Source organism: Streptomyces sp. NPDC051569 (genome assembly GCF_044454085.1).
GTDB lineage: Bacteria > Actinomycetota > Actinomycetes > Streptomycetales > Streptomycetaceae > Streptomyces.
Genome location: NZ_JBITDJ010000019.1, coordinates 1 through 57,511, shown reverse-complemented (window position 1 = coordinate 57,511; position 57,511 = coordinate 1). Strand labels below are relative to the sequence as shown.

General features: G+C 69.9%; 49 protein-coding genes, 3 tRNA genes and 2 CRISPR repeat arrays. Of the genes, 23 read left to right on the top strand and 29 right to left on the bottom strand.

The window, feature by feature from the left end; all coding sequences use genetic code 11:
* The first annotated feature begins 485 nt into the window (after positions 1-485).
* Positions 486-1,505 (top strand): LLM class flavin-dependent oxidoreductase, encoded by a 1,020-nt coding sequence (locus ACIBAE_RS23695; protein ID WP_399289008.1) that lies wholly within the window; start codon positions 486-488, stop codon positions 1,503-1,505.
* Between the two features lie 124 nt (positions 1,506-1,629).
* On the opposite strand, the gene ACIBAE_RS23690 is transcribed toward ACIBAE_RS23695, so the two are convergent.
* Positions 1,630-2,106 carry a hypothetical protein gene (locus ACIBAE_RS23690; protein WP_399289005.1) on the bottom strand — a complete coding sequence of 159 codons (477 nt, stop codon included), beginning with the start codon at positions 2,104-2,106 and terminating at the stop codon, positions 1,630-1,632.
* 647 nt (positions 2,107-2,753) lie between these two features.
* Between ACIBAE_RS23690 and ACIBAE_RS23685 the strand changes: the two genes are divergently transcribed.
* Entirely contained in the window at positions 2,754-3,287 is a 534-nt protein-coding gene (locus tag ACIBAE_RS23685) for an EF-hand domain-containing protein (protein ID WP_399289003.1), read from the top strand.
* 114 nt (positions 3,288-3,401) lie between these two features.
* On the opposite strand, the gene ACIBAE_RS23680 is transcribed toward ACIBAE_RS23685, so the two are convergent.
* The 3 genes from ACIBAE_RS23680 to ACIBAE_RS23670 all read right to left on the bottom strand — a co-directional run bounded on the left by ACIBAE_RS23680 (position 3,402) and on the right by ACIBAE_RS23670 (position 6,946).
* Positions 3,402-4,394: an MASE1 domain-containing protein gene (locus ACIBAE_RS23680; RefSeq protein ID WP_399289123.1), complete on the bottom strand. Its 993-nt coding sequence runs from the start codon at positions 4,392-4,394 to the stop codon at positions 3,402-3,404.
* Positions 4,395-4,459: 65 nt separating this feature from the next.
* On the bottom strand, positions 4,460-5,296 hold the full coding sequence (locus tag ACIBAE_RS23675; protein WP_399289000.1) for a PP2C family protein-serine/threonine phosphatase: 837 nt from the start codon (positions 5,294-5,296) through the stop codon (positions 4,460-4,462).
* Positions 5,297-5,485: 189 nt separating this feature from the next.
* Positions 5,486-6,946, bottom strand: coding sequence for an MFS transporter (locus ACIBAE_RS23670; protein ID WP_399288997.1), 1,461 nt, complete (start codon positions 6,944-6,946; stop codon positions 5,486-5,488).
* Positions 6,947-7,081: 135 nt separating this feature from the next.
* Between ACIBAE_RS23670 and ACIBAE_RS23665 the strand changes: the two genes are divergently transcribed.
* Positions 7,082-7,600, top strand: coding sequence for a MarR family winged helix-turn-helix transcriptional regulator (locus ACIBAE_RS23665; protein WP_399288995.1), 519 nt, complete (start codon positions 7,082-7,084; stop codon positions 7,598-7,600).
* Positions 7,601-8,376: 776 nt separating this feature from the next.
* Here ACIBAE_RS23665 and ACIBAE_RS23660 read toward each other — a convergent pair.
* A complete protein-coding gene (locus tag ACIBAE_RS23660; RefSeq protein WP_399288992.1) occupies positions 8,377-10,629 on the bottom strand; it encodes a family 2 encapsulin nanocompartment cargo protein terpene cyclase in 2,253 nt (750 codons plus the stop codon).
* Positions 10,630-10,849: 220 nt separating this feature from the next.
* Here ACIBAE_RS23660 and ACIBAE_RS23655 point away from each other — a divergent pair, with 220 nt between their 5' ends.
* The 4 genes from ACIBAE_RS23655 to ACIBAE_RS23640 all read left to right on the top strand — a co-directional run bounded on the left by ACIBAE_RS23655 (position 10,850) and on the right by ACIBAE_RS23640 (position 14,441).
* Complete coding sequence (locus ACIBAE_RS23655) at positions 10,850-11,455, top strand: HhH-GPD-type base excision DNA repair protein (RefSeq protein ID WP_399288989.1); 606 nt, start codon at positions 10,850-10,852, stop codon at positions 11,453-11,455.
* Positions 11,456-11,604: 149 nt separating this feature from the next.
* Entirely contained in the window at positions 11,605-13,188 is a 1,584-nt protein-coding gene (locus ACIBAE_RS23650; RefSeq protein ID WP_399288987.1) for a M28 family peptidase, read from the top strand.
* Between the two features lie 233 nt (positions 13,189-13,421).
* The gene (locus ACIBAE_RS23645; RefSeq protein WP_096626547.1) at positions 13,422-13,718 is read left to right on the top strand and encodes a type II toxin-antitoxin system VapB family antitoxin; all 297 of its coding nucleotides are present in this window, start codon (positions 13,422-13,424) and stop codon (positions 13,716-13,718) included.
* 111 nt (positions 13,719-13,829) lie between these two features.
* A complete protein-coding gene (locus ACIBAE_RS23640; RefSeq protein WP_399288982.1) occupies positions 13,830-14,441 on the top strand; it encodes a LytR C-terminal domain-containing protein in 612 nt (203 codons plus the stop codon).
* 122 nt (positions 14,442-14,563) lie between these two features.
* On the opposite strand, the gene upp is transcribed toward ACIBAE_RS23640, so the two are convergent.
* Positions 14,564-15,199 (bottom strand): uracil phosphoribosyltransferase, encoded by a 636-nt coding sequence (gene upp, locus ACIBAE_RS23635; RefSeq protein WP_399288979.1) that lies wholly within the window; start codon positions 15,197-15,199, stop codon positions 14,564-14,566.
* Between the two features lie 145 nt (positions 15,200-15,344).
* Between upp and ACIBAE_RS23630 the strand changes: the two genes are divergently transcribed.
* The 8 genes from ACIBAE_RS23630 (at position 15,345) to ACIBAE_RS23595 (ending at position 20,405) form a co-directional block, all read left to right on the top strand.
* The gene (locus ACIBAE_RS23630; protein ID WP_399289142.1) at positions 15,345-15,770 is read left to right on the top strand and encodes a hypothetical protein; all 426 of its coding nucleotides are present in this window, start codon (positions 15,345-15,347) and stop codon (positions 15,768-15,770) included.
* A 214-nt stretch (positions 15,771-15,984) separates the two neighbouring features.
* Complete coding sequence (locus tag ACIBAE_RS23625) at positions 15,985-16,533, top strand: hypothetical protein (RefSeq protein ID WP_399288977.1); 549 nt, start codon at positions 15,985-15,987, stop codon at positions 16,531-16,533.
* A gap of 113 nt (positions 16,534-16,646) precedes the next feature.
* Complete coding sequence (tadA, locus tag ACIBAE_RS23620) at positions 16,647-17,075, top strand: tRNA adenosine(34) deaminase TadA (protein ID WP_399288974.1); 429 nt, start codon at positions 16,647-16,649, stop codon at positions 17,073-17,075.
* A gap of 101 nt (positions 17,076-17,176) precedes the next feature.
* Positions 17,177-17,261 (top strand) — tRNA-Ser (locus ACIBAE_RS23615).
* 492 nt (positions 17,262-17,753) lie between these two features.
* On the top strand, positions 17,754-17,918 hold the full coding sequence (locus ACIBAE_RS23610; RefSeq protein ID WP_399288971.1) for a hypothetical protein: 165 nt from the start codon (positions 17,754-17,756) through the stop codon (positions 17,916-17,918).
* Between the two features lie 83 nt (positions 17,919-18,001).
* Positions 18,002-18,295, top strand: coding sequence for a Dabb family protein (locus tag ACIBAE_RS23605; RefSeq protein ID WP_399288968.1), 294 nt, complete (start codon positions 18,002-18,004; stop codon positions 18,293-18,295).
* Positions 18,296-18,470: 175 nt separating this feature from the next.
* The gene (locus ACIBAE_RS23600) at positions 18,471-19,304 is read left to right on the top strand and encodes an RNA polymerase sigma factor SigF (protein ID WP_399288965.1); all 834 of its coding nucleotides are present in this window, start codon (positions 18,471-18,473) and stop codon (positions 19,302-19,304) included.
* 234 nt (positions 19,305-19,538) lie between these two features.
* The gene (locus ACIBAE_RS23595; protein WP_399288963.1) at positions 19,539-20,405 is read left to right on the top strand and encodes an RNA polymerase sigma factor SigF; all 867 of its coding nucleotides are present in this window, start codon (positions 19,539-19,541) and stop codon (positions 20,403-20,405) included.
* 181 nt (positions 20,406-20,586) lie between these two features.
* Here the strand turns inward: ACIBAE_RS23595 and ACIBAE_RS23590 are convergent, their stop codons facing one another.
* Positions 20,587-20,799, bottom strand: coding sequence for a hypothetical protein (locus tag ACIBAE_RS23590; RefSeq protein ID WP_399288961.1), 213 nt, complete (start codon positions 20,797-20,799; stop codon positions 20,587-20,589).
* Positions 20,800-21,136: 337 nt separating this feature from the next.
* Here ACIBAE_RS23590 and ACIBAE_RS23585 point away from each other — a divergent pair, with 337 nt between their 5' ends.
* The 4 genes from ACIBAE_RS23585 to ACIBAE_RS23570 all read left to right on the top strand — a co-directional run bounded on the left by ACIBAE_RS23585 (position 21,137) and on the right by ACIBAE_RS23570 (position 25,581).
* Entirely contained in the window at positions 21,137-21,619 is a 483-nt protein-coding gene (locus tag ACIBAE_RS23585; protein WP_399288958.1) for a MarR family winged helix-turn-helix transcriptional regulator, read from the top strand.
* Between the two features lie 14 nt (positions 21,620-21,633).
* Complete coding sequence (locus ACIBAE_RS23580; protein WP_399288956.1) at positions 21,634-24,138, top strand: MFS transporter; 2,505 nt, start codon at positions 21,634-21,636, stop codon at positions 24,136-24,138.
* Positions 24,139-24,243: 105 nt separating this feature from the next.
* Positions 24,244-25,071, top strand: a complete 828-nt coding sequence (locus ACIBAE_RS23575; RefSeq protein WP_399288954.1) for a YceI family protein — start codon at positions 24,244-24,246, stop codon at positions 25,069-25,071.
* Between the two features lie 39 nt (positions 25,072-25,110).
* Positions 25,111-25,581 carry a PPOX class F420-dependent oxidoreductase gene (locus tag ACIBAE_RS23570; protein ID WP_399288952.1) on the top strand — a complete coding sequence of 157 codons (471 nt, stop codon included), beginning with the start codon at positions 25,111-25,113 and terminating at the stop codon, positions 25,579-25,581.
* A gap of 127 nt (positions 25,582-25,708) precedes the next feature.
* Here the strand turns inward: ACIBAE_RS23570 and ACIBAE_RS23565 are convergent, their stop codons facing one another.
* The 3 genes from ACIBAE_RS23565 to ACIBAE_RS23555 all read right to left on the bottom strand — a co-directional run bounded on the left by ACIBAE_RS23565 (position 25,709) and on the right by ACIBAE_RS23555 (position 28,678).
* Positions 25,709-26,668, bottom strand: coding sequence for a TetR/AcrR family transcriptional regulator (locus tag ACIBAE_RS23565; protein ID WP_399288949.1), 960 nt, complete (start codon positions 26,666-26,668; stop codon positions 25,709-25,711).
* A gap of 132 nt (positions 26,669-26,800) precedes the next feature.
* Positions 26,801-27,559 (bottom strand): response regulator transcription factor, encoded by a 759-nt coding sequence (locus tag ACIBAE_RS23560; protein ID WP_399288947.1) that lies wholly within the window; start codon positions 27,557-27,559, stop codon positions 26,801-26,803.
* 234 nt (positions 27,560-27,793) lie between these two features.
* Positions 27,794-28,678, bottom strand: coding sequence for a DUF2797 domain-containing protein (locus ACIBAE_RS23555; RefSeq protein ID WP_399288945.1), 885 nt, complete (start codon positions 28,676-28,678; stop codon positions 27,794-27,796).
* A gap of 208 nt (positions 28,679-28,886) precedes the next feature.
* Here ACIBAE_RS23555 and ACIBAE_RS23550 point away from each other — a divergent pair, with 208 nt between their 5' ends.
* On the top strand, positions 28,887-29,231 hold the full coding sequence (locus ACIBAE_RS23550; protein ID WP_399288943.1) for a hypothetical protein: 345 nt from the start codon (positions 28,887-28,889) through the stop codon (positions 29,229-29,231).
* Between the two features lie 1,670 nt (positions 29,232-30,901).
* Here ACIBAE_RS23550 and ACIBAE_RS23545 read toward each other — a convergent pair.
* From ACIBAE_RS23545 to ACIBAE_RS23535, 3 genes are read right to left on the bottom strand one after another with little or no spacing between them, the layout of a single operon-like run.
* The gene (locus tag ACIBAE_RS23545) at positions 30,902-31,246 is read right to left on the bottom strand and encodes a hypothetical protein (protein ID WP_399288940.1); all 345 of its coding nucleotides are present in this window, start codon (positions 31,244-31,246) and stop codon (positions 30,902-30,904) included.
* Positions 31,240-31,665 carry an ATP-binding protein gene (locus ACIBAE_RS23540; RefSeq protein WP_399288937.1) on the bottom strand — a complete coding sequence of 142 codons (426 nt, stop codon included), beginning with the start codon at positions 31,663-31,665 and terminating at the stop codon, positions 31,240-31,242. Before ACIBAE_RS23540 ends, ACIBAE_RS23545 begins: the two co-directional genes overlap by 7 nt.
* A gap of 46 nt (positions 31,666-31,711) precedes the next feature.
* Positions 31,712-32,119: an NUDIX hydrolase gene (locus ACIBAE_RS23535; RefSeq protein WP_399289121.1), complete on the bottom strand. Its 408-nt coding sequence runs from the start codon at positions 32,117-32,119 to the stop codon at positions 31,712-31,714.
* Between the two features lie 115 nt (positions 32,120-32,234).
* Here ACIBAE_RS23535 and ACIBAE_RS23530 point away from each other — a divergent pair, with 115 nt between their 5' ends.
* Positions 32,235-33,023, top strand: a complete 789-nt coding sequence (locus ACIBAE_RS23530) for a GntR family transcriptional regulator (RefSeq protein WP_399288934.1) — start codon at positions 32,235-32,237, stop codon at positions 33,021-33,023.
* A gap of 213 nt (positions 33,024-33,236) precedes the next feature.
* Here ACIBAE_RS23530 and ACIBAE_RS23525 read toward each other — a convergent pair.
* Both ACIBAE_RS23525 and ACIBAE_RS23520 read right to left on the bottom strand, forming a co-directional pair.
* A tRNA-Arg gene (locus ACIBAE_RS23525) sits at positions 33,237-33,309 on the bottom strand.
* Positions 33,310-33,506: 197 nt separating this feature from the next.
* A tRNA-Ser gene (locus tag ACIBAE_RS23520) sits at positions 33,507-33,597 on the bottom strand.
* Positions 33,598-33,790: 193 nt separating this feature from the next.
* Between ACIBAE_RS23520 and ACIBAE_RS23515 the strand changes: the two genes are divergently transcribed.
* Both ACIBAE_RS23515 and ACIBAE_RS23510 read left to right on the top strand, forming a co-directional pair.
* The gene (locus tag ACIBAE_RS23515; RefSeq protein WP_399288931.1) at positions 33,791-34,267 is read left to right on the top strand and encodes an SSI family serine proteinase inhibitor; all 477 of its coding nucleotides are present in this window, start codon (positions 33,791-33,793) and stop codon (positions 34,265-34,267) included.
* A gap of 231 nt (positions 34,268-34,498) precedes the next feature.
* On the top strand, positions 34,499-39,052 hold the full coding sequence (locus ACIBAE_RS23510; RefSeq protein ID WP_399288929.1) for a PAS domain-containing protein: 4,554 nt from the start codon (positions 34,499-34,501) through the stop codon (positions 39,050-39,052).
* A 215-nt stretch (positions 39,053-39,267) separates the two neighbouring features.
* Here ACIBAE_RS23510 and ACIBAE_RS23505 read toward each other — a convergent pair whose 3' ends face one another.
* The 14 genes from ACIBAE_RS23505 to ACIBAE_RS23440 all read right to left on the bottom strand — a co-directional run.
* Positions 39,268-40,914: a long-chain fatty acid--CoA ligase gene (locus ACIBAE_RS23505; RefSeq protein WP_399288927.1), complete on the bottom strand. Its 1,647-nt coding sequence runs from the start codon at positions 40,912-40,914 to the stop codon at positions 39,268-39,270.
* A gap of 201 nt (positions 40,915-41,115) precedes the next feature.
* A complete protein-coding gene (locus tag ACIBAE_RS23500; protein ID WP_399288924.1) occupies positions 41,116-41,712 on the bottom strand; it encodes a SigE family RNA polymerase sigma factor in 597 nt (198 codons plus the stop codon).
* Between the two features lie 374 nt (positions 41,713-42,086).
* A complete protein-coding gene (locus ACIBAE_RS23495) occupies positions 42,087-42,398 on the bottom strand; it encodes a hypothetical protein (RefSeq protein WP_399288922.1) in 312 nt (103 codons plus the stop codon).
* Positions 42,399-43,345: 947 nt separating this feature from the next.
* The gene (locus ACIBAE_RS23490; protein ID WP_399289119.1) at positions 43,346-43,924 is read right to left on the bottom strand and encodes a histone deacetylase; all 579 of its coding nucleotides are present in this window, start codon (positions 43,922-43,924) and stop codon (positions 43,346-43,348) included.
* 80 nt (positions 43,925-44,004) lie between these two features.
* The gene (locus ACIBAE_RS23485; protein ID WP_399288919.1) at positions 44,005-44,433 is read right to left on the bottom strand and encodes a TIGR03668 family PPOX class F420-dependent oxidoreductase; all 429 of its coding nucleotides are present in this window, start codon (positions 44,431-44,433) and stop codon (positions 44,005-44,007) included.
* 1,182 nt (positions 44,434-45,615) lie between these two features.
* A CRISPR array of direct repeats spans positions 45,616-46,133; the repeat unit is 29 nt; unit sequence GGGTCCATCCCCGCGTGCGCGGGGAGCAG.
* 92 nt (positions 46,134-46,225) lie between these two features.
* Positions 46,226-46,576 carry a type I-E CRISPR-associated endoribonuclease Cas2e gene (cas2e, locus tag ACIBAE_RS23480; RefSeq protein ID WP_399288916.1) on the bottom strand — a complete coding sequence of 117 codons (351 nt, stop codon included), beginning with the start codon at positions 46,574-46,576 and terminating at the stop codon, positions 46,226-46,228.
* Positions 46,573-47,538 (bottom strand): type I-E CRISPR-associated endonuclease Cas1e, encoded by a 966-nt coding sequence (cas1e, locus tag ACIBAE_RS23475; protein WP_399288913.1) that lies wholly within the window; start codon positions 47,536-47,538, stop codon positions 46,573-46,575. Before cas1e ends, cas2e begins: the two co-directional genes overlap by 4 nt.
* A 4-nt stretch (positions 47,539-47,542) precedes the next feature.
* Complete coding sequence (gene cas6e / locus ACIBAE_RS23470; RefSeq protein ID WP_399288910.1) at positions 47,543-48,307, bottom strand: type I-E CRISPR-associated protein Cas6/Cse3/CasE; 765 nt, start codon at positions 48,305-48,307, stop codon at positions 47,543-47,545.
* Entirely contained in the window at positions 48,307-49,059 is a 753-nt protein-coding gene (gene cas5e, locus ACIBAE_RS23465; protein WP_399288908.1) for a type I-E CRISPR-associated protein Cas5/CasD, read from the bottom strand. Before cas5e ends, cas6e begins: the two co-directional genes overlap by 1 nt.
* Positions 49,056-50,255, bottom strand: coding sequence for a type I-E CRISPR-associated protein Cas7/Cse4/CasC (cas7e, locus tag ACIBAE_RS23460; protein ID WP_399288905.1), 1,200 nt, complete (start codon positions 50,253-50,255; stop codon positions 49,056-49,058). Before cas7e ends, cas5e begins: the two co-directional genes overlap by 4 nt.
* On the bottom strand, positions 50,252-50,941 hold the full coding sequence (gene casB / locus ACIBAE_RS23455) for a type I-E CRISPR-associated protein Cse2/CasB (RefSeq protein ID WP_399288903.1): 690 nt from the start codon (positions 50,939-50,941) through the stop codon (positions 50,252-50,254). The genes cas7e and casB overlap by 4 nt, the downstream gene beginning before the upstream one ends.
* Complete coding sequence (casA, locus tag ACIBAE_RS23450) at positions 50,938-52,674, bottom strand: type I-E CRISPR-associated protein Cse1/CasA (RefSeq protein ID WP_399288900.1); 1,737 nt, start codon at positions 52,672-52,674, stop codon at positions 50,938-50,940. Before casA ends, casB begins: the two co-directional genes overlap by 4 nt.
* Positions 52,667-55,459, bottom strand: coding sequence for a CRISPR-associated helicase Cas3' (gene cas3 / locus ACIBAE_RS23445; protein ID WP_399288897.1), 2,793 nt, complete (start codon positions 55,457-55,459; stop codon positions 52,667-52,669). Before cas3 ends, casA begins: the two co-directional genes overlap by 8 nt.
* Before the next feature lie 370 nt (positions 55,460-55,829).
* Positions 55,830-57,261: direct repeats of the CRISPR family, unit length 28 nt; unit sequence CTGCTCCCCGCGCACGCGGGGATGGTCC.
* An 11-nt stretch (positions 57,262-57,272) separates the two neighbouring features.
* Positions 57,273-57,511, bottom strand: a 239-nt coding sequence (locus ACIBAE_RS23440; RefSeq protein WP_399288895.1) for an IS3 family transposase, incomplete at its 5' end; no start/stop codon positions are given.

Below are 57,511 nucleotides of genomic sequence, written 5' to 3'. Positions count from 1 at the left end.
CGTGACGCGGCACGCCGTCCCGCCGGGCCTCGGCGGACGGGCGGCCCGCTTCCGTACGGGGCGGCGGAACGGCAGCGCCGGTGGCTCGTTCGACCGTCACCTGTCTGTACTCCCCCGGTTGTCACCGCGTGCCCGGTTGTCACCGCGCGATCCCCCTCAGCAGGGTGCCGGTACCTCACCGCGGCCGCACCGCGATCTCCGCGCGATCACCCGTAGTACGTCTGTCTGAATTAATCCGCCCGGATTCGTCCGCCTGCATTCCGGCCGCCCGGCCGGGAACCCGGCGCGCGACGCGTCGGCACCCGTACCTGCCGCGCGGCACCCGTACCTGCCGCGCGGCACCCGTACCTGCCGCGCGGCACGGGTGCCGGTGAGCCCCGCTCCCGTTGAGATCCCCGCTCTCCGGGGGCACGCGTCGGACGCCTGCGACAATGTGAGGTGAACCGGTGTACGGCAGATCGTGCCGTGGGCGATGGAGGAGTCCTGTGCCACGAAGCTCGGAACCACTGAGGAAGCTGGGCTTCCTGACCATCGGGCTGTTCGACGAAGCGGATCCACGCCGGGGCCATGAGGCGACGCTCGCCATCATCGAACTCGGCGAGCGACTCGGCTTCGACAGCGCCTGGGTGCGGCACCGGCATCTCCAGTACGGCATCTCCTCCCCCGTCGCCGTTCTGGCGGCGGCGTCCCAGCGCACCAGCCGCATCCAGCTGGGCACCGCGGTCATTCCGCTGGGCTGGGAGAATCCGCTGCGCCTGGCCGAGGACCTGGCCACGGTCGACATCCTGTCCGGGGGCCGGCTCAATCCGGGTGTCAGCGTCGGTCCACCGATGCGGTACGACGAGGTGAAGGGGGCGCTCTACCCCGACACCTCCGACACCGAGGACTTCAGCTACGAGCGCGTACGACGACTCATGGCCTTCGTCCGTGGGGAGGCGGCCACCGACTTCAGGGGCACGGAAGGCTTCGAGGAGTTCTCCGACCGCGTCCAGCCGCACGCCCCTGGCCTGGCGCGCCGCATGTGGTACGGCGGTGCCAGCCTGCGGTCGGCCCGCTGGGCGGGGGAGCAGGGCATGAACTTCCTGACCAGCAGCGTCGTGAAGGCGGAGGAGTCCGAGGACTTCGCCGAGATCCAGCTCTCGCACATCCGGACCTTCCGCGCCCACCACCCGGACGGCGACCGGGCCCGCGTCTCGCAGGGGCTCGTCGTCATCCCCACCGACACCGCGTCACCGGAACAGCGCGCGAAGTACGAGGCGTACGCCCGGAAGCGGATGCCGCGCACCGCCTCGCCGCAGGGGCCGGCTCGCATGATGTTCGCGCCCGACCTTGTCGGAAGCTCCGCCGAGATCGCTGAACGGCTCCACGCCCACGCCGGTTTCCAGGAGGTCGACGAGGTCGCGTTCGCGCTGCCCTTCAGCTTCGAACACGACGACTACGTCCAGATCCTCACGGATATCGCCACCGCGCTCGGCCCGGCTCTCGGCTGGCAGCCGTCCGCCTGAACTCGGTCACCGCCGCGCCGGCCACGGACGGTTCGGCTCGTCCACCGGCGCGGGGCGCTTTCGGCTGTAAGGAGGCAGACGGGGAGCGCGGCGAGATCCTCCGTCCGGTCTCCAGCGCCGGCTATCACGTCCTGTCGGGAGGGCTGTCACCTTCTGACACCAGAGCGCGTTCCCAGGCGGACAGTTCGCCGTCCGGGGGAAGCTTTCTCGCGGCGGAGTAGTGGGACCTGCCGACGGACACCTTCAGGACCTGGACGGGGATGACCAGGAGGGAGCGCTTCCTCTTGATGGTCGCTCTGCTGGTCGCTCTGCTGGTCGCTCCGGCGGAGAAGATCCCCGAGAGCACTCCTCCGAGATCGCCGGACGCCACGTCTTCGAAGATCCAGTCGTCGAGGAGGAGGCGCACCTTCCGCGAGGCCGGCCCCTTTCCCGTGATCCCGATGTACACGTCGGAACCGGAAATCCTGCCCGCCCAGTCGGCGAACCAGGTCGACCGCCCCAGGGGCCGCTGATGGAATCTGGCGCCCCCCGCGCCGAGGGAGCGCAGGGCCGTCTCGGCCCCGGTCACCGCGGCCGATCTGCTGTTCCGGTCCGAAGCCATCGCAAGAACCCTCCACACGATTCGGCGGGGTGGCCGGCGGCCGAGCACGTCACGACGACGGCGGCCTGTTCCCCGGCCGGTACCCCCACCGTACGGGGCGGCCCGGCGACCGCACCGTACGGCGCACGCGCCTTCGCCGCGTCACGGACGGTGGGACGCGCGCGGGGGCCGCTGGCAGGCGGGGGAATCGACGAGCCGAGGGTCCGCTTTTCCTTCGGCATCGTCCGCCACCAGGCGTGGAGCAGGTTCCACATGGTGCGGGCCGCGTGCGTCTGGTCACCAGCCCTCAACACCTCGGCAGGCGAGAGCGCAAGCCGGGCACGGTGCCCGAACTGCCCCTTGACCAGGATGCCTTGACTGATCATCGAGGCCATGGCGTTGGCCGGCGATCGGGTCGGCGCAACTCTCGTCCACACAAACGATTTTCACTCCTTTTGATGAATGCTCATCATTTTGCGGACGCGTTCGTCGCCGCCTCGCATAGTGAAAACGCACCGTCTGCCACGTTCACGTTCCGACGAATCCTGTGCGTCTCCGCCGCCTCTCACGGCACCTCATCGGCTTGATCGCGGCGCCGAGCCGGCAGAAGAAGTTCGACCACGTCGGCCGTAGCCCATCGGCCGTAGCCCGATGAAAGGTGAGTCACCATGCGCACGGAAGCAGTCAACCGGGTCAAGCTCGTGTTCGGCCTCTTCGATGTCGACGGCAACGGATACCTTGAGGCCGACGATTTCGACGTCATGGCGGAGCGCGTCATCCAGGCGGTACCCACCGCCGCCGACGCGGCGAAAAGCGCGATGCTGGCCGCCTTCCGGAAATACTGGACGACCCTGCTCGTCGAATTGGACGCCAATCACGACGGCAAGGTCAGTTTCGACGAGTTCACGGCCTGCGTTCTCGCTCCGGAGCGCTTCGACGACGCGATCACCGACTTCGCCGAGGCGCTCTCCGCCCTGGGCGACCTGGATGGCGAGGGACTCATCGAGCGGCCCGTCTTCGTCGCGCTCATGACGGCCATCGGCTTCCAGCTCGCCAACATCCACGTCCTCTTCGACGCCTTCGAGCCCACGGACGCGGACCGGATCACCAGGGCGACCTGGGCCCACGGGATCAAGGAGTACTACGGCCCCGACAAGGCGGGCATCCCGGGTGACCACCTCGTCGGAAACCCGACGGGCTGAACTCCGCCCGCCGCCGAAAACACATACGTTTCGTGAGAAATTTGCTCAATATGATGATCCGGCGGCTCTGAACGCCGTCTTCCCACCCCTTCGCCGGCTTCCCTCGTCCGGTCGCTACCTTCCCTGGTCCGGCGGCCACTGGTTCGCCGACTTGCCCGGCGCGAGGTGGTCCACCACGTCGGCCAGGTCCATGCAAACCTGCTCGATCTTCTTGCGGATGTTCCGCTGCTCGGTGACGATCGCCCCCAGCAGCAGCCCCGTCAGCGCAGCGGATCCGTTGAGCAGTTGGAGGGTGACCATGACCTCGATGAGGTTGTGGTGGGCGAACGGCCCGATGCGGTCCGTCGCCGCGTCGATCGCCAGGACGGAGACGAGCAGCGTGCACGGCGCGCTCCCCGCCAGCTGGAAGCGCAGGGCGGCCCAGACGAGCAGGGGGAAGACGAGGAACAACAGCGAGAGGGGGGTCCGGGTGGCCACCGGCGTGAGCACCCCGGCCATGAGTACGAGCGCCGCCGCCTCGGCCCAGCGGGCGGCCCAGCGGTAGGTGTCCCGCCGGGGCAGCCGGACCCGGGGCAGGACGAGCAGCACCGGCGTCACCACGAGGACGCCCATGGCGTCGCCCGTCCACCACGCCGACCAGACCGACCAGAATCCGCCCAGCTGCAGCCGCCCGCTGAACACCAGTACCCAGGTGCCGATGGTCGAGCTGATCAGCATCCCGCCCAGGGCGCCGAGGAAGACCAGCGCCACCCCGTCCCGCAGGCGGTTCAGCTCGGTACGGAAGCCCACACGGCGGAGCATCAGGTACGAGCACAGCGGGGCGAGGGTGTTTCCGCCGATGATGCCGAGGTCGGCCACGCGGATCGAGCTGATGGTCACGACGACGAGAAGGACTCCGAGAGCGATACCCGGCCAGATCCCGATCCCCAGGTAGAGCAGGGCGCACAGGGCGATGCCCGTAGGGGGCCAGAGGGGCGTCACGACCGCCCCCTCGAAGTCCACCTGCAATCGCAGGCCCAGCACTCCGGCCGCGTAGTACACGCCGGCGACCACGAGGATCCGGAGCGCGGCTACGGAGAGACGTCGGATTTCCTCGGGGCGCACCACATCAGTCATCAGACAACGCCGCCCGCCCCGCGTCGCCCGTGACACGCCCTGCCGGCGCCTCCAGGTCACCCGTTCCTGTACCCCGGCGCCGCGTCGTGGGACATCACCAGGACGGCCGCGTCGTCGGAGTGTCCGGTGAACTCGGCGACCTTCATCACCTCGTCGGCCAGCTCACCGGGCGCCCCGGCCGCTCCGGCGCCGGCCAGTCGGGTGACCCGGGCCAGCCCCTCCTCTATCGGGAAGGAAGGCCCTTCGATCACCCCGTCCGTGACCAGGACGAAGGCTCCCGCCGTCGTCAACTGGCGCCGGGTCACCGGGTAGGTCTCCCCCGGCAGGATGCCCAGCGGCAGGCCGCCCTCGCCCTCGGCGGTTCCGGACCGGCCGTCGACCGTGGCCCATACGGCGGCCACGTGGCCGGCCCGGGCGCTGTGGAGCTCCCAGGTGGCGGGGTCGAAGCGGAGAAACGTGCAGGTCGCGAAGAGGGAGGAGTCCACCGACAGGAGCAGGTCGTTGGCCCGGCTGAGCACCTCGCCCGGATCGGCGGTGCCGGCGGCCACCGCCCGTATCCCGATCCTGACCTGGCCCATGAAGGCGGCGGCCTCGACATCGTGACCCTGGACGTCGCCGATCGAGTACCCGATGGAGCCGTCGGGGAGCAGGAAACCGTCGTACCAGTCGCCGCCGATGTCCAGGCCGTCCCGGGCGGGGGTGTAGCGGGCGACGGCACTCAGACCCGTCACATCGGGCAGGGTCGCCGGGAGCATCTGGCGTTGCAGCACCTCGGCCAGCTCCACCCGGGCATGCTGCAATTCGGCGCGCTCCCGCGCCCGGGCGGCGAGCCGCCCGAGCGTGGTCAGCAGGTCGTCGGCGCTTGCCGACTGCGCGGGACGACGCCGGGTCATGGACTCGCTCCGAGGTACGTCCGTTCATGGACCGCCGCGAGGACCATCTCACCTCACTGCGGCTTACACCTTATGTATCATTATGTCCCACATGTCGACGGATTATGTCGCCTGCCTCGATACACCGAGCTGGCCACCGCTTCTTGGAGTGCGGGCCACCGCTTCCCGGAGAGAGCGGCGGCCCGCTTCTCAGAGCGACTCCGCTTTCTGTACGAGCGGCTCGGACACGGGCGGCGACACGGCCGCGGCGCCCTTGCCGTAGCGGGCCCCCGGGATGGCGAGGACCACCAGGGCGGCCAGCAGGGCCACGCCCGCGCCGATCATGAAGGTCGTCCGGAAACCGGCCTCCGAGGGGATCGAGACCGGGCCCAGGTCGGTGGTCATGTGCGCCAGGACCACCCCCATCACCGCGCTCGCGGTGGAGGTTCCGATGGAGCGCATGAGGCTGTTGAGGCCGTTGGCCGCCGCGCCCTCGGATGCCGGGACCGCCCCCATGATCAGGGCCGGCATCGCCGCGTACGCGAAGCCGATTCCCGCGCTGACCACCGCCGCGAAGGCCACCACACCCCAGACGCTGCCCATCAGGCCGAGCGCCACCGCGTATCCGAGGGCGATGATGAGCGCGCCCGCCAGCAGGGAAACCTTGGGGCCCTTCGACGCCGAGAGCTTCGCGGCGAAGGGGGAGACGGCCATCATCACCAGTCCGGCGGGGGCCATCCACAGACCGGCCGAGAGCATGGACTGGCCGAGGCCGTAACCCGTCGCCGAGGGCAGCTGGAGCAGCTGCGGCGCCACCAGGGACATCGCGTACATCGCGAAGCCGATCACGATGGACGCCAGGTTGGTCATCAGGATCGGCCGGCGGGCGCTGGTGCGCAGATCGACCAGCGGGGCCGGATGCCGCAGCTCCCAGCCGCCCCACAGCAGCAGAACCACGACGGAGGCGGCGAACAGTCCGAGGGTCGTGCCGCTTCCCCAGCCCCAGTCGCCACCCTTGGAGACCGCGAGGAGCAGGGAGATCAGTCCGGCGGACAGGCCGAGCGCGCCGACGACGTCGAAGCGGCCGCCCTGACCGGCCGAGGATTCGGGGACGACGCGCAGGATCAGCAGGCCCACCAGGATCCCCAGTCCGGCCGAGCCCCAGAACAGCATGTGCCAGTCGGCGCTCTGCGCCACCGCCGCCGATACGGGCAGGCCGAGCGCGCCGCCCACACCGAGCGAGGAGCTCATGACGGCCATGGCCGAGCCGAGCCGCTCGGGCGGCAGTACGTCACGCATGATGCTGATGCCGAGCGGGATCACCCCCATGCCGAAGCCCTGGAGCGCCCGGCCGACCACCACGGGGGCCAGCGAGTCGGCGGGAGCGCACACCAGCGAGCCGATGACCAGCAGGGCTGTGCTGATCAGCAGCAGGCGCCGCTTGCCGTACATGTCACCGAGCCGCCCGACGACCGGGGTGGCGACGGCGGCGCCCAGCAGGGTGGCGGTGATGGCCCAGGACGCGTTGGACGCCGAGGTGTGCAGCAAACGCGGCAGGTCCGGTATGAGCGGTACGACCAGCGTCTGCATGACCGAGACCATGATCCCGGCGGCGGCCAGCACACCCACGATCAGGCCGCCGCGGGTCGGCTCGGGGGAGGAGGGGGTCATGTTCTCTCCACTGGCTGCGTGAAGACAAAGATATGCATCATGCACACAGTATGCAGGGTGCACTTGCGCGGCTTCATGAACATGGGTGAGAGATACGGTGTCTATGCGCCATATGAAGAAGAGGAGGGCCCGGGCATGGATCAGGAAATCGTCGTGATCGAGCGCGAGTTCAAGCTGCTGAGCCGGCACACGTCCCTGGGCTCGGCCAACGGCTGCCCTCCCGAGGTCCGGCTGGAGCGCAGCGCGTACCTGCTGCTCAGCCGCATCGAGATCGACGGCCCCCTCTCGATCGGCCAGCTCGCCGACGCCTTCGGCCTCGACACCTCCACCGTCAACCGCCAGACCGCCGCGCTGCTGCGCACCGGCCTGGCGGAACGGATCGCGGATCCGGACGGCGGGATGGCCCGCAAACTGCGGATGACCGACGAGGGCCTGCGCCGCCTGCACGCCCACCGCGCCTGGGCCACCGACGGCCTCGGCCTGGTACTGGCCGACTGGACAGCTGACGAGATCGCGGCCCTTGCCCACGCGCTGCTGCGCTTCAACACCACCATCGAGGAAAAGGAAGGGCGGCCCTGGCCACGGCCGGACGATGCCGCCACCACGACGCAGGCCGAGTCCGGGAGCGGCGAGTCCGGGAGCGGGCCTTCCTGACGCGGCCGGCCGGGGCCTCCCCCGCGAAGTTCGCCGGCGACCCTGAGTCCCCCACGGCCCTGGAGAGTCACCGGGCCGAAGGCTTCCCCGGGGCACGCGCCGGATCGTCGTACACCGTGACGTACGCCTGATCGCGCGCCGGAGCCTGTGCCGCTCCGCCGGTTCCCAGGAGGGTGGTGGGGGTTCGGCTGCCTGCGGTTCCAGGGTGGGCAGCTGCCGCGGCGCGCGCCGGGTGACGGCGGCCGGGAGGGCTCCGTGTACGAGCTGGGCCGCGCGCGGCCAGGGCTGGGCGTAGATGTGACGGACCCGGCGTTCGATGCCGGCGGCGAGGCGGTCGACCGCCGGGGCGAGGGGGTACGTACGGTTGGCGGGCCACGGCATCCGGGAGCGCGGCTCGCGCGGCGCGGCGTCCGCTTCCGCGCCGCGCGCCATGTCGGTGTCGGTGTCGATGTAGGTCCAGCTCATACGCGAGGTCTCCCGTCGGGACCCCGATGCCCGCCCGGTGCCGGGCGGCGACACCCGTACGCGTACGGACCCAGGCGTCGTCGGCGCCCCAGGCGGCCGGCAGTTCCCCGTTGCCGGATGGCCCCCCGGGGACCCATCCGGCGACGGTTTCCAGCGCCGCCACCCGTACCCCCCGGGCGCGCGGAGCTTTCGCCTCCGCGCGCCGGTCCAGCGCGTATCCGCTCGCCACCCAGCGCCCCTCGTCCGGTAAACGATCACCTGGGCCGGATGGCAGACACCTTGACCCGTAGGCGGGTTACTCCGTGACCGGCCTACCGGGCCGGATGGGGCACGGACAGGGACCCCCAGCCCGGCAGCAGGAGCCGCGCCGCCGACGTGCCGATCCCGGTGGGGACGGGCGGCGCCCAGCCGCCTCCCGGCCGGTCCTGGACCAGATCGGCCTCCCGGTAACGCCGGCAGCCGTCATGCCAGTTCAGAATGCCCGCGAGCCAGTTCTCCAGCTCCTTCACATAGCCGTCGAGCACCTTGCGCGCGTCGTCGTCGAGCTGGAAGTCGTCGTACAGCACCGGCAGTTCATGGGCGGCGACGTGCTGGAACTGGCGCATGCGCGAGTTCATCAGGTCGTCGATGATGGCGAGGCCGGTCGGGTAGTCGCAGTCGAAGAAGTTCTGCACGACGAGCACACCGTTGTGGACCTCACCCTCGAACTCGATCTCCTTCTGGTACGAGAAGACGTCGTTGAGCAGGCAGGCGTAGTCCTGGGCCGCGTTCTCCAGGGACCTCATCGGCCCTGTCCGGTAGATCTCCGGCGGCACCTCCTGGCCGTGACTCAGCCGGGACAGGCTCATCGTCATGTCGGAGCCGAAGGTCTGCCGGCGCATCTCCATGTAGTCGACCGGGTCCGGGATGCGGTTCTGCGCCTGGTTGGCCAGCTCCCACAGCCAGCTGGCCGTCATGTCCTCGACGGCCTTGCGGAAGGTGCGGCGGCCTTCCAGCTCCATCGGACCGGCTGTCCGGACCCACAGGTCGGCCAGTCCCCGCTCCAGCGCGGTGGCCGGCACCGGCGTCTCGAAGCTCTCGACCGGCATGAACAGCGAGAGCCGCTCGTTGCACGCCTTCGCACCCGCCAGATCGCGGGCGTAGCCGTAGACGACCGGGAAGTAGTCGTCCCCGTACGTCCCCCAGGTCAGCCAGTCCGAGGTCAGATCCAGCTCCTCCGCCGTGGCGTCGGGGTGGATGCCGGCGGAGCAGAGCGGGAGGTCGATGCGCCGGAGCCGGTCCTCGTCCCACACGTCGGAGGTGGGAATGCCCGGCTGCGCCTCCAGGATCCCCATGCGGTGGGACCACTCGACGACGTGCTCCCGCGAGTGGTCCAGATGCGGACTGAGGGTGAGCGCGAACGGCATCTGGAAATCGGGCAGCAGCGAGGGACCGACCCGCTGGAACGGGACATGGCTGAAGCTGCGCGCCCGCGCGGGGGCGCCCGCGCTCATCGTCCTCGCGATGTCGGCGGCGGCCGTGCCGAGACCGACCGGCGTCATCGAGAAGGACGTACCCTCCGGGGCCGACGAGCCGCCGCCGTTCATGTACCGGCTGGAGCGCATGTGCCACTCGTGGCCGCCCGACTGCCAGTCCTGGAGCCCCTTCACGTAGGCGAGGGTGTCCGCGCACAACTGCGGGGCGAGGCCCTTCTCGGCGAAGAGCGGGCCCAGTTCGGTCACGGCGGTGTTCTCGAACTGCTGGATGCGCGAGGTGAGCAGATCGTTGACGGCGTCCGCCGCCTCCTGCGTCGTACAGCCCAGGAACTTCTCCAGGACGAGCACACCGTTGCTCAGCTCGCCCTCCTCCTCGATCTCCCGCTGGTACGAGAAGAGGTCGTTCCGCAGATGGACCCCGTCCGAGAAGGTGTCCTTGAGGACCCGCAGCGGCCGGGAGCCGGCGATCTCGGCGGGGACCTCGGCGCTCGCGGCGTACTCGATGAGCCCGGCCGACCACGGCGCCCCACCGACCTTGCGCCGCATCTCGATGTACTCGACGGGGTTCGCGATCCGCTCCGCGTTGATGTTCGCGAGCTCCCAGTCGGACTCGTTCAGCAGGTTCTCGGTGGACTCCGCGAACCGCTCACGCCACGCCATGGACATGCTGGGGACCGTCCGCGCCCAGAGATCGGCGAGACCCGCCTCCACCGGATTGGTCGGCTCCGGGAAACCGGCCGACAGGTCCATCGGCATGAAGGCGGCCAGCCGCTCCAGATACGCCTTGCCGCCCTCCCGGTCCTGCGGCTTCTTGAAGATCTCCAGGAAGTGGTCGTCGAAGAAGAAGACCCACACGTACCAGTCGGTGACCAGCGACAGCGCCGGACCGTCGCAGTCGGGGTGGGTGTAAGCGCAGAGCAGGGCGTAGTCGTGCGAATCGAGGTCGTGCTCCTCCCAGATCCCCGAGCCCTCCAGCATCCCCATGTCCCTGGCCCACTTCTTGGAGTGCTCCCTGGCCTCCTCCAGATGGGGGTTGAGACGAGCCGGATACGCCATATAGAAATCCGGCAGTTCAAAGGGCTGTGTCACGGGCGCGCGGCCTTTCCCGAAGGGTGCGGAGGTTTCCCCTGCGCCGGAATGAGCCGATCAGGAATGCCGACATCGCGTACCGCCCCCCTGCCGTGTCACCCGGTCGGCACAGCCCTACCCCTCGGCCGAGTCCGCCATCCGTGCCACGAAACAGTCATATGAACATACGGACAGCGCGTCGCGTACCCGCTCTGTCCGCGACCCGGGCGATCATCGCCGTATGAGCACCACCATCCGGCTCGCCCAACAGCCCGAGGCCGACGAACTGCTCGGCCGCAGCCCGCTGGCCGCCCTGGTCGGCATGTTGCTGGACCAGCAAGTTCCCATGGAGTGGGCCTTTTCCGGTCCCTGGACCATCGCCGTACGCATGGGCGGTGACGATCTGGACGCGCGGCAGATCGCCGCGTACGACCCCGACGCCTTCGCGGCGCTGCTCTCGGAGAAGCCGGCCGTGCACCGCTATCCGGGGTCCATGGCCAAGCGCGTGCACCAGCTGTGCCAGTACCTGGTCGAGCAGTACGACGGTGATCCGAGCGCGGTGTGGCAAGACATCGCCACCGGCGCGGAGGTGCTGGCGCGGCTGAACGCGCTGCCCGGCTTCGGGAAGCAGAAGTCCCAGATCTTCCTGGCGCTGCTCGGCAAGCAGTTCGGCGTACGGCCCACGGGCTGGCGGGAGGCCGCGGGCGCGTACGGCGACGCCGGCTCGTACCGCTCGGCGGCCGACATCACCGGCCCCGAGTCGCTGGCCAAGGTCCGTGCGTTCAAGCAGGAGGCGAAACGGGCGGCGAAGGCGGCGAAGGCCGACAAGCCGACCGGACGGGGCTGAGCGGGCGGCACACCGGATGAGCTGCTGCCCGGCTGCCCGGCTGCCCGGGTTTCCGGGTTTCCGGGTTTCCGGGTTCTTGGGGATGTTCCCCCGGGGCCGGTTTCCCTCTCCTCGTTCGCGCCGGAAGACCCGACCACCGGAAGGACCCCGTGAAGGCCACTCCCCGCGGCTTCCTGGCCGCCACGGCCGCCGCCGTACTCGCCGTCCCGCTGGTGCTGACCGGCGCCGCCTCCTCCTCGGCCGCCGCGCACGTACCCGACCCGGCGCGAGACGCGGCGAGGCTCTCCCGGAAGCTGGTCCGCGCGGCGTCCGCCGAGGGCGCCTACCGTCATCTCACGAAGTTCCAGGCCATCGCCGACTCCTCCGGCGGCCACCGGGCCGCCGGTTCGCCGGGCCACGACGCCTCCGCCGGCTATGTGTACGACCGGCTGAGAAAAGCCGGCTACCAGGTCTCGTACGACACCTTCGACTTCACGTACATCGAAACGCTCGCCGAGAAACTCCTGGTCACGGTGGCAGGCGCCCCTCAGGCCACCCCTCGGGCCGGCGATCCGGCCACCGGTCAGGCCACTGTTCCGGCGCCACGCGAGGTCGGCATCGTGGCCATGTCGTACACGAAGTCGACGCCGGTGGGCGGCGTCACGGCCCCTCTCGCGGCCGTCCCGGCCGATGCCACCACGGGGTGCGAGGCCGCCGACTACGCCTCGGGCTCCTTCACCGGCAGGATCGCGCTGATCAGGCGCGGCGGCTGCGACTTCGCGAGCAAGCAGCGGGAGGCGGCCGCCGCGGGCGCGGTCGCCGCGATCATCTACAACAACACCGAGGGCGCGCTGAGCGGCACACTCGGCACTCCGGCGGCGGGGGTGATCCCCACCGGGGGCATCACGCTGGCCGAAGGCCAGGCACTCGCCACCGAGGCAGCCGAAGCAGCCGAAGCGGTGAAGACCGCCGGGACGGCCGCTGACACCGAGGGCGCGGTGACGGCCACGGTGGAGGTGCGCCAGCTCCAGGAGCCGCGCACCACCCGCAACGTGATCGCCGAGACCCGCGACGGCGATCCGCACCGGACCGTGATGCTCGGCGCCCACCTCGATTCGGTGGTCCAGGGCCCCGGCATCAACGACAACGGCTCGGGCTCCGCCGCTCTGCTCGACGTGGCCCTCGCCCTTGCCGACACCGACGGCAAACCCGCCAACAAGGTCCGCTTCGCCTGGTGGTCGGGAGAGGAACTGGGTCTGCTCGGCTCCGAGGCGTATGTCACGGGCCGCACCGCCGAGCAGCGCGCCGACATCGCGCTCTACCTGAATTTCGACATGATCGCGTCATCGAACTTCGCCGAGTTCGTCTACGACGGCGACGACTCGGACGGCGGCCCCGGGGGCCCGGGCCCCCGGGGCTCCGCCCAACTGGAGAAGGACATCGGCGACTTCCTCGACCACCAGGGCCGCCCGCACGAGGGAGCCGATTTCGACGGGCGTTCCGACTACGGACCGTTCATCGCCGCCGGTATCCCCTCCGGCGGCACCTTCACCGGCGCCGAGGGCATCAAGTCACCCGCCCAGGCGCACAGATACGGCGGCGAGGCGGGGGTGGCATACGACACGTGCTACCACGCGGCGTGCGACGACCTCGCACACATCAACAGGAACGCCTTCGACCTCAACATCGACGTGATCGCCCACGCCGTGGGCACGTACGCCCACGATCTCGGGGCGCTCTCGCGTCCTCGGTGACGGGGCGGCCGTCCCCTTTCGAGCGAACCGGGCTCCTTCTCGACCTGCCTGACACGGCGTCGAAAAGACGCCGGAAAGACGCCCGCGATGCGCACAGGACGGCGCCGGGGAGGCGCCGGAGAGACGGACGGCAGGCTTCCGCTCAGGCATCATCCCGTTTTGACGCCGAATGCGATGTTCATGCTCCGGCACCATGGCTGCGCCCGGAGCCGCTCGCCCGGTAGGCTTTCCGTGTGATCTTCAAGCGCATCGGTAACGGGCGGCCCTACCCCGACCACGGACGGGAATCCACCCGGCAGTGGGCGGATGTCGCGCCGCGCCCGGTCCGCCTCGATCAGCTCGTGACCACGAAGGGTCAGCTCGACCTGGAAACGCTGCTCGCCGAGGACTCCACCTTCTACGGGGACCTGTTCGCGCACGTCGTGAAGTGGCAGGGCGATCTCTATCTGGAGGACGGACTGCACCGCGCCGTCCGCGCCGCGCTCCAGCAACGCCAAGTGCTGCACGCGCGCGTGCTGGACCTGGGCTGAGCCGGTCCGTACGGGTGACGACTGGGCCTTTCGGGCCCTTTCCCACAGCTGACCACGCAACCCGTTGATCGTTTAGTAGGAATCACCACCGGCGCGCACTACGCTGCGCCCATGAGCATGCTCACTCCCCCCGGCATGGGCGGAAAGTACCGCATCACGGGTGACAAGTTCCCGCGTATGCGGCGCCCTCGCCATCGTCACAGGATCGTGCTCGCGGCCCTCGCCGCCGTCGTCGCCCTCGGCCTGGCCGGCTGGGGGACCTTGCAACTCATCGATGTCTTCTCAGGTGACGGCAAGAAGAACACAGCCGTCGGCCCGAAGCCCGCCTGCAAGCCCTCCACGGCACCCGCCAAGGCGCTGCCCAAGCCCGGCCAGATCACGGTCAACGTCTACAACGCGACCCCGCGAGGCGGACTCGCCAAGACCACCGCCGACGAGCTCAAGAAGCGCGGCTTCGTCATCGGCAAGGTGGGCAACGCACCCGCCACGTACGACAAGAAGGTCCCGGGCGCCGGCCTCCTGCTGGGCGCCCCGACGGCCTCGGACGGTCCCCTCACCGTCCTCGGCACCCAGCTGAAGGGAGCCACCCCGAAGACCGACACCCGGAAGACACCGGACGTCGATCTGATCATCGGGACAGCCTTCAAGACGCTGAACGTACAAGAGGACGCCGACCAGGCCCTGGCCGTCCTGGCCAAGCCCGCGCCGACGCCCTCCTGTTGAAAGTGGCGGTCGTCAAGAGGCCCGGTTCGCCTGCGGCTCCACGGACCCGGGGGCGAACCGGGCCCTGGGGCGAACCGGACTCTCACCCTTGATCAGCCGCCCTTGATCAGCCGGACAGGGGCCTAATCAGCCGTGCCGTACAGGCGGTCACCCGCGTCGCCCAGACCCGGGACGATGTAGCCGTTCTCGTTGAGCCGCTCGTCGACCGCCGCGGTGACGACCGTCACCGGCGTGCCCGCGAGCTCGCGCTCCATCATCTCGACGCCCTCGGGCGCCGCGAGCAGGACGACGGCTGTCACGTCGTCCGCGCCGCGCTTGATGAGCTCCCTGATCGCCACGACCAGCGTGCCGCCGGTGGCCAGCATCGGGTCCAGGACGTACACCTGCCGGCCCGAGAGGTCCTCGGGCATCCGGCTCGCGTACGTGGACGCCTGGAGCGTCTCTTCGTCCCGGACCATCCCGAGGAAGCCCACCTCGGCGGTCGGCAGCAGCCGCACCATGCCGTCCAGCATGCCGAGACCGGCCCGGAGGATCGGCACCACCAGCGGGCGCGGGTGGGAGAGCTTCACCCCCGTGGTCGCCGTCACCGGGGTCTCGATGGCGACCTGTTCGGTCCGCACATCCCGGGTCGCTTCGTACGCGAGCAGGGTGACCAGCTCGTCGGCGAGACGCCGGAAGGTCGGTGAGTCGGTGCGCCGGTCGCGCAGCGTGGTGAGTTTGTGCGCCACCAGCGGGTGGTCGACGACATGAATCCGCATGGCGTCAACATTAACCGGGGGCCAAGGCTGTACGCGCTGCCACGGGCACACCGGCATCAACCCGCGCTCCTGAGGGAAGGGTGAGAAGGACCTCCCCGGTGCGGCCGCGGAGATTCGGACCAGCCTTGGGGAGGGTGAGGCGTCGATGCCGTACCGGGAGCGGAACGGCCAGGATCTCGAACAGAATCCTGACCGGGAGCAGCACGAGAAGCACGGCCACGGCCGCGATCAGGGTCACGAGCGGGGCGACGGGCAGAGGCAGGCCCGGCCCGAGGATCCGGACCGGATACCGGGGCCTGCCCGGGAACAGAGCACGGATGGGGCAGGGGCCGGGGATGGCGACCGGGATGGCGACGGCTCCGGGGCCGGGGCCGGGGCCGGGGCCGGGGCCGGGGCCGGGGCCGGGGCCGGGGCCGGGGCCGGGGAGAGCGAAGCCGCGCGGCGTCGGCGGCGCGCGCAGTTCCTGCGGGAGCTGCACGAGGCGAAGGCACTGCGCGAGCGGGTGAAGCCCCGCCAGGCCCGCGCCGCCCGCATGCGCCAGCAGATGCGGATGCGCACCTTCCGCTGGTAGCCACGCCCGGCGCGGGACCGACTTCCAGGCGGCCCCGGCGCCCACCGGAAGGGCATCCCGCACCAGGGGCCGAACAGGGGCCTAATAAAATGGCCTCACGACGCAACGGCGGAAGACCTCTCGCGAAGCGCTCGTTTCTGCCACGATTCCGAGTGGGCGGGGCAGAGCAGCGCCCCGCCGGATCGTCACACCTCTGATCAGTGGGAGAGTCACGGTGTACTTCGCCGCACTGCTCGCGCGCACCGAAGACGGGTGGGAAGCGAGCGATACAGAGCTCGACGATGTGGAGACCTTGTCGGATCTGACCGACCTGGCCCGCGAAGCCTCGGTGGACGAGGACACGGTGCTCCTCTTCATCGAACAGGAGGATGCCTGGTTCGGCATCCTCCGTGTGGAGGGCGAGGAGGACCCTCGCATCTACGTCTCCGACGCGGCCGCGGCCGCGCGCTCCTCGTACGGGGAGATTCTCATCGACGAGCTGACCGGCGGGGACGACGACGACCCGGCCGACGACCTGGACACGCTGGACCTCGACGGCACGGAGGACGGCGAACCGGACGAGATCGACGAGGAGGACCAGGAGGACGACGACGGCATCCCGGCGACGGGCGGGGAGATCGCGCCCGCGGGTCCCGTCGGCGACCGGGAGATCCTCGCCGACCTGGGCCTGTCCCAGGGCGATCTGCTGGCACTGGACACCGACGCGATGGCAGAGATCGCGGAGGCTCTGGGGGCCGCCGAGGTACTGGAGAGCGTCCGCTAGTGGCCGGGCACGACACCGTGCCCGGCCCGCCGAGCGATCCACCGAGCGGCCGGGTACGGGATCCGGTAGGGGGTCCCGCCCGGGATCCCGTACGAGATCCGTGGCACGCGTCAATGCGTCTCGCCCTCGACGAGGCGGCACGGGCGGCCCGGTCCGGCGATGTGCCGGTCGGCGCCGTCGTGCTGTCCCCGGCCGGGACGGTGCTCGCCGTGGGCCACAACGAACGCGAGGCGACCGGCGATCCGACGGGTCATGCGGAGATCCTGGCGATCCGCAGGGCGGCCGGGAAGCTCGGCGCGTGGCGGCTGACGGGCTGCACGCTGGTGGTGACCCTGGAGCCGTGCACGATGTGCGCGGGCGCGATCGTGCAGTCCCGGGTGGACCGGGTGGTGTTCGGCGCCCTCGACGAGAAGGCCGGCGCGACCGGCTCGCTCTGGGACGTCGTACGCGACCGGCGGCTCAACCACCGTCCCGAGGTGATCCACGGGGTGCTCGCCGAGGAGTGCTCCGCGCTTCTGTCGACGTTCTTCCGGGACCGCTGACCTGCTCCGGACGCCTCCGCACCACCTCTCCGAAGCTCCTCCGACAGCCGTACCGGGATACCGATTTCGGCACACGGCCACCTTGGGCTAAGCTCTCTCCCGGTAGCGTGTCCGAGCGGCCGAAGGAGCTCGCCTCGAAAGCGAGTGTGGGGAGACTCACCGAGGGTTCAAATCCCTCCGCTACCGCTGTTAACACCCCCTGATCTGCGGAAACGCGGTCAGGGGGTGTTTTGCGTGCGGCGCGTACCTGACGACCGCGCCGCACGGGGGGACAGCGAGAACACCACGGATGCGGCTTCGCCGCCCGTGAGGGAACCCGTACGGCTCCCTCTCAGCTCAGCCAGATCGCCGGAAGCCCGGGTCCTCGGTGAAGCGCCCGTACCCCTGCCTGCTGCACTCCGGGCCAGGCGGCTGCCGCCGGCCGCCCCCGGGTCTTACGCGCGCCGGGGCCGGCCGGCGGCAGCTCGTACGCGACTCGATTGCCACCCAGGTCCTCCACCACCGCGACCCGGCTCATCGGCGTGTCGACCGGACCAGGCGATCGGCCGCCCTCCTGGTCCGCGAAAGCCTTTGGTACGTCATGCCGGATCGGCATGTCGAACAGCCTTCCGGGCAGTGGCGTTCAAACGGTTAGACTCTCGCGACCGCACTGGGGACGGCTGGGGAGGCAGCGGACGGATGGCACAAGTGAGGAAGATCGTGCTCTACGCGGTCGCCGTCTTCATCCTGTACACGATCATCACGTCGCCGGCCAGGGCCGCCGATCTCGTCCAGGTAGGGTTCGAGGGCATTTCGAGCGCTGCCCAGGGTGTCGGCGAGTTCATGTCCGAGCTGATCAAGTAGCCGGGACCGATCCGGTGGCCGGATCCGAGGCCGGCGCGGGGCGCTCGACCAGCACAGCCCGGACATCCCCCAAGGAGTGCCCCTTGATCCGCCACTTGGTCCTCTTCAAGCTCAATGAAGGCGTCTCGCAGGACGAGCCGCGTGTCGTCGCCGGCGCGAAGGCGTTCGAAGAGCTGGGCGGGCAGATCCCGGAACTGGAGTTCTGGGAGTGCGCCTGGAACATCAGCGACCGCCCGATCGCCTATGACTTCGCCATCAACGCGGCGGTCGCCGATCGCGACGCGCTGCAGCGCTACCTCGACCACCCGGCCCACCAGGCGGGCGTCAGCCAATGGCGGGAATTCGCCACCTGGGTGATCGCCGACTACGAGTTCTGAGCCCCGGGTTCCCCTGCCCCACACCACCACGGTGTGGGGTTTTTGGGTTTAATGCCCCAACTTGCCACCAACACGGTGTTATCTGGTGCTTGCACACAGTGGACATGTCTTGTGATGCTATGACCGCTTTTGACGGATGAGTTGACCGTAGTGACCGCAAAGGGGTGGCGTGACCGTGCCGGCCAGTACTACGCCTCAAGTGCCGCCCCAGATCGAGACCGAGCCACGCCCCAGCACGGCCCAGAGCCGCGGCGCGGACACCAGGGCCCTGACACAGGTGCTCTTCGCCCAGCTCAAGGATCTGGAGCCGGGCAGCCAGGAGCACATCCGGGTGCGCGGAGCGCTCATCGAGGCGAATCTCCCGCTGGTGCGCTACGCGGCGGCCCGCTTCCGCAGCCGCAACGAGCCGATGGAGGACGTCGTCCAGGTCGGCACGATCGGGCTGATCAACGCCATCGACCGGTTCGACCCGGAGCGGGGAGTGCAGTTCCCGACGTTCGCGATGCCCACGGTGGTCGGCGAGATCAAGCGGTACTTCAGGGACAACGTGCGGACCGTCCACGTGCCGCGCAGGCTGCACGAGCTGTGGGTCCAGGTCACCGGCGCCACCGAGGACCTGACGACGGCTCACGGCCGCTCCCCCACGACCGCCGAGATCGCCGAGCGGCTGAAGATCTCCGAGGATGAGGTGCTGGCCTGCATCGAGGCCGGGCGTTCGTACCACGCGACCTCACTGGAGGCCGCCCAGGAGGGCGACGGCCTGCCCGGCCTGCTGGACCGCCTCGGCTACGAGGATCCGGCTCTCGCCGGGGTCGAGCACCGCGACCTGGTCCGCCATCTACTCGTACAACTGCCCGAGCGGGAACAGCGGATCCTGATGCTGCGCTATTACAACAACCTGACGCAGTCACAGATCAGCCAGGAATTGGGCGTTTCCCAAATGCACGTGTCAAGACTTCTTGCCCGAAGCTTTGCCCGACTGCGATCCGCAAATCGGATCGAGGCGTAACACCTGCGGTTACTTCCTCCCCGGTCTCCCTTCGGCGGCCGAAAAGCCCCACACCCCCTCTTTCCTGCGCTTATTCCATCCCTACTTGTCGACAAGTCACTACAGCGTGTTGCCGACATGTGACATTCTGCAGGAACCGCGTTTGCCGCAGCTCCCCCTCCGGTATTCAGGTGGAGGCTGCGTTCCTCCGACGGGAGCGGCCTCCGCGACCGTCCGCGACCTCAAGGGGGTGGCATGTCCGTAGAACAGGGCAGCTCGAAGGTGCTCACGCTCACGAAGAGCGCTCCCGCGCCCAATGCTCTCGACCACGTGGTCCAGCCGCGTGTGTCCCAGCCGGAAGCCATCGACACCCGCACTCTGTCCCGCTCCCTGTTCCTGCGCCTCGCGGTGCTCGATCAGGACAGCCCGGAGCGCACCTACGTACGTGACACCCTCATCGAGCTGAACCTGCCGCTGGTGCGCTACGCGGCGGCCCGGTTCCGCAGCCGCAACGAGCCGATGGAGGACATCGTCCAGGTCGGCACGATCGGCCTGATCAAGGCGATCGACCGGTTCGACTGCGAACGGGGTGTGGAATTCCCGACGTTCGCGATGCCGACCGTCGTCGGTGAGATCAAGCGCTTCTTCCGTGACACCTCGTGGTCGGTGCGGGTGCCGCGCCGGCTCCAGGAGCTGCGCCTGGCGCTCACCAAGGCCAGCGACGAGCTGGCGCAGAAGCTCGACCGTTCGCCGACCGTTCCCGAACTCGCGGCCGTACTGGGCGTGTCCGAGGAGGACGTGGTCGACGGCCTCGCGGTCGGCAACGCGTACACCGCCTCGTCGCTGGACTCGCCGTCCCTGGAGGACGACGGCGGCGAGGGCTCTCTAGCGGACCGCCTCGGCTACGAGGACATGGCGCTGGAGGGCGTGGAGTACCGCGAGTCGCTCAAGCCGCTGCTCGCCAAACTTCCGCCCCGTGAGCGGCAGATCATCATGCTCCGGTTCTTCGCGAACATGACCCAGTCGCAGATCGGCGAAGAGGTCGGCATCTCGCAGATGCACGTCTCGCGACTGCTGACCCGCACACTCGCGCAGCTCCGGGAAGGGCTGATCTCCGACTGAGGCCCGCGGACCCCGCCCATCGCCCGTACGCCCGGGCGGGGTTCCGGCATGAGGGGCACGACCGGCCGTCGACATGACGGGCCGTCCGTGAAAAGGCAGCCCGCCTCGGACAAGCCGCCCGTGAACAGGTCGTCCACGGACAGCCCCCTGGAACAGGCTGTCCGCGAACCGCCGGCCGAACTCAGCTGAGAGCCAGCCAGCCCACCACGGCCAGGATCACGACGACCGCGACGATGCCGACGATCAGGCCGGCCTTCGGGCCGCCGCTCTGCTGAGGGGCCGCCTGCCGGCGCTGCGGTTCGCCGTCGTCGACGAACGCGCGGAACATCTGGGTGCTGCCCGCGGGGTCGGGATTGCCCTCGGGGCCCTGCGGGGCATGGGGATTGTGTGCCATGGGGCAGGACCCTAGCGAATGACGGATCCCCGTCCCACCCCGGGACCACCGTCGGCCACGCCGAATTTGGGCCATACACCTACATAGTTCTGGCCGGATATGCGGGTGACGCGCGCCGGAAGGGGCTCCGCGCCGGGTGCACCCTTCGATCCGTACATCCGTAGCACGCACCCGCGTTGGTCCGTGCCTCGTACCCGTGCAACTCCCGCGCCGGGCATTGACCTCGGCCATGCGAAGCCTTTTGGGTTCCTTTACTCCCGAGGGCACCGATTTCGTTTGCCTTCAGCAACCAACGGCTTCTACGGTTGCCCTAAGCAACAACATATCGGGAGGGGTCATGGCCGCACGGAGTCAGTACGCGGAGCTGGCCCGACAGCTCACCGCCCTCGGCGCCGTCAAACGGGGGCTGGCCCGCATCCTGCCCGCCGACTGCCCCGGCGGCTCGGCCGCCGTACTGACCATGCTCGAACGGCACGGCGAGATGCGGATGAGCCGCCTCGCCGAGTTGCTCGCCGTCGACATGTCGGTGACCAGCAGACATGTCGCACACGCCGCGCAGCGCGGCTGGATCGAGCGGTGCCCCGACCCGGACGACAAACGCTCGCGCATCCTGCGGCTCACGCCGGAGGGACGGGACGTGCTCGACGAGCTGGCCCGGCGGACGACCGAGATGTTCGCGCGCACCCTCGACGACTGGTCCGACGACGACGTCGGACAGCTGAGCTCCCTGCTGAGCAGACTCCGCGACAGCTTCGGCGACTGCCGGGACTGGCGCTACGAAGACGCACACACCCGTACACCCATGCGGCAAGAGACATAAGGCAAAGGAATTCAATGGCTACGACCACACCAACTGGTGTGCGGGGCGGCCACGCCGAGCACGGAGACGCCCCCGCCTCCGCGACCGGCACGCCGATGACACACCGTCAGATCATGGAGGCGCTCTCCGGGCTGCTGCTGGGCATGTTCGTCGCGATCCTCTCGTCGACGATCGTCTCCAACGCCCTGCCCGAGATCATCTCCGACCTCGGCGGCGGACAGAGCTCCTACACCTGGGTGGTGACCGCGTCGCTGCTGGCGATGACGGCGACCACCCCGCTGTGGGGCAAGCTCTCCGACCTCTTCAGCAAGAAGCTCCTGGTCCAGATAGCCCTGATCATCTATGTGACGGGCTCGGTCGTGGCGGGCCTCTCGGTCAACTCCGAGATGCTGATCGCCTGCCGCGTGGTCCAGGGCATCGGCGTCGGCGGGCTCTCCGCCCTCGCCCAGATCGTCATGGCCGCGATGATCTCCCCGCGTGAGCGGGGCCGGTACAGCGGCTACCTCGGCGCGACCTTCGCCGTCGCCACCGTCGGCGGCCCGCTGCTCGGCGGTGTCATCACCGACACCTCGTGGATGGGCTGGCGCTGGTGCTTCTACGTCGGCGTCCCGTTCGCCGTCATCGCGCTGATCGTCCTCCAGAAGACCCTGAAACTCCCGGTGGTCAAGCGCGAGGTCAAGGTCGACTGGTTCGGCGCCTTCTTCATCAGCGCGGCCGTCTCACTACTGCTGCTCTGGGTCACCTTCGCCGGCAGTAAGTACGACTGGGTCTCGTGGCAGACGTACACGATGGTCGGCGGGGCGATCCTGCTCGGCGCGATTTTCGTCTTCATCGAGTCGAAGGCCAGCGAACCGATCATCCCGCTGCGCCTCTTCCGCAACCGCACGATCACGCTGGCCTCGCTGGCCTCGCTCTTCGTCGGTATCGCGATGTTCGCCGGCACGGTCTTCTTCAGCCAGTACTTCCAGCTGGCCCGCGACAAGTCGCCGACGATGTCCGGTGTGATGACCATCCCGATGATCGGTGGTCTGTTCATTTCGTCCACGGTCTCCGGCCAGATCATCACCAAGACGGGCCGCTGGAAGATCTGGCTCGTCAGCGGTGGCGTGCTGGTGACGGCGGGCCTCGGTCTGCTGGGCACCATCCGGGTCGACACCCCGTACTGGCACATGGCGATCTACATGGCCCTGATGGGCCTCGGCGTCGGCATGATGATGCAGAACCTGGTCCTCTGCACGCAGAACCAGGTCTCCCCCCAGGACCTCGGCGCCGCCAGCTCCACCGTCACCTTCTTCCGCTCCCTGGGCGGTGCGATCGGTGTCTCCGCGCTGGGCGCGGTGCTCGGCAACCGGGTCACGCACTACGTCAAGGACGGCCTGGCCGATCTCGGGCCGCAGGGCGCCGCGCTGGCCAAGAGCGCCGGCGCGAGCGACGGCACGATCCCGAACCTGGACACGCTGCCCGCCCCGCTGCGGAACGTCATGGAGATGGCGTACGGCCACGGCGTCGGCGATGTCTTCCTCTACTCGGCTCCGGCAGCGCTGCTCGCCCTCCTGGTCACGCTGTTCATCAAGGAGGTCGCGCTGAAGACCCGTGCCGGCGGTGACTCGGCGCAGGCGCCCGCGGACGCTCCGGCCCTCGCGGGTGCCGCGACCGCCGCCGGGACCACCGCCGTACCGGCTCCCGCCGCCGCTCCCGCCGCCGTCGTACCGGCCCCGGCGGGGGAGAGCGACCCGACAGCGGTCACCGTACGGGGCATCGACGTACGCGGTGTGGTGCGCGGTGCCGAAGGTACGGCGGTGCCCGGCGCGGCCGTCACCCTGATCTCGCTGGGCGGGCGCCAGCTGGCCCGCTCGGTCGCCCAGGCCGACGGCGTCTACGTCCTGGACGCGCCGGGCTCGGGTTCGTACGTCCTGATCGCCTCCGCCGACGGCTTCCAGCCGCAGGCGTCCACGGTGGTCGTCGGTGACGAACCGCTCGCGTACGACATCCTGCTCTCCGGTACGAGCGGTCTCGCCGGATCCGTGCGCGGGGCGGACGGCGGGCTGCCGGTCGAGGGCGCGATGGTGATCGTCGCCGATGTGCGCGGCGACGTGCTGGCGACCGGGAAGTCCGCCGAGGCGGGCGAGTTCGTCTTCGGCGAGCTGGTCCCCGGCCCGGTGACCGTAGCGGTGAACGCACCCGGCCACCGGCCGCTGGCCCTGCCGGTGGAGATCGGCGCCCAGGGGGTCACCCGTATCGAAGCCGTCCTCCAGTCCGGCGCCCTGGTCCAGGGCACGGTCAGGGCCGGTTCGGCCCGGCGCCCGCTGCCCGACGCCCGGGTGACGCTGATCGACGCGGCCGGGAACGTGGTCTCCTCCGCGACGACCGGGGAGGACGGGGCGTACGCCTTCGCCGACCTGGACGGGGGCGAGTACACGCTCATCGCGACCGGCTACCCGCCGGTGGCGGGTTCGCTGAGCGTGGCCGGCCAGGGAGTCGACGGCCACGACATCGAACTCGTGCACCCCGGCGAGTAGTCGCAACCCATCGGGCGACGCGCCGTTCGACACTTCGGACGGCGCGTCGTCCGGTGGGGGCAGGACCGGGGGCCCGGTTCGTCACGATCGAGGAGAGAGAACGGGATGGGACTTCGCGGACAGGTACGGACGCGGGACGGCTGGGCCGTCCAGCACGCGGTCGTGACCGTGACCGACATGACCGGGGCACAGGTGCTGCGGGCCGCGGCGGACGAGGACGGTGCGGTCAGGACGGACGCGGCGCTGGCGCCGGGGCCGTACACCGTGATCGTGACGGCCGTCGGATACTCGCCCGTCGCCTCCACCGCGCTCGTCACGGTGAGCGGCCGGGCCGAGGTCGGCACGGTGGTCCTGGCCCGGCAGGGCGGGGTCGAGCTGCCGCCGCCCGGCATCTGGAGTCTGGACCCGGCGCATTCGTCGGTGAGTGCGGTGGCCCAGCATCTGGGCATCTCCAGCGTGCACGGCCGGTTCAAGGACTTCAGTGGCCGCATCGAGATCGCCGGGGCGGGTGACGGCCACGAGCGGTCCCGCGTCGACGCGGTCATCGAGGCGGCGAGCATCGACACCGGCAACGCGTTGCGGGACAAGCACCTCAAGTCCCCGGATTTCCTGGACGTGGAGCGCTTCCCGGACATCACGTACAGCAGCACGGGCCTGACACCCGCCGGCCCGGACCGCTGGACCGTGCACGGCCGGCTGACGCTGCACGGGGTCGTCCGCGAGATGGATCTGGACCTGAGCTACCTGGGGACCGGGCCGGACCCGTGGGGCGGGGTGCGGGCGGCCTTCCGCGCGACCACGGAACTGCGCCGCGAGGACTTCGCCATGCACTACAACCAGGTGGTGCAGGCGGGCATCTCGGCGATCGGGACGACCCTGCGGGTGGAACTGGACATCCAGGCCGTGCAGGGGGAGAACCTGCCGGGGGCGTAGGTCCCGCCCCTCACCGCGAGAGCCCGTAGGCTGCGGGCCATGGCACCGAATATCGCAACGAATACGGCCGTTGACCTCGACGGGCTGCTGGAATTCGTACGGCCCCGGCACCGCGCGATCCTGCTGACCACCCGCTCCGACGGACGCCCGCAGGGCTCCCCGCTCGCCTGCGGGGTCGACGACTCGGGCCGGATCGTCGTCTCGACGTACCCGGAACGCGCCAAGACGCGCAACGCCAAGCGGGACGAGCGGGTCAGCCTGATCATCCTGTCGGACGACTGGAACGGTCCGTGGGTGCAGGTCGACGGCACGGCCGAGGTGATCGACTCGCCGGATTCGGTGGAGCCGCTGGTGGAGTACTACCGGAACATCGCGGGCGAGCACCCCGACTGGGACGAGTACCGGGAGGCGATGGTGCGGCAGGGGAAGTCCATCATCCGCGTCACACCGACCCGCTGGGGCCCGCTCGCCACCGGCGGCTTCCCGGCGCATCTGGCCCCTTCCGAGTAAGCGCACGGGGGACCTGGCTGTTGTCCCCTGTGCCTGCCTGTATGCCTGCGTGCGCGTCTGTCCTCGTGTGCGCGTCTGTCCTCGTGATGCGTCTGTCCTCGTGTGCGCGTCTGTCCTCGTGATGCGTCTATCCCCGTGTGCGCATCGCGTCGATGCCGGCGATCAGGAGTTCGAGCGCGAACGTGAAGGCGCGTTCGCGCATCTCCACCACCGTCTCACCGCCGCGCGACTCCATCAGCTCGTCCGCGCTCGCGAACGCCAGCTGGGCGTGCGGCTGTTCGCTGATGCTTCCCAGGGCCTGCCGGAAATACTCGTCCTGGCTCACCCCCGCGTCGGCACTGCGCTGCACGTAGTGGCCCTCGATCGTGCCGAAGCCGTACACGAACTGGAAGACGGCGGAGAGCGCGCCCAGCTGTCCGTGCGGTGTCAGGCCCGTCCCCCGCATGACGGCCCGCACGGCGGCCGAGAAGGCCGTCGAACACGGTCCGATGTTGAGGTATTTGCCGACCAGCGGCGAGACCCAGGGGTGGCGCACGAGTACGGACCGGTAGCTGGCGGCAAGTGCGCGCAGCTGGTCGCGCCAGTCGGCGCCCCCGTGGCCGTCCCGGCTCTCGTGCCCGTTCTCGTGCCCGTTCTCGTGCCCGTTCTCGTGCCCGTTCTCGTGCCCGTCGGCGTCGGCGTCGGCGTCCGTCAGGTCGGGGATCAGGACCTCGCCGAAGACAGAGTCCAGGGCGAGTTCCAGGAGGTCGTCCTTGGTGTCCACGTACCAGTAGAGGGACATGGCGGTCACCCCCAGCTCCGCGGCCAGCCGGCGCATGGAGAACCTGGCCGCGCCTTCGGCGTCGAGCAGTCGCACCGAGGCGGCGGTGATGCGGTCGCGGTCCAGGCCGTTCGCGTGGTCGGACCGTTCCCCGGACCGTTGCTCGGCCCCTCGCCCGCCCCCTTGCCCGGCCCCTTGCCCGGATCGGTGGTGTGCCTGGTGCCGCTGCTCGGACCGGTCGCTTCTCCGGCCGCGGGCCGCCGGCTTCCCCTCCAGCCAGACGCTGGTCCGGGTCGGACGCTTGACGCCATCGGCTTCCGACACCATGGGTGAGCCTCCTCGGTTCCTCCGGCCGGGTGGACCGGACTCCAGAGTCCCGCAAGGTGCCCGGCTCCGGCTACCGCCCGTCCGGGGGCAACCGGGTGACCGCGCGGCTGGTCCACCCCTGACCGTCTGCCCTCATCGCGGCGCGTCACCCGGCTCGCCGGGCTTGATCAGATAGCCCGCTCCACGCCGTGTGTGGATCATCGGCGGGCGGCCCGCGTCGATCTTCCGCCGCAGGTAGGAGATGTACAGCTCCACGACGTTGGCCCGGCCGCCGAAGTCGTACGACCACACCCGGTCCAGGATCTGCGCCTTGCTCAGCACCCGGCGCGGATTACGCATCAGGAAGCGCAGCAGCTCGAACTCGGTCGCCGTCAGGTGGATGGACTGCCCACCACGGGCGACGTCGTGGCTGTCCTCGTCGAGCGTCAGATCGCCGACGACCAGGAGGGAATCGCCGCCGCGCGCGGCCGTCGCACACGACCGGCGGATCAGCCCGCGCAGCCGCGCCACGATCTCCTCCAGGCTGAACGGCTTGGTGACGAAGTCGTCCCCGCCCGCCGTCAGCCCCACGATCCGGTTCTCCACAGCGTCCTTCCCGGCCAGGAAGAGCGTCGGCACGCGCGGCAGCTCGCGCCGCAGCCGCCCCAGCACCGCGAGGCCGTCCATGTCCGGCAGCATCGCGCCCAGCACCACCGCGTCCGGCCGGAAGTCCCGCGCCGCGCTCATCGCGCCCGCGCCGCTGTTCGCGCTGCGCACCTCGCAGCCCTCGTACCGCAGGGCCATGGACAGCAGCTCGGTGAGCGACGTCTCGTCGTCGACGACGAGCACCCTGACGGGGCTCCCGTCCGGCCTGAGCATGTCGGTACGCCCCCGGGGCGAGGTGATGGTCATGGTGCCCACCTTGGCCACGGCCTCTGAAATCCCCCTTTCCGGACCCTGTGAATTCCCTGAGAAACGCCCCAAGGCGGCCCCGGGCCGCTCGGGCCCGTCAGACACAGGGAGCTCAGCGCACCCAGCGCGCTCAGCGGACCCGGCAGGCTCGGCGAGCTCGGCGGGCCGCTCGTCGTCGTACGCGTTCATATCGCCCCGCCTCCGGGGATCGTCCGCCTCCGGGAATCCGGGGGCTCAGAAGAGCCCGTCCTGCACGCCGTCGGCCCGCTCGTCCCGTATCTCCCGCACCGGCACGGACACCGGGCTCCCCGTCGGCGCCGCGACCAGCTCCCACCCGCTCATGAGCCGGGTGTCGAGCACGACGAGGCCGCCCCCGGCCGTGGCGAGATACAGATCGGGCCCGGCGGCCGCGGTCAGCCGCCCGGCGACAAGGCCGCCGTCGACCAGTTCGGTCACCACCCCCGCCGCCGGCGCGAGCCCGTCGAGACCGAACGCCTCCGCATGATCCACCGCCACGAACTCCGCCCTCTCCAGCGACTGCGGCCACCCCTCCAGCGCGACCGCCCGCGCGTGCGTCCCCCCGATCTCGGCCGCCCGCTCCGCCGACCCCGGCAAGGCGGTCCTGGCGCCCCGCTTCCGCGCGTACGGGATACGGTCCGGCACCCCGAGCGCCGTCCTCAGCAGTTCCTCCGTCCGCCGTGCGGCCATCAGCGGCCCCCGCCCCAGCCAGCTGAACACCACCGCCCCCTGTTCCAGCAGCCGCGCGGGCCCACGCTCCTCGGCGGTGATCCCGACCTTCACCATGCCGGGGCCGAACCAGGCGAGATAGACACGGAACGTCCGCGGATCGTCGGCGACGGTGTCGGCCGCCACGGAACGCGCCCGGTCCAGCCGCGCGCACTCGGGACACTGCCCACCCGTACTCCGCGCCGCCACCAAGGCCCTCAGGGGACACGCCTTCCCCCGCGCCCCGGCACACACCCGCGCCCCCACGGCCCGAAACGCCAGGTCGCGCCCGTAGAGCAAGGTGCTCTCCCGCCGCGCCCCGTCACCGTCCCGCCGCCACACCAGCGAGGGTCCCGCTTCCCCCCACCGAAGCCCCCCACACCGCCATCCCACGCGCCCGCACCTCCCTCCACCGGATCAGCCGCCCGCACCCGCTCACCACGATGGCACCCGCCACTGACAACGACCGTGCCGGAGGAGGTGGTGGCCCACCGCCGGCGCGGTGCGGCCGCCTGTGCCCATTTCTCGGCGTCCGTTCTCATCGATCGATATGACTGAATGGAAGACCTATGGCTCCCACACCGGGCGAAGGACGACAGCTATGAACAGAGCACCCGCACTCTCCTGGCGAGAGACAGCGACGGTCCTCGCCGGATGCTGGATCTACTGCGTTCTGGCAACGCTCCTGCTGCACCTGCTGGACGCACCGTCGATACCGATCCCGCCGCTCCTCCTCGCAGGGCTGACCCAGTGGTTTTTCGTCCGCCACCGGTACTGGATCGCGGGCGTCGTGGCGGCCTGTGGGGGAATGGTCGTCGCCTTCACGCTGCTCGACGACATGCGCGTGCACCTGGACCGCATCACCGCCGACGGCATGACCACCGCGGCGGCTGCCCTGGTCTCGCTCACGCTCTTCACCGGCATGTCCCGCGTCACCACCATCTGACGACGGCCTGGCGGGTGTACGACGCCCTCCGCGACATTCCCCGCAGGTGTCCCGAGCCAACGGTTGCCCAGCTTCGCCCCGTGCGGGCAACGCGAAAGCCCCCGGATTTCTCCGGGGGGCCTCTCAGCTGTGCACTCGGCAGGATTCGAACCTGCAACCTTCTGATCCGTAGCTCTAGCCAGATCGGTCAGGGACGGTCATACCGGTTTAGCGACGGCCCTACAAGCTCACTGCCGGACGTGTCCGGTTGCTGTAGTTGCTGTACTTCACTGCTGTACTGCCGCAGGCGGTGAAGAGTGCCGCAATCGCTGCCGCATCGGCATAGGCGCTCACTGCCTCCGAAGCAGGCTGCCACACAGCCGTCAGAACGAGGATGATCACGATCACCCATGGGTATCGAGGGAGGCTTGACAGATGCCTCGGGGTTGGGTCCAAACTCACTGTAGAACCTCCGGGTTCGGAGCCCATCACGCAGCCCTTGCTTCCAGGTCGGAGCCGCGTGATGGGCTTCTGACTGTTACGAGCATGGTGCCTCGTGAATGAACTCAAGAGGCGGGCCTCAGGCGTTGATCAGCCGCCTCGCGGGGGCTCCATGAGGGCTAACTCATAGTGGGTAGGCACTATGAGAACAAGCCAGGATGTCTCCCCTGCTCAGAGCGATAAAACCGTGACACAGCCGGCGCGAAACTACGCACTAACGCAGGCCGGAGCGGTGAACTTTACCTCGCGTTAGCTAGCCTTAGCTAGCCCGTAGTTACCCGTAGCGCGCCTGAGAATGTGGCCGAAAATCTCCCATATTCGAGCTTTACTCGTTGCTGAGATCAGCCTCAGATAGCACGCCGCCGGGAAGGAATTCACCTTCACCACGACTCGCCCCGGCTCCCATCCCGTCCGCCTTCGACCCACACATCGTGGAGCGGGCGTGGTTCATGGCGTCCGGGTGGAGCGCGCCACTGTACGAACGGCCTGGACGCCGTGGGCCGCGTCTGCTCGGCTTTGCCTGGGTCGGAGGTGGCGCCGGATGCCCAAAGGGCAAGAGCAGCCCAACCACCCAGGAGGAAGCCACAGGCCCGAAGACACCCCGCCGGCCACAAGCCCTCCCGGGCGCCGGAGCGCTGTGCTGGCCTTCCTGCGGCTTCGCTGTACGAAGCCAGGACCTTCCGACGCGGTACCCCGTCTGCCTCGACAGGTTTCGGAAGAAGCGGCCCTCCCGTACAGGAGCCCCCGAGTATCCCCCTCCCCGCCCGAAGGGTGGGGCTTGAAACCGTAGAGAAAGTTGTTACTCACGCTGCACTTGGGCTGGGTGTACTCCTCCATGCAGGCTGGAAGATTGATGCCCTGGCGGGTCGACAGTTTGAGGTAGCGCACCGGGTGGGCGGTCCATTGGATGGTGGTGCGGCTGTCGTGGACGGTGAGGGTGCGGGGGTCGCCGTAGGCGAGGGCTTGGAGGGCGTCTCGGTGGTCGTCGGACAGCCAGGCCCATGCTTCGGTGAAGGCTTCGTCGTCGAGGGCTGAGGCGATCGTGCGTGCGGCGATTCGGATCCAGCGGACGGCCTGGTCTGCGGTCTCGCCATCAAGGGAGCCGAGTAGCTTTCGGGGCCGGTCCGCTGCCGGGTCGTGGGTCCAGCATTCGCACCGGAAGCCGTCGGTGAGGAGCGGCGCGGATTTCGTCAACGGGTGCCTCCTGCCCGGCGGGCGGAGAGCACGTAGCGGGTGCTGTCGTCGTAGAGGGTGAGCACGTAGGTCTGGCCGTGGGTCAGGGTGGTGCGGGCTCGTTCGTGTTCGGTTTCGTCGGTGAGCCGGTGGTGGCCCGGCTGCGCGTACGGCCGGTCGAGTTGGTCGGTGACGTCCTGGACTCGGGTCTGCATCCAGCGCACCGCCAGCTGCGGGCTGCTGGCCCGATGGGAGTTCAGCCAGATGGTGCGGCTGTCGCGGGTGTGGGCGGCCGCCTCGCACCAGTAGCCCGTGCTCAGGGCGGATGCGGGTAAGGGGCGTGCTCCCGCGTTCGTCACCACGGGTGGTCTCCGGGCAGGCCGGTGAGGAGTTCCGCCGTGACGGTGTGGCCCCGGCCGTTGTCGTGGATCGCGACGGTGTGGGCGAGCGTGCTGACCATGCCGAGCCCCCGGCCGTGTAAGGCGTCCTGGCCGGCGTGCGTCACCTTCGGTGTTGTCTCGGAGCCGCCGGCGTCGGTGACGGAGATGGCCACCACGTGCTCGCCGAGGGCGAGCGCGACGTGGAAGACGCCCGTCCGGCCACCGCCGGCCGTGCAGAGGAGCGCGTTCGTGCCGAGTTCGCTGACGATCGCCGCGACGTCGTCCGCGCGGGGGTGGCCGGTGAGGATGTCGCGGGTCCAGCGGCGGGCCCGGCTCACCTCTTCCGAGAATCCTGGGCACGTCAGTCCCCAAACCCGCACCCTGCTCATATACTCGTGCATACAAGTTCCTTTACACTGGTGGGCGGCCATGGACCGTTGGTTGGCGCTAGACGAGTTTCACGCCGTCGTGGGCACGCACGGCGGGCGGGGATGCCGCGTCCAAGGCGTCGAGCACGCGGATCGCGAACGCCTCGTCGGCAAGCTCCGCCACCTCGTCGCGGGTGACCCAGCGCAGAGCCTTGGTCTCATCGCCCGTCGTGGGCCGGCCGTCGACTGCCTGGCAGCGGAAGACGAGCGAGACGATCAGGCCCGTCATGTTCTTGTAGACACCGGTCAGAGCCGCCGGGAGGGCGATCTTGATTCCGGTCTCTTCCAGAACTTCCCGCTGCAAAGCGTCGGGAAGGGTCTCGTCAGCCTCGACCACGCCGCCCGGCGGCTCCCAGTGCCCGTTGTCGCGGCGCTTGATCAGCAGGGCGCGACCGTGGTCGTCCACGATCACCCCGGCGACGCTCACCGAGTGGGGGCGTTCGGCAGTGGTCACTTTCGGCGTTCCTCGTCCCGTTGGCTGACTAGGCTCTCACCGTAGCAACTGGACTCAGCCTCTTGTCTAGATATCCAAAGGAGTACACATGGCCGCCCTTCCTACCGGCGTGCTCGGCTCGCTGGACCCGACCAGTGACCGAGCCGTTTTCCGGCAGATCGCCGATCAGCTGCGGGAAGCCATCGACAAGGGACGCTTCGCCGAGAGCGCCAAGCTGCCCTCGGAGTCGGAGCTGGTCGAACACTTCGGCGTCTCCCGCATGACCGTGCGCAACGCACTCTCCATGCTCCAGGGCGAAGGGCTCGTATCGCCCGAGCACGGCAAGGGCGTCTTCGTCCGGCCGCGTCCGCCCGTACGGCGGCTGGCTTCCGACCGGTTCGCCCGGCGCCACCGCGAGCAGGGGAAGTCGGCGTTCATCGTGGAGGCCGACGCCGCCGGCGGTCGCCCTGAGGTCGACAACCTGGAGGTCAAGGAGGAGCGGCCGACCGCTGATGTGTCCGCCCGGCTCGGTGCACCACGGCGGGTGCTCGCCCGGCGCCGCCGGTATCTGCTCGACGGCCGACCGGTCGAGTTCGCCGTGTCGTACCTGCCGCTCGACCTGGCCCGCGACACCCCGATCGCCCAGCCCGACCCCGGCCCCGGCGGCATCTACGCCCGGCTCGAAGAACTCGGCCACCACCTCGACCACTTCGAGGAAGAGATCCGCGCCCGCATGCCCTCACCCCAGGAGGTCAGGACCCTCCAACTCGCCTCCGGCGTACCGGTCATCCATCTGATCCGCACCGCGTTCGACACCAAGGGCCGCGCGGTGGAGGTATGCGACACGGTCATGGCCGCCGATGTCTACGTCCTCAACTACCAGTTGCCCGCCACATAGCAGCCCGGAGCGCACGGATGCCGACGAACCCTCCGGGGAAGCGCGCTGCCCAGAACGCGTCCAACCGGGCACGTACTCATATAGACAAGTGGCCAAGGTGCGCTCAGGACAGTTCCCTCCTGGGCGCCCTCAAGGTGGACCCGGGGCTGCACTTCGCTGCCGTACGGACAACACAAAAGGCCCCCCGGATTTCTCCGGAGGGCCTCTCAGCTGTGCACTCGGCAGGATTCGAACCTGCAACCTTCTGATCCGTAGTCAGATGCTCTATCCGTTAAGCTACGAGTGCTTGGCGTTCCGGGCTTTTTTCTCCCCGGTCGGCGTTGCGAGAACAACATTACATGACCTGCGCCGTCAGGTGAAATCCATTGGCCAGACCATCGCTGACCTGCGAAAACACCCTGGAGCTCGCTCTGGAAGCCGCACGGGAACCCGTACCGGAACGACCGAAGCCCCGGCCAGTTGGCCGGGGCTTCGGTGATCACGCGGAGGCGGAGGGATTTGAACCCTCGATGGGCTTTAAGGCCCAAACCGCATTAGCAGTGCGGCGCCATAGACCGGACTAGGCGACGCCTCCAGCACACCCGCGCGAGCGCGGATGGTGCGTGCAGATGATGACACAGCCAGGCGGCCCGCCACCAATCGGTTCTCACGGTACTAGGCAGGTGGGGCGCAGGGCAAAGCATCTTCGGCGCGCAACGCCGGGGCTCCGGGCGCGTTAGAGATGCCGGGGCGCCGCCCCCGGATCCGTTCATCGTCAGGAGCCCCCCATGCTTCGTCGCCTCGGCCTCACCGCCGCCGTCCCCCTCGCCCTGCTGGGCGCCCTCGCGCCGGCCGCCTCGGCCGTGCCACCTCTGCCGCTGTCACTGCCGCTGTCACTTCCCCTGCCTCTGCCGCAGCCCCTGGCGGAGCGGCAGGCCGACCAGTTCACCGTCACCGTCGCGGACAGCGGGGTCAGGAGCGCCGACGGGGCGTTCAAGCTGAAGTGCGGTCCGGTCGGCGGAACGCATCCCCAGGCCAAGGGTGCGTGTGACCGACTGGCGGAGTTGGCGAAGGACGGCAAGGACCCGTTCGCGCCGGTGCCGAAGAACGCGATGTGCACCATGCTCTACGGCGGTGCGGCCACCGCGCGCATCACCGGTATGTGGCGAGGACACGCCATCGATGCCACCTTCAACCGGACGAACGGGTGCGAGATCTCCCGCTGGCGGACACTGGAGCCGGTGCTGCCGAGCGCCCGGCAGTAAGCGCGGGCCGGAAACAACCCGCCGGGAAGAGGGTTGGCGGGGCGGTGGCCGACCGATGACGAGAGGGTGGCGCGGGCCATTCGCACACAACCTCGGTGAGGCCTCCGCCTCATCCGCCGTCACGGTCTCCTCCCCAGCCCTTAGACTCCCTTCTGAGACAGGCCGGAACCCGAGCGGCAAGATGGGGCCCGCCGTCCGCAAGGTGCAGTAGGTCAGGGAGGAAGCGTCGTCGTGAGCAGCAGGCCATCCCGGGGCGCTGCTCGCCTCGCGGCGATACTCGACGCACTGCCCGACGGTCTGGTGCTCGTCAACGCCAACGGCACGGTCGTCAACGCCAACACCATCGCGCTGGAGATGTTCGAGACCCCCGGGACCGCGCTGGTCGGCCGTGGGCTGCTCGATCTGCTGCCCGAGTTCGACTCCAAGCTGATCCCCGGTTCCATGCGCCGCCCGGAAGAGGCGGACGAGAACGGCCGGACCAAGCCGAAGCGGATGGTCGCGCGGCGTACGGACGGCGGCGAGTTCCCCGCCGAGGTCACCAGCGCGAGCCTGGAGGACGGCAGGGACGCGTACAACGACTCGCACAACTACACCGGCGACGAGCTGCTGATGCTGGTCGTACGGGACCTGTCGGGCACCGTGGACACCGAGGCCGAGCTGGCACGCTCGCAGCGGCAGACCGAGATGATCCTGCGGGCCGCGTCGGAGGGTGTCGTCGGTACGGACACCGAGGGCCGGGTCGTCCTGGTCAACCCGGCCGCCGCGCAGATCCTCGGCTTCCGCGCCAGCGACCTCGGCGGCCATCAGCTGCACCCGCTGATCCTGCACTCGCGGGCGGACGGTGAGCCGTTCCCGTACGAGGACTCCCCGCTCGCGGACACGCTCAGGTCGGGACGCAAGCACCGGGTGCGCGGGCAGGTGTTGTGGGCGAAGAGCGGCAAGCAGGTGCCGGTCGATCTGACGACCGCGCCCGTGCGGGACGGCGATCAGCTCGTCGGCGCCGTGATGACCTTCACCGACCGCCGACCGTACGAGGAGCTCACCGAGCAGCACACCGCCGAGCTGGCGGAGGCGAAGGACCGGCACGCGGCGGAGCTGACGAAGACCACGGAACGGCTCACGGCGGAACGGACCGCGACGACCGAACGTCTCACCGCCGAGCTGGCGGAAGCGACCGAGCGGCACGCGGTGGAACTCGCCGACCGCAGTGACCGGTACGCCGCCGAGATCGAGGAACTGACGGAGCGGTACGGGGCCGCGAGCGCCCGACACAGCCAGCTGACCGCCGTACTCGGCGAGTCGCTGCGCGGGCCGTTGGAGGAACTGCGCGGCGAACTGACCACGCTGGCCGCCGATCCCGCAGGCCAGCTGTGGCCCGAGGCGAACCAGATCCTGCATCATCTGGCCGCCGGTTACGCCCGGATGACGACCCTGGTGGACAACGTCCTCGGCTACCAGCGGCTCGACGCGGGCGTGGAACAGCTCACCAAGACGAACGTCCTGCTCGACGGGGTCGTGGCGGCCGGTGTCGAGGGTGCGATCGAGCTGATCGGTCCCGGCCGGGCGCAGTTCGCGGTGCACGCGCCGCCCATCGAGGCCGAGGTGGACGGTGGACGCCTGGCGACGGCGCTCGCGCATCTGGTCGCCGATGTGGCCGGGGTCGACTCGACCGGCCGGGCGCGGCTGCTGCCGGGCGGCGGTTACGTGGACTCGACGATCGTGGTGGCGGCCGCGCAGCGCGGTGATGTCGTACGGATCGAGGTGCGCGGGCCGTTCGCGGGAGGCGATCCGGTGCACGAGCCGATCGTGCGCGGGATCGTACGGGCGCACTGCGGCGTGCTGCAGACGCACGAGGTGCCGGGGATGAGCGGCAGCGCGTATGTGCTGGAGGTACCGCTGGGCGGGGGCGCGGGGACGGTTCCGCCGCCCTCCGCGATGCCCGCGCCCGCTGCGGCGCCCACACCCGTCGCAGCGGCCGAAGACGCGACAGCGGCCGAGCCGGAGCCCGCCGCCGAGGGGCAGGGCCCGCAGGGTCCCGCGGCCTCCTCGGGTGGTGGCAGGCGGCGCGCGCGGCGGTCGTCCACGGACGCGTTCCTGGAGGGCCCGGCGGAGGACGCCGGGGAGCCGACCGGACGGCGCAGGGCGCGGGCGGCCGACCCCGGCAACGGTGCCAGCGCCGGATCCGGTGCCGGTGCCGGTGCCGTCACGGGAGACGGTGTTGGCGCTCAGGCTGTCGGCGCCGGAGCCGGTACCGAGGCTTCCGTACCGCCCGCACAGGATGACCCCGGGCAGGAGTCCGGCGGAAGCGGTGGCACCGGCCGTCGGCGTGGGCGGCCGAGCCCGGCGGAAAGCGCAGGAGCCGCCGCCGGGGCGGGTACGGGTTCCGCCCTCGCGCTGCCGGCGGCGGCGCCCTCGGAGGGCTCGGTTGTGACCGCCGCCGAGGGGTCGCATCCGAACGGGCGCGCGGCGCTCGGCCAGGCCGTATCGCCGCGCGGTGTGCCCGCGAACGCGGCCACGGCCGCCTCGGCGCCCGGCGTGGGTGTGGGGCGCCGGGCACCGCAGGGCGGGCAGCGGGCCCTGCCGGCGCTGCCCCCCGCCACCTCCGACGCGCCCTCCGCCTCGTCCGCGCCCGCCGTACGGGGGCTCTCCTCGGCCCCGCCGTCACCTCCGGTCCCCGGACGGACAGCACCGCCGCAGATGAGGCGGCCGGCCCCGATGCAGCCGCCGGCTCCGATGCCCCCGGCACAGTCCGTCCCCGGGCAGTCAACTCCGGGGCAGTCCGGATCCGCGCCGTCCGCTCCCGGGCAGTCCGTTCCCGGGCCGTCCATTCCCGGGCCGACGACCGCCCCCGGCCAGGCGCAGGCCCCGGCTCAGAATCAGGCCCAGAATCAGGCCCAGACCCAGGCCCAGACCGCCGGGCGCCGGGCGCGCAGGGCGCTGGCACCCGCTCAGGAACGGCACACCGCCACGCCGGCCGACCCGCAGGGTGCCCGGAGCGCGTTCGCGCTTCCGCCCGCCGAGGCGGACCGCACCCCCTTCCCCGCCCCGGCCGCCTCGTCCGTGCCCGTCCCGGCCACGGCCCCGCCCGCCGATCCCGGTCTGCCTGCCCGGCCGACCTGGCCGGGCACCGGGCCCGACGCCTCGCTACCGGGCCGCCATGACGCCGTACGTACGGCACCGGACGCCGACCACACCCCGCCCCAGCCGCACCCGCTGCCCGCTTCGGCACAGGGACACCGCCAGGCACGCGGGGAAGCCTCCGTACCGTCCGGCCAGGGCCCCGGCACCGGCGCCATGGCCGTCGATCCGAACGGGTGGGGAAGTCCCGGGCCGGTGCCCCCCGGCCACGGCGCGCCCACGGGTGCGGGCTTCGGCATGATGACGCCGCCGCCGGCCTGGCCCGACGATCCCGCCCCGGACGGCGGCGCCGGCGGCATGCCGGCCGCCTCCGCCTCGCGCGAGCCCGGCGCGTCGAGTGCGTCCACCAGGTCCGCCGTACCTGTCACACCCGCCGCACCCGCCGCACCAGTGGCGGAATCCGATGATCAGCTGCCGCGACGCGCCGCCGCCCAGCCGCTGCCGCCCGCCCAGCCGCTCCCCGAAGAGGCTCCGGTCTCCCCGGACTCCACCCAGGGACGTGCCTTCAGCGTGCGCACGCTCGGCCAGGGCGTGCCCTTCGCACAGCACCTGCCCCAGCAACCGAGCCAGGGCCCGGCCCAGACCCAGCCGCAGTCCCTCGGCTCCGGCCGGCGCCGCAGGCTGGGCACCCCGCCCGACGGTGACGACCGTGCCGAGCCGGTCACCAGGCCCCAACCGCAGGCCCAGGCAGCCGGTCAGACGCCTGGCCAGACGCCTGGCCAGGCCCAGGGCCTGTCGCACGGCCACCCGCAGGCCGGCTCGTCCCAGGGCGGCTCACGGCTGCCCGCCGATCACTCCGAGGGACGGTCCTACGCGATCGGCGCGCCCGACGAGGGCGCGGAAGGCCCCGAGCCGCTGGACGGCCCCGGTGGCGCGGTCGAGGTCGCGAACCGCCCCCAGCCACGCCCCGTCGACGACGAGCTCCCCCCGGAACCGCTCGACAACCCGCGCCGGCTGCTGGTCTGGCCCGCGCCGGACGTCTCCACCCAGCAGGCGCTGAGCGACCGCGGTTACCGCCCCGTGGTCGTGCACTCCCGCGAGGAGGTCGACGCCCAGATCGCCGCGTTCCCGGCGGCGCTGTTCGTCGACCCGCTGACCGGCCCGATCACCCGTACCGCGCTCCAGTCGCTCCGCCAGGCCGCGGTCGCCGCCGAGGTGCCCGTCCTGGTCACGGCGGGCCTGGGACAGGCGACCCGGGAGGCGGCGTACGGCGCTGACCCGGCCGTGCTCCTCAAGGCCCTGGCGCCGCGCGACAGCGAGCAGCACCCGTCACGCGTCCTGGTGATCGAAGAACGCGAGGAGATCGCGTTCGCCCTGACGGCGACGCTGGAGCGGCGCGGTATGCAGGTCGCCCGGGCGGCGACGGACGACCAAGCGGTCGCCCTGGCCTCCCAGATGCGACCGAACCTCGTGGTCATGGACCTGATGCGGGTACGACGCCGACGCGCGGGGATCGTCGACTGGCTGCGGGCGAACGGCCAGTTGAACCGCACCCCGCTGATCGTCTACACCGCGACCGGCATCGACGCGGCCGAGCTGCCTCTTCTCTCCTCCGGGGAGAACGTGCTGTTCCTCGCCGAGCGCTCCACCAGCGACGAGGTACAGGCCCGGATCGTCGACCTGCTCGCGAAGATCGGCACCAACTAGCGGCCCCCGGGGCCGCTGACGAGGGCCTGCTGACGAGGGCCTGCTAACGAGCGCCTGCTGACGAAGCGCTGCTGACGAGGCCGGTTCTCCCATGGCCGGGCCGTACGAGGACCGGCCATGGGAGAGACCGTACAAAGGGGATCCTGGCGCGGCCCTGTCGGCCGCCCACCCCGCCCGTACAGCGGTTCAGCGGTTCCCCTTCCGCCCTGTCCTCCCTACAGCTGAGTGACGTCCAGCTCCCCGTTCGCGTACTGCTTGCGGATCACCTTCTTGTCGAACTTCCCGACGCTCGTCTTCGGCACCGCGGGCACCACCGCCCAGCGCTCCGGCAGCTGCCACTTCGGGATCCTCCCGGCGAGGAACCCCCGGAGCGACGCGTAATCGGCGGCAGCGCCCTCCTTGAGGACGACCGTCGCGAGCGGGCGCTCGCCCCACCTCTCGTCCGGTACGGCCACGACCGCGGCCTCCGTGACCTCCGGATGGGCCATCAGCGCGTTCTCCAGCTCCACACTGGAGATCCATTCGCCGCCGGACTTGATGACGTCCTTGGCGCGGTCGGTGAGCGTGAGATAGCCGTCGGGGCTGATGACACCGACGTCGCCGGTGCGCAGCCAGCCGTCCTCGCTGAACTTGTCCTCGGGTTTGACCGCCTCGCCGCCCGCGCCGCCGTAGTACGCCCCGGCGATCCACGGGCCGCGTACCTCCAGCTCACCGGCCGACGCACCGTCCCATGGCAGGAAGTCGCCACCGGGTCCGGCCAGCCGCGCCTCCACACCGGCCGGGAAGCGCCCCTGGGTGACGCGGTACGGCCACTCCTGCTCGGCGGTGAGCCCGGCGGGCGGATTGGACATCGTGCCGAGCGGCGAGGTCTCCGTCATGCCCCAGGCATGGCAGAGGCGTACGCCGAGCTTGTCGTACGCCTCCATCAGCGACGGCGGACAGGCCGAACCGCCGATGGTGACGCGGGCCATGGAGGTCAGATCACGCGGCCGGGCGGTGACCTCGGCGAGCAGCCCCTGCCAGATGGTCGGGACGGCGGCGGCATGGGTGGGTTTCTCACGCTCGATCATCTCGGCGAGCGGGGCGGGCTGCAGGAAGCGGTCGGGCATCAGCATGTTCACGCCGCTCATGAAGGTGGCATGCGGCAATCCCCACGCATTTACGTGGAATTGGGGCACTACAACCAGCGTGGTGTCGTTGTCCGTGAGTCCCATCGACTCGGACATGCAGACCTGCATGGAGTGCAGATAGATCGAACGGTGCGAGTAGACAACGCCCTTGGGGTCTCCTGTCGTGCCGGAGGTGTAACACATGGCGGCGGCGGCACGCTCGTCCAGCTCGGGCCAGTCGAAGGTGGCCGGGCTGCCGGCGATCAGCTCCTCGTATTCGTGCACCCGCGCGTCGGAGCCCTCCAGCGGGCCGCGGTCGCCGGGGCCGGAGACGACGACATGCTCGACGGTCGGCAGGTGCGGGAGGAGCGGGGCGAGCAGCGGCAGCAGGGAGCCGTTCGCGATGATCACGCGGTCCGCGGCGTGGTTGATGATCCAGATCAACTGCTCCGCGGGGAGACGGAGGTTGAGCGTGTGGAGGATCGCGCCCATGGAGGGGATCGCGAAGTACGCCTCCACGTGGTCAGCGTTGTTCCACATGAGGGTGGCGATGCGCTCGTCGGCGGTGACTCCGAGTTCGTCCCGCAGGGCGCGGGCGAGGCGCGTCGCGCGCCCGCCGATCTCGGCGAAGCTGCGTCGATGGGGCTCGCTCCCGCCGGTCCAGGTCGTGACCTGTGACGTCGCGTGGATGGTCATCCCGTGGCGCAGGATACGGGTCACAGTCAGCGGTACGTCCTGCATGGTGCTGAGCACGGCGTCCTCCCGGTGGGCGCTGGCGCTACGTTGCGGCAAGCGATGCGCCGATTCTGCGCACGTACCGCGCGGTATGTCACTACCCGGGCGATGAACCACCGCAGGAAGCCTCGCCGGAAGCTCGCCGGGAGCCGGCCGGACCGGCGCCGGCACCTGGCGGAAGTGTTCGGCGGCACCTGGCAGGACCTGTTCGAGCGACGGTCAGCGGACGGGCAGGAGTTCCGGGTCCTCGCGGAGCTTGCCGAGCGCGCGGGACACCGCGCTCTTGACCGTGCCGACCGAGACACCGAGCACCTCGGCGGTCTGGGCCTCGCTGAGATCCTCGTAGTAGCGCAGCACGACCATGGCCCGCTGGCGGTCGGGGAGTCTCATCACCGCCCGCCACATCGCGTCGTGCAGGACTTGCCGTTCGGCCGGGTCGGGCTCCGGCAGGCCCGTGGACTCGGGCAGTTCCTCGCAGGAGAACTCGTCGACCTTGCGCTTGCGCCACAGCGAGGTACGGGTGTTCACCAGGGCCCGGCGGACATAACCGTCGACGGCGCGATGATCCTCGATCCGGTCCCAGGCGACGTAGGTCTTGGCGAGGGCCGTCTGCAACAGGTCCTCCGCGTCGCACGGATTGGCCGTGAGGGAGCGGGCGGTACGCAGCAGCACGGGCCCCCGCGCCCGTACGTACGAGGTGAACGACGCGTAGGGCGGGTACGACGCGTAGGGCGGGTTCGACGCGTAAGGCGGGTACGGCTGGTACGCGGCCGGCTTGGCGGCTGTGGAGACGCTCGTGCGGACAGGCGTGGTCATGGCTCCACGCTAGGAGCGAGACCCGCCCGGTGGATCGGCCCCAGGTCCCGAAGCGCTGTCCGCCTCAGGGAGTAGGGGCGCCTCCGGCTCCACCTCCTGAAGGTGGAGGAGGGGCAGGAGGCCATCAGGGTCGCCCCTGGGAACGGCCCTCAGGGCCGGGGGACTCCGGGCCGTCGCGCGCCGGCCCGGAGTCACCGCACGGGGGCGCCGTACGGAGCGCCACGCGGGCGTCGTACGGAGCGCGACCGTACGGCCCCCACATGCGCGCGCACGCTTCCCGCCCCCACTTACGGAAGGGCTCTGCGCGACGGAGCCGGAGCACCGTCGCGCAGAACGTCCTTCACCCCTCAGTCACGCCCCCGTCGGACTGCGGGTCACCAGAGGTTGGTGAAGTTCACCGCGATGTTCTGGTTGGACTGGTCGATCGACGTAAAGCCCGAGCCGACCACGCTCGCGGTGTTGTTCTGATTGGACGCCCCGGCCCCCGTCGCCACCTGCTGGGTGGTCGTCGAGTTGCCGAAGTTGTGTCCGCCCACCCCGCTGCCGCTCAGCGTGGCCACGGTCGAGTCCGATCCGTGGTTGGAGAAGGCGCCGTTGTCGGCCTGAGCCACCCCGGTGAACAGCGCGGCGGCGAGGGGGAGCGCGGCGACAGCGGCGAAGGCACGGGCGGTACGGAAGCTTGCCATGTCATTTCCTCCAGGAAACAGAAGTGCGGCTTTGTCCGAGGCAGTTGGCCAGCCGCCTCGGTCGCGGTGACGACGTCGCGACTCCAGAATTGCCCACCGATCCCCCGTGAACCAGCCCGGAGGCCCTTATTCCCTCGCAAGCGTGAGGACATGTCGATAAACCCTCTTTGCGCCCTCAAAGCCGCAGTTCAATCTGTGAGCGCCCGGCGAAACCCTTGTCCCGCAAGAGGTGAAGCGTTCCGCCACATTTTCCGGGTGGCGAGTTCACGCCAGCCCTCTGCCCCATTTCGTACGCTCGGACGAATATGGACGCGGCCATCGCCCCACACGCGGTCGTCCTGACCCTTCACACCCGCACATTCCGCCGCCGGGAGCGGACTCCCCCCGCCGTCCCCGGCTCCCCCACGAAACCCCTGCGACGCGCTCGCCCCCCACCGGGCGGGACCCGGCCGTCCTCCCGGCGCGGGACGGCGGGCCGCCCGGCCACGGCGTACGGAACACGACCATCGATCCCACCGGCGTACGCACCCTCACCGCTGCTACGCCCCGGGCCCCGGCTCCGGCAGCGTCCGCCCAGGCCGGGCGGACCGCCCAAGGCCGGCTGTCCGGCCCGGGCACGCGCTCCTCGGACACGCACTTCTCGGGCACGCCAACCGCCGTCATGCCGTGGGGGGACGATCACCTTGAGCTCCGACTGATCGTCGCTGACGTGGTTCTGCACCCAGCCCCGTGACCGCCGTTGCGCGGCGCGGGCGTGACGGCCACCGGCGCACCCGGCTCCCCCTCGGCCGAAGCGCCCACCGCGACCAGAGGCGGACGCCGACCCGGACGCACGACAGATCTCCTCACCGGGGAAGCAGGCCCGACCTGCGGGCGTGCCCGAGGCGCCACCCACTTACCTGGACCCCTGGAAGAGCACCGTGGTTGCAACGCACCGCCGTTGCCTTCTACGGGGTGATCAGGTCAGCGACTTCCCGGGCACTCCAGTGGCCGGCCGCGCCCGGGCGGGCCGCGACGTACGCGGCGACGGCGGCCACATCCCAGGCGCCCGCCTCCATCAGACCCGCCGACAGGTGCCGCACGTACGCCGCGGAGGGTTTGTTCCACTCGATCTGCTCCATGCTCCACGGAGCCGTGAAGGTGAGCACCGGGAACCCGTCCAGGGTGCCCAGGCGTACGAGCGTCTCGTAACGCCCGCCCCCCAGCACCGCCCTGCCCCGGACCAACGCCTCCGTCAGGTCGAGATCCGTCCCCGGCTCCTCGTACATCTCCTGGGCAGCGATGTCCGAGAACTGTTCGGCCGTGATGAGGTGCGCCCGCGCGAGGACACCCCCACGCGCGTCCGGGTCGTAGAACGCGCGCCCGCCCGTCCATACGGGCGACTCGGTCGCGAAGTACACCGTCCCCGCGACCTCCACCGGCACCGACGCGGCGGGCGCCTGGGCATCCCGGCACCCCCGGTACGTCCGCGAAGCTCCCGGAGGCCGCCCGCCGGCGAGGTAGCAGCCCAGACGGTCGAGATGCATGTTGGACCCGTACGACGTGTACCAGACGTGACCCGGCGAAGTGCTGCCCCGGTACCCCTCCTCGACGACGCCCAGGCCGGTCACCCCGCCACCGCCGCGAACGACCACCCCGACCACCGCTCCACCCGGATCGCGACCACAGGTCCCGCCGGGACGGTCTCGCGGTACTGGGGGTACTTCGCCTGAAGAAGACTTACCGGCCCTTCCCGCCGCACCGGGTCTTCCCACACCTCGGCCCAACCGTCCGCGCGCGCCCACCAGAGCGTCGACCAGTCGTCTCCGTAATGATCGACGAGGACGGCGACGCGACCGTTCTCCCGGATATTGCGCAGTCGCCGCAGGTCCCAGGTGCTCTTGGGCTTGTGATCGACGGCGAAGTAGAGCCGGTCCTCGTCGACCACGAACGTGACGGGCACCAGATGCGGAACACCCGCCCCATCGACGGTGGCGAGCCGGCCGACCGCCGCCCCTTCGAAGCGCGCCCGAGCGCTTTCAGGCCCAAGTTCCATACCCCGACCGTACCCAGCCCCGCGCGGGCAGAGGGCCCCGGGACCGCGAGCATCCCCGGAAGCCATCAATATCTCTGGAGGACCTTATGAGCGTAGAGCGGGACAACAGAGGTCATGAAGATTTCCTAACAATTGCAGCCAATGCGAATCGCGAATGATGTGATTACCAGGTAGTCCGAGAAACACGCAAAGCCGATCCGCCATTCCCCATTCGACCAATGAGAGGGTGGGTGTGGGCGCGTCGATTCAAATATTTCCAATGACTCCTATATCGTCGCGCTCACGACCAAATCTCCGGTCGCCACTCATGCAAAATTCACACAAGCAGACAGAAACATGGGAGCATCATGCAACAGGAGAAAACTAATCACGATACTAAGGAAAAGAATTGGAATCGCTACACCTTTTTCGCAACGCTGGGCCGCCTCATTCTACAAGCAATTCATGGCACGTTGGATCAATAGATCGAGCATTCACCACAGAGATCCCCACCCCCTTTTCAAGGCTTCGCGATGAGGCCTCCGGCCTCGGATTCGACCTGACTTCCCCCCTTTGTTTTTGATATTCGAGGGGGTGACATCACTGAGTCGGAGGCAGCGACGGGACGCCATAAGGCCTTGAGAGCCAACTTCATCCAGGAGAGCTCTCCGCAACAGAATATGGCGACAGTGCCGTGGGAGGCCGAACTAACACGTGAGTGGAGGGGCGTGCCCGTGATCAACGTCGGCGACATCGCCACCTTTCCTCGAACTGGACGTCGACAAAGAGCGAACAGCACGCCACTACCGTCACGAGGCCGGAAGCAGCCCTTCGACAATCCCCTCCTACCTGTCTCTGAGTTCGACCAAACAGAGCAAGGACATTCCGGGGGCATCTCATCAGGTTTCCCGGCAGACGCAAGAGCGGCGTTAGGCCGAAACGAGAAGGATAGTCGTCAGTCCGCGAGGTCCACAACGTTCCATTGCCGAGAAAATCTGATCACCCGGACCAAATCTTCAACGCGCACATCAACGTCAAATACACGTCGCCCGCCCAAGAACTACTGACCGAAATTGCAACTCGCGAGCCTTTGCTTGCAATCACGGCGCATTTGTTAGGAGTGTGCACCCTGACCTCATGCTGCAATCATTGCTATAAAGATCCCCGCATACGCAGGGAGCATCCATCCTCGCCCACGCTCTCGGGGTCATCCCCGCGTGCGCGGGGAGCAGAACGCTGCGGTGTCGTCGAAGGAGACGACACCGGGTCCATCCCCGCGTGCGCGGGGAGCAGCTCTCTTCCGGAAACGGCGGCCTTCGTGGAGCGGGTCCATCCCCGCGTGCGCGGGGAGCAGAGAGACCGGGGCGGGCGGATGGGCCACCTCGGAGGTCCATCCCCGCGTGCGCGGGGAGCAGACCATGCTGGGTACCGCCTTGGCCACGGCAGGGGGTCCATCCCCGCGTGCGCGGGGAGCAGACCGCGGTCCATCGGTTGATCAGCAGATGCGGGGGTCCATCCCCGCGTGCGCGGGGAGCAGGGCCCCCCTCTGAACGACAATCAGCTCAGAGTGGGTCCATCCCCGCGTGCGCGGGGAGCAGTCATCGGCGCCCGAAGCAGCGCAGTGAGAATCCGGGTCCATCCCCGCGTGCGCGGGGAGCAGCGTGGCCAGTTGGCATTCGGATAGGTGCACCAGGGTCCATCCCCGCGTGCGCGGGGAGCAGTCTCCGCGACCTGCGTCTTTATCCGCGCTGAGAGCGGTTTCGAGTACTTTCACCGACTCCGACAAACGCTACCAAAGCGACAGCAACATCACTTACCCCCTGCCGAAGCGCCGACGCTTGGACGCCTTGCTCCAGCCTGGTTTGGGTCCCTCGGCCAACGATGGCGCCTGGCTGCTCGGGCGCCGGATCAGGGTCAGGCCCTCATGGTCGGTCGGGTGCCACGCGTGGTCGTGAGTGCGGAAGGTGAATCCCTGCTCGTTGTTCGTGGTGTGCGCGAGGAGGGCGCGGCCCTGGTTCGCGTACTGCTGGACCTCGTCCCACAGGACGTCGCGAATCCTGGTCGACGGGTTGCCGATGAAGACCCCCGCCGAGATTTCCAAGAGCCAGCGGGTGAGGAATCCGCGGAGCCCTGGCGGGCAGTTGGTCAAGACGATCACAGTCACCAGATCACCGCCTCGTCCCCGTAGTTCCGGCCTGCGGCTACCTCGCGCCCACCGTCGCTCTGGAGAGTGACGCGGTCGCCTTCGGCTTCGGCCGGGTCGCTGCCCGTCGTGGTCGCTCCGGCTCCCAGCAAGAGGCCTTTGATGTCCTTTACGCAGCGGTCGAGCAGGCCGGTTTCGTTGATGCGGTCGCGCAGGGCGCGGCGGGTGCGGGAGCCGACGTCTTCCTCTCCCTCGCTCGCGATGTCGAAGGCCAGCGGAATAGCGATCTCGGTCTTGTAGAGGTCGGCGATGTCCAGGACGAAGGACAGCTCGTGGCCGGAGTGGACGAACCCGAGGGCGGGACTGCATCCGAGGGAAACAGCCACGGCATGGGCGATGCCGTACATGCACTGGGCCGCTGCGGTGATGCCCTGGTTGACGGCGTCACCGCTGGAGAAATCCCCCGGCGTGTACTTCCGGCCGCGCCAGGGGACTCCCGTACGGGCTGCCTCCGCGCGGTAGCAGTCCTTGACGCGACGGCCTTCGCAGCCGAGGAGTTCGTGACGGGTGAGCCCTGCGGGGTCCTCGTCGGGGAAGCGCAGGCGGTACATGGCACGGGCGACCGCGATGCGGCTGCGGACATTGGCCCACCGCGCCGCCTGCGCCTCGGCCAGGGCGGACGAGCGGGTCAGCGCGCGACCGCCCGCGTAGTAGCGCACCCCGTGCTCACCCACCCAGGCGACGGCCGCGCCGGTTTCCCCGAGGACGCTCATCGCCTGGTGGGTGATGCGCGTGCCGGGGCCCAGGAGGAGGGTGCCGATCGTGGCCGACGGGATATGGGTGGTGCCGTCGGCGTCCTCGGCGGTGATGGCGTTCGCGTCGCGGTGGACCGTGCACCGCTCCAGGTAGACGAAGGAGACCCGCTCTCCGGCGCGGGTGAGGTGCCTCGGCGTGAGTGCCGTGCGCTTGCCGACCGTCGTCACCGGTTCACCCGTCCGTGGTGGGGAGCGAGGCGAGGGTCATCAAGCCGCAGCCGTACGCCTTGGCCTTGCCGAGCCCCTGGACCAGGGTGCGGCGCAGTGCTTCGGGGTCGGTCACTTCGAGATGGCCGTCGAAGGTGACTGTCACCAGGCTGACCCGGTTCCGCTTCGCCGGGTCGTCGCCGCCCTTCGCGAATGACGGGGCCCGTTGATCCCTGACCATCAATTCGTACCGGTCACCGTGGTGCTTCTGCCCCTTGTGCGTCCGGCCCTCCGGCAGCAGCCTCTTCTCCTCCGCTTTCTCCACGACGCGGAACCCGGAGCGCTCCTGGCGGTCGAGGAGCCATCCCTTCTGGTGGACGGGGGTCACGTGCGCGGTCCGCTTGGTCGGTTCGCCGTCCTTGCGGCGGATGTGGTGGACGGGGTTGGCGGTGATCCGGAACGCCCACGTCTCGCCTGCGGCGAGACGTTCGAGGAACGGAGCGTACGGACGGCTCTGCCAACCCGGTGTCTCCGGATCCCGTGCTGCCGCCGGCCAGCCGGCCTGCTCGACCAGGTGGGTCAGATCGGGCCGCCCGGGGCTGACGACGTACAGGAAGACTTCGGCACGGGCGTTGTGGTCGAGGCGCCACAACACCCGGGGGCCGTCCGTGTCGGTGGGCAGCAGGCCGGGGAAGGACGCCATGACGGCCGCGTGCACCGACTGGGGCGAGGAGAGCAGCCGACGGGCTCCCGGGCGCGCGGTGTTCACGCGGAAACGAGTCAGATACATCAGGTGTCTTCTTCCTCCAGAGCGCCGAACACGTCGTGCTCCGGCACGGCTTGGGTGGTCGCCGATGTCGTCGCGGCCCTCGCCTGCGGGTTCGGCACGTCCACCGACGTACGGAGCACGGAGCGCAGGGCGTGCTTGCGCTGTTCGGCCGCGAAGCTGAGCGGCTGATCGCGCAGCGTGTCTGCCAGCTCGGCAGGTTCGTCGGGACGGGGTTCCCGCATGATCACCAAGGGCACCGTCCCGTGGCGGCGGCGCAGCTGCTGATACCACGCGGACGCCTGCCAGGGCTCGGCACGCAGAGCCTGTTCGAGGTCGTCGTCATGGTGGACGCCGAGTTCGACAGGACGGGCCGGCGGGCAGGAACGGCGTCCCAGAAAGACCGGGTGGACCGGCGTGCGCAGCGCGGAGTGGAGGTCGTCGATGAACGCCCTCTCTCCTTCGACCGCGGCGACGAAGACCGCGTCGGCCAGGTAGAAGCGCTCCGAAAGGGGCATGGACTTGCCGGTGACGGCGTGGTGGGCGGTTTGGAAGTCCCTTACGCGCGTGCCCGGCTGGTCGATCCGGACACCGAAGCGCAGCGCGCCGAGCCGCGCCAGTCCCTCGTCGTCACCGCGTGCCAGGCCCTGGGCGGCGGCCAGCATCCCGAGCACCCCGCTCTTCGTCGGGGCGGACTCGGTCGTACGGCGAACGAAGCGGGCAGCGGACCCCCACGACTGCAAGGGCCCGGCGAGGCACAGGGTGAGCACGCTCATGCGTGCCTCTCCAGGCGCTCGGCGACCGCCTGGCCGACCGACTCCACCAGCGCCGTCAGACTGGTCGCGTCCTCTCCGATTCCGGTGAGCTTCTCGGTGTTCGGGCCCACCCGGAGCACCCAGGAAACGGTGGATTCCTCATCCCCGTAGGCCCGCTCGACGTCCGGGATGTAGTCCGCCAGACGCGTCGACGCCTCCCACAGATGTCCGCTGCCCTGCTCACCGGACACGGGCTCCTCGAAGGCCCCGACGAAGCTGATGGGGCGCGTGGTGCGGAGCTTCACGATGACGGCGTCCGGCATCGTGTGGTGGCCGAAGGTGTTGATCTTTCCGGTGGGCAGCGAGGCGATGAATCCGTGGACGAAAGCCTCCACAGCCCGCCGCACCGGCGTGCTGGGAGCTTCGCCCTCGCGCAGGCCCTCCCCCAGGTTGGCGGCGAGCTGGTGCACTCCCAGGGCCGCGTAGCGGTAGAGGGTGGCCGAATTGAAGTCGACGTTGCCGATCATTCCGGCTCCGGGCTCCGCGTCGGTGTTCTGATCGTCCACGGCGGTGTAGTAGTCGGATTCATTTTCGACGCGGTGCACGCTGATGGCGTGAGCGACCTGGACGGCGGCGTCGACGTTGAGGTCGGCGGAGTCCGCAACCATGCGGCCGAACAGCGCGATGTCGACGGAATGCAGGGTGTCGGCGATCTCCTTGGCGCGGGTCTTGGTCTCCTTGTCCTTGAGGAAGGCCTTGATGTCGTCCGCTCCCTTCACAGCGAGCGCGGCCAGGCCGTCCAGTTGCCGGGCGCTGAGGAACATCAGGTACTTCGACTCGGGCTCCGGTTGGGGCGAGCCCTCCTTCGCCGCGTCCGTCTTCCGCTTCGGCACCTCGATCTTGGAGCCGGTGGCCGCCTGGATCACCTCGGCCGCGAGGAGGAGCGCCGCCGAGCCCTTCAGCGACTGGTCGAGGCCGGTGATACGAGCGGCGAGCACCTCGGCGACCTTCTTGGTCCGGACGCCCAGCTCGCTCGGTTCAAGGAGATTCTCGTCCTTGAAGTACGTGCGAGTGGCCCGCTTCCACGCCTGGCTGGATACGCGTGCGCGCGGCACCCCGCCGTAGACGGCCGACTTCGGTGCGCCGGTGTCGTCGCGGTTGAGGTTGCTGGGCGGGACGGTCTGCAGGGCGTGCACGTCGAGGAAGATGCGGTTCACGAGGCGTCCTTGTCGGTGGTGTCGGCGGTGTCGGCGGTGTCGGCGGTGTCGGCGGTGTCGGCGGTGTCGGGTCCCCGGTAGGCGTGGAACGACCGGCCCCACGCCCGCCGTACGATGTCCCGCCCGCCGGGCTGCTGCCAGCGGTACAGGTGCTCGGCGAGCAGGGCGTAGTCGAGTGGGATGTCCTCGCGGCGCAGCAGCAGAACGATGTCGCGCAGCCGCTGGGCGAGGGCGGACAGGTTCGGCGCGGTCCCGGCCCGGACGAATCGCTTGCGGATCGACTCGTCGATCTCGTCCCTCGGCATCAGCCTGCGGACGGCCGCGCCGAAGCCGGTGGGGGCCTTCGGCCGGTCCGGCTGGTGCATGCCGTTCCCCCGGGACTGCTGGTGCAGGGCCCACAGCGTCAGGGAGACGTGCACCGCGTCCTCGGCGTAGGTCAGCTCGTCCTCGTTGAGCGGCCACGAGCCGTCGGGCTGCTCGTAGAGCCCCCTCGTGTCGGCCAGACCCCACAGGTCGGGTACCTCAGGGAACTCCTTGCCGGCGCCACGGCGCAGCCTGGCCAGGGCCGCCACCGCGTACGGCACGTCGTTCAGGTAGTCCTTCTGGAGCCGGGAGATGATCCTGCCCGTGACGGACCCGATCCGTTGAGGATGGGGGAGCATGACGGGCTCGGCGGCAGTGGTCATGCGGGCACCTTCGGGGAGAGGGCGGAGGGGGCGGTCCCGGGCGCGGGATCCGTGTCCGGTGGCCGAGCCGCGGGCGGGCCGCCGTCAGGGGGTGGGGCGGAGAAGGGATCACTCAGGGCCTTACGGAGCCGACCGCGGAACCACTTGTCCGCGAGGCCCGAGTTGAGCCAGAGCGTGCCCTTCTTGGACGCGAGGACCCGGCCTTCCCAGGCAGCGTCCCCGGCGTCGGCCATCAGGCGGTCGCCGAGCCTCGCGATGATCCGGTACACGTCCCGCTGCCAGACTCCGCGCTGCTCGAAGGCGTCGCCGGCCTCGGTGAGCTCCAGCAGCCAGGTGCGGTACGGGCCGTCCAGGGCCGCGAAACCGAGATCACGGGCGGTGGCCCGGGGTCCCTCGGTCTCGGCTCCCGCGGCACGGGCCAAGTCCGTGGCCAGATCACCGAGCGCGGTGACGGCGTCCTCGGCGTCGCGCACCGCGTCCATGGCCTCCTGCGCGTACACGCGGTCCCGCTCGTGCAGCAGGACGACGTCCATGGCGAGCCGATCGTCCACGATCTCGTCGACCACCGACTGCTGAGTGCCGTACGCCGCACCGATGACCCTCGCCCGGATGAGAAAGCCCCGGGGCAGCTCTCCCTCGGTCACCAGCCGGGCAATCCATTCGAGAATGCCGGGCCGCAGGTACGGTGCGGCTTCGGCTCCCTGGGTGGTCTCGGCCCGGGTGGCGATCAGCGAGGCGAGCCCTCGCCAGGCGGAGCGCGCCGGATCGTGCTCGCGAGGCAGGTAGACCCGGGCCTCACCGCGTTTCTTCTCCTGCGCCTGGCTGCGCCGCCATCCCGTCATCGGCTCGGACGCGTTCATGTTGTGCGCGGTGAGCGGATCTCCGTAGCCGAGGACCACTCCATGGGCACCCTCCGCGTCGAAGTGCAGCCTCAGCCGGCGCGTCTGCCAGGTGTACAGGTCCTTCACCCCTGAGGGCCTGCGCGGCTCGGAGGCCCCGGGACCACAGTGTTCCCGGTCCCAGGCCGGCCGGTCGTCCTCGCTGAACCGCATGGTGGCGGTGTCCGCGCCGACCAGGTTGAGCAACAGGGTCTCCCGCAGGGTGCGGCCCTCGGCGAAGACTCCGCCGAGCGTGCCGGCCCATCCCACGCCCAGCGGATACACCTTGCCCCCCTTGACCCGTTCGTCGCCGTCGACACCGGACTTGATGCCGGACGTGTCAAAGGCGTGCGCATGGACGATCCAGCGGGCAGCCTCGGCGAAGCCGAGACGGCTGACGGTGGGCATGCGCGAACTGAAGAACGGCTCACCGTTCGGGACGTCGGCAACGATCCGGTTGAGGGAGAAGACTTCGTCCCGTGCCGTGCGCAACCCCGCGACCTGGAAGAACGGCGCCGTCGGATGCAGCAGATCGAACCGGCCACGGTGGCCGTGGAGGTATCCCCCCACGGGTGCGAAGCACTCCTCGTCGGCCCACAGCTCGCCCCAGTGCTCGCTGTCCCGTGGCCCGTCGAGAGCATCGTGGGCAATCGCGAGAAGCAGACGCAGGAGGGCGAACTCCTGCGTGGGAAGGTCGCCGACGAGCCGACGCACGTCGGCCGCCTGAGTGAACACCTCGCGCAGCGAGAGCTCGGCCACTGTGCCGTCCCTCCGCTGAATCGGCAGCCAGGGGCGTTCGGTCAGGTCGAACGATAAGCCGCCATCACTCACCAGCTTTTGACATGGTTCAGACATGTTTCACCTCAAGACCGTCGGTCTGGCTGTACTTGAGCGAAAAGCCTGCCAGGTGGGTCTGACAATCGAGGTCCAGCGGGAGAACCAGCAGGCCGGCGAGCCAGTGACTGTCCTTCGCCTGCCAGGCGGGTACGTACAGCTCCTCAAGCTCACTGATCGCCCGGTCCATCACCTCGGCGTACGAGAACTGAATGGGCAGACGCAGACCGCATCCCGCCGCGGCCCGCGCCGCCTTCGCCGTCGGCACCCGGTCGACGGGAAGTTCGACGCCACCTCGTCCATCCGCCAGCCATGGCACGGTCGCCAGCGATCCATCGGCACGGCGCTGGACGACGACCACCTCCAAACTCTCCTTACTGTCGCGTACTTGAGCGCGTCCGGAGGGTGTGTCGTCCATGTCTCCGACGCCGGCCGCGACCCACCCGATGAGGGGACGCCCCGGCCTGCCCACGCCACCGAGACGGAACACTTCCGCACGCTCGGCCTGGTCCTTACGGTGCTTCTCGTGCCGCTCCAGCGCCGTCGCCATGGCGGCCGACCAGCTCTCGGGACCGGCCACCCCGTCCGCGTACGCCTCCCGCACCAGCACGCTGATGTCCCCGGGCAGACGTACGGGCCGGGCCGTCTCGTCCAGATGCGGCAACAGGGCGGCGGCCGAGCGCAGCAGCGCGTAGGCCCCGTACACGGCGACCGATCCCCGCACCGGCGCGGGCACGTCCGCACTCCAGTCCACGCCGGTGACGAGGCACCGGGCGGCGCGCAGCCGCTCGGGCCGATCGCGCTGGTCCACGCCGCGTTGATGGCGGTGGAGACGTCCGGTCCGCTGCAGCAGCAGGTCGACCGGGCACAGGTCGGTGACGAGGAGGTCGAAATCGACGTCCAGGGACTGTTCGGCGACCTGGCTGGCGACGACGATGTGCCGCTTGTCCGGACGGGCGTCCTTCACCTTCTCCGGGGGGCCGAAGCGGGCCAGCAGGCCGGCGTCCTTCGCCGCGCGGTCCACGTCGATGAAGCACGAGTGGGCGACGGTCACGTGTTCCTCGCCGAACCGTTCACGCAGAACTCGGGCCGTCTCCAGGACCCGCTTGACGGTGTTGCGTACGACCAGCGCACAGCCGCCACCGTCGAGTTCGGCCGCGAGCCGGTCGCCGAGAACGACCAGTTCGTCGTCGAGCCGTTCGAGATGGACCTCTCCGGCACGGGCGGAGGCGGGGGGAGCGTCGATGACGGGATCCGCGCCCGGCGCGGCCGTGGTCAGCAGCGGGTAGGCGGCGGCCTGAGCGACCGCCTCGAACTCCGGCGCGTCCGGCTTCACCCCGGCGTACGCCTCCGCGAGCTGTCGTCGCCGGGCCGCCGGGAGAGTCGCGGACAGGACCACCACGGGCACCCGGTAGGCACCCAGCCACGACAGCACCCTGTCCAGGTAGACGCTCATGTACGTGTCGTACGCGTGCGCCTCGTCGATCACGACGACCTTGCCCGCCACGGCCAGGTGCCGCAGCGCCAGGTGACGGCTCTTGAGGCCGGCGAACAGGAGTTGGTCGACGGTCCCCACGACGAACGACGACAGCATCGCCTTCTTGCGACCCCGCAGCCACTCATGGGCGACCAACTCGGCCGGGGCGAACCGCTTCCCGTCCGAAGGCCGCCATTCCTCCGTATCGGCGTCCAGGTCGACGGCGGCGATCGGCCGCCGGCTCTCGCCCATGAGATCGGCGTAGTCCTCGTTGAGCGCGGCCTTGGAGTGGGCCAGCAGGACAGAGAACTGAGCGCCCTCCTGGGCGGGCAACCGCCCCAGCCAGTCCAGCAGCCGGGGAAACATCGCGTTTCCGGTGGCCATGGTGGGCAACGCGAAGAACACCCCGCCCGCACCCGTACGAGCCGCGAAAACCTCGGCCACGGCCAACGCGGCCTCCGTCTTGCCCTCCCCCATCGGCGCCTCGATCACCATCAGCCCCGGCACAGGCATCTCACGCGCCCGCCGCACCGCCGCCTCCTGCACGGGCCTGGCCCTGGCCCCGGGCGGCAAATCGAAGCGGGACGCGAACAACTCCTGCGGATCCCGCGGCGGCTCCTCGGGCAGCCAGGGCGGCGGAAGGCGCAGCCCTCGCCAGGCGGCGGCCACGCGCTCCTCGTCGGTACGGGGGGTGTCCTGCGGGAAATACGGGAAGAGCTCAGGGTTGCTGGCGATCCAGTCGGCAAGAATCACGAGTGCGGAGAGCAACACCTGTACGGGCTGCGACAGTTTCACGGCTCGCCAGTCGCCGCCGAGCCGTTCCCGTACGCCGTACTCGGCGGCGCACGCGTCGAGCAGCTCCCCCTGGACGCGCCGCCAGACCGCCTCGCTGGGCCCCGGGGTCCGGAGCAGCTGGGGCCGGTCCATCAGGTCCTTGATCTGCAGGTGCTCCGGGGGCACCCCATGATGACCACCCACGACGACCGTGAACTGCGCCGACTGCTTGACCGTCCAGCCGTGCTCCTCTTCGAGCCAGTCACCCAAGAGGACTTGGCCCGCCAACCCGTGCGGGGCGATCTTCCGGTCATGACCGAGCTGCCCCTGGGTCTTGGCCTTGAGCCCGGCCTCGCTCATCACCTGGGCGAGCTGATCGACCTGGCAGGCGAAGGCGGGCGTCGCCTTACCGATGTCGTGCACGGCGGCCGTCCAGGAGACGAGCAGCCGTGCGTCGTCATGACCACCCGGCAGCGGCTCAGCGATCAACTGCTTAATACTCGCGGGCAGCCAGCGGTCCCACAGCAGCCCGGCAACGGCGGCACTGTCGGCCATGTGCCGCCACAGCGGCAACCATCCCTCGGTATCCCGGTCGTGCTTGGCCCACACGGTCCGCGTCGCTGCGGAGAGGCGGCCTCCCAGCCCCGATCGGGGTTCTCTTTCGCCCGTCATGGTCTGATGAATACAGGCAAATCAGCGAGCGTGAAGGCTTTACGTGCAATTGACGGCGCCCTCGGTTTGATTGAGGCAAACGTGCCACCTGAGGAACGGGCGTGCTCTAAGATCCGCCGGTGCGCTCGATGGCGACCAACGGCTTATCAGGCGCAAGCCACGGATGAATTGCAGCCTTATGTCTCATTTGACGGAATCAATGAAACTACGCGGAAACCGCGCCAGCGGCCGCTAACGCCGCAGGTCACGGAGTCTGCTCCCCGCGCACGCGGGGATGGTCCCAGGGTCGACTCGTTGCTGTTGAACGCGGTGGTCTGCTCCCCGCGCACGCGGGGATGGTCCCACGGCTCGGGTGTCGCCAACCTTCGACGGGCCCTGCTCCCCGCGCACGCGGGGATGGTCCCCAGCGCCAGGCGGCCGATGCTGCTGCTCGTTCCTGCTCCCCGCGCACGCGGGGATGGTCCCTACCTCCTCCCCCGACCCCCTCACCATCAGCGCTGCTCCCCGCGCACGCGGGGATGGTCCTTCGGCGACAGCGAGTCCGAGGTGAACCGGCGGCTGCTCCCCGCGCACGCGGGGATGGTCCCGCCTCCGCCCCCCTTGATCACAAGGCTGTTAGCTGCTCCCCGCGCACGCGGGGATGGTCCCGCTCGGTCTCGGGGGTCGACTTCCTTGCCAGTCTGCTCCCCGCGCACGCGGGGATGGTCCCGCTTCCGTCGCGACGACCAGGACCCGTGACCCCTGCTCCCCGCGCACGCGGGGATGGTCCCCGGCGTCCACCCCTCGTCCTCGTGGGTGTTGAGCTGCTCCCCGCGCACGCGGGGATGGTCCTCCGAGGAGTAGACCATGGTCGAGATCAACGGCCTGCTCCCCGCGCACGCGGGGATGGTCCCCTGGAGCGAATTAACACGGAGAGGGCCGACAACTGCTCCCCGCGCACGCGGGGATGGTCCCACCAGGGCGGAAGTCCTCAAGGCCGAAGCGATCTGCTCCCCGCGCACGCGGGGATGGTCCCAATGGCACCGAACGCCGTCCAGTCGTCAGTGTCTGCTCCCCGCGCACGCGGGGATGGTCCCCCCGAGATTCGTTGGGTCATCGCACAGAGCCTCTGCTCCCCGCGCACGCGGGGATGGTCCCGTCAACCGGTTGACGTTAGAGCAGACGAACCGCTGCTCCCCGCGCACGCGGGGATGGTCCCTGGCTCGCGTCGAACGCCAGATGGCCATGGATCTGCTCCCCGCGCACGCGGGGATGGTCCCCCGCCCCAACCGGCCGCCCCGCACGATAGGAACTGCTCCCCGCGCACGCGGGGATGGTCCCCTCGGGGATCGCCTCGCGCACCACCAGCCCGTCTGCTCCCCGCGCACGCGGGGATGGTCCTCAACCTGCAGGTGGGAGCGCACGCCGGGCGCGCTGCTCCCCGCGCACGCGGGGATGGTCCCGCCAGGACGTCCCGTCGAACTTGTCCAGCGCCTGCTCCCCGCGCACGCGGGGATGGTCCCTGCAAGGCGGCGGCGACCTGGACGACCCGGAACTGCTCCCCGCGCACGCGGGGATGGTCCGAACGCTATCGGCTCGTACGGCTGGGGGCCGACCTGCTCCCCGCGCACGCGGGGATGGTCCCAGCGGGCCCGCCGAGGCTTTGAGGTTGGCGGACTGCTCCCCGCGCACGCGGCCGTTGCTCGGGAGGTGCCGATCAGTTGGTCAAGGAGGGTTGACGGGGTTTCAGGTTCGCTCTTTTGGTCGTTGCCTGGTCGGCGTAGTGCTTTTCCTCGAACTCGATGGGGCTGAGGTAGCCGAGCCGCTTCTGGATGCGCCGGCTGTTGTAGAAGCCGTCGATGTACTCGAAGAGTGCGAGGTTGGCTTCGGCTCTGGTGGCGAAGACGCGACCGCGGACGCACTCGGTCTTCGTCAGCATCCACAGGTTCTCCGCCA

Coding starts and splice junctions, on each gene's coding strand:
- ACIBAE_RS23690 (WP_399289005.1), bottom strand. CDS start 2,106: ATGGCTTCGGACCGGAACAGCAGATCGGCCGCGGTGACCGGGGCCGAG.
- ACIBAE_RS23685 (WP_399289003.1), top strand. CDS start 2,754: ATGCGCACGGAAGCAGTCAACCGGGTCAAGCTCGTGTTCGGCCTCTTC.
- ACIBAE_RS23675 (WP_399289000.1), bottom strand. CDS start 5,296: ATGACCCGGCGTCGTCCCGCGCAGTCGGCAAGCGCCGACGACCTGCTG.
- ACIBAE_RS23670 (WP_399288997.1), bottom strand. CDS start 6,946: ATGACCCCCTCCTCCCCCGAGCCGACCCGCGGCGGCCTGATCGTGGGT.
- ACIBAE_RS23665 (WP_399288995.1), top strand. CDS start 7,082: ATGGATCAGGAAATCGTCGTGATCGAGCGCGAGTTCAAGCTGCTGAGC.
- ACIBAE_RS23655 (WP_399288989.1), top strand. CDS start 10,850: ATGAGCACCACCATCCGGCTCGCCCAACAGCCCGAGGCCGACGAACTG.
- ACIBAE_RS23640 (WP_399288982.1), top strand. CDS start 13,830: ATGAGCATGCTCACTCCCCCCGGCATGGGCGGAAAGTACCGCATCACG.
- upp (WP_399288979.1), bottom strand. CDS start 15,199: ATGCGGATTCATGTCGTCGACCACCCGCTGGTGGCGCACAAACTCACC.
- ACIBAE_RS23630 (WP_399289142.1), top strand. CDS start 15,345: ATGCCGTACCGGGAGCGGAACGGCCAGGATCTCGAACAGAATCCTGAC.
- tadA (WP_399288974.1), top strand. CDS start 16,647: ATGCGTCTCGCCCTCGACGAGGCGGCACGGGCGGCCCGGTCCGGCGAT.
- ACIBAE_RS23610 (WP_399288971.1), top strand. CDS start 17,754: ATGGCACAAGTGAGGAAGATCGTGCTCTACGCGGTCGCCGTCTTCATC.
- ACIBAE_RS23595 (WP_399288963.1), top strand. CDS start 19,539: ATGTCCGTAGAACAGGGCAGCTCGAAGGTGCTCACGCTCACGAAGAGC.
- ACIBAE_RS23590 (WP_399288961.1), bottom strand. CDS start 20,799: ATGGCACACAATCCCCATGCCCCGCAGGGCCCCGAGGGCAATCCCGAC.
- ACIBAE_RS23585 (WP_399288958.1), top strand. CDS start 21,137: ATGGCCGCACGGAGTCAGTACGCGGAGCTGGCCCGACAGCTCACCGCC.
- ACIBAE_RS23580 (WP_399288956.1), top strand. CDS start 21,634: ATGGCTACGACCACACCAACTGGTGTGCGGGGCGGCCACGCCGAGCAC.
- ACIBAE_RS23575 (WP_399288954.1), top strand. CDS start 24,244: ATGGGACTTCGCGGACAGGTACGGACGCGGGACGGCTGGGCCGTCCAG.
- ACIBAE_RS23570 (WP_399288952.1), top strand. CDS start 25,111: ATGGCACCGAATATCGCAACGAATACGGCCGTTGACCTCGACGGGCTG.
- ACIBAE_RS23565 (WP_399288949.1), bottom strand. CDS start 26,668: ATGGTGTCGGAAGCCGATGGCGTCAAGCGTCCGACCCGGACCAGCGTC.
- ACIBAE_RS23560 (WP_399288947.1), bottom strand. CDS start 27,559: ATGACCATCACCTCGCCCCGGGGGCGTACCGACATGCTCAGGCCGGAC.
- ACIBAE_RS23550 (WP_399288943.1), top strand. CDS start 28,887: ATGAACAGAGCACCCGCACTCTCCTGGCGAGAGACAGCGACGGTCCTC.
- ACIBAE_RS23540 (WP_399288937.1), bottom strand. CDS start 31,665: ATGCACGAGTATATGAGCAGGGTGCGGGTTTGGGGACTGACGTGCCCA.
- ACIBAE_RS23530 (WP_399288934.1), top strand. CDS start 32,235: ATGGCCGCCCTTCCTACCGGCGTGCTCGGCTCGCTGGACCCGACCAGT.
- ACIBAE_RS23515 (WP_399288931.1), top strand. CDS start 33,791: ATGCTTCGTCGCCTCGGCCTCACCGCCGCCGTCCCCCTCGCCCTGCTG.
- ACIBAE_RS23500 (WP_399288924.1), bottom strand. CDS start 41,712: ATGACCACGCCTGTCCGCACGAGCGTCTCCACAGCCGCCAAGCCGGCC.
- ACIBAE_RS23495 (WP_399288922.1), bottom strand. CDS start 42,398: ATGGCAAGCTTCCGTACCGCCCGTGCCTTCGCCGCTGTCGCCGCGCTC.
- ACIBAE_RS23490 (WP_399289119.1), bottom strand. CDS start 43,924: ATGCATCTCGACCGTCTGGGCTGCTACCTCGCCGGCGGGCGGCCTCCG.
- ACIBAE_RS23485 (WP_399288919.1), bottom strand. CDS start 44,433: ATGGAACTTGGGCCTGAAAGCGCTCGGGCGCGCTTCGAAGGGGCGGCG.
- cas6e (WP_399288910.1), bottom strand. CDS start 48,307: ATGTATCTGACTCGTTTCCGCGTGAACACCGCGCGCCCGGGAGCCCGT.
- cas5e (WP_399288908.1), bottom strand. CDS start 49,059: ATGAGCGTGCTCACCCTGTGCCTCGCCGGGCCCTTGCAGTCGTGGGGG.
- casB (WP_399288903.1), bottom strand. CDS start 50,941: ATGACCACTGCCGCCGAGCCCGTCATGCTCCCCCATCCTCAACGGATC.
- casA (WP_399288900.1), bottom strand. CDS start 52,674: ATGTCTGAACCATGTCAAAAGCTGGTGAGTGATGGCGGCTTATCGTTC.
- cas3 (WP_399288897.1), bottom strand. CDS start 55,459: ATGGCCGACAGTGCCGCCGTTGCCGGGCTGCTGTGGGACCGCTGGCTG.